This window comes from Aureitalea sp. L0-47 (assembly GCF_026126405.1).
In the GTDB taxonomy this organism is placed as follows: domain Bacteria; phylum Bacteroidota; class Bacteroidia; order Flavobacteriales; family Flavobacteriaceae; genus Pukyongia.
In genome coordinates this window covers 57672-115342 of record NZ_JAFMTQ010000003.1, presented here as the reverse complement: position 1 = coordinate 115342, position 57671 = coordinate 57672, and the positions used below count along the sequence as shown (strand labels likewise).

Here is a 57671-nt window from a genome sequence, read left to right as displayed (position 1 = left end):
GGATCGCATAGTCTATAAGTTCGTCTTTCGTGGCCGGCCAGGGTGCGTCACTTAAATATGACGCTAATTCTAATGTCCAGTACATAGTATGTAATGATTTGGTATTTCTGCAAAAATAATTTTTTGTTTCAAAAAGTCAAGGAAAAAATCAATTATTTCCGCTGTATTTTAAAGAACGTAATTAAACTATTGAAAATCAGTAATTTAAAAATAGGAAAAAGAAGTGAATTACAGTTTCTCCGGAATCCATTTCACCTCTTTGGCCTGAAGATCATTGGACAACTTCCGTGCCAGCACAAAAAGATAATCAGAAAGTCGGTTTAAATACTTCAAAACCGACTCGTCAACCGGGGATTCTGAATGCAGTAGTGTTACCAAACGCTCGGCCCTTCGGCATACACAGCGTGCTATGTGACAATATGACACCGTTGTGTGCCCTCCTGGTAAGACAAAATGCGTCATTGGAGGTAGTGCCTCGTTCATTTCATCCATTTCCGATTCCAGTTTCTGAATATCGTCTTCACTCACTTTGGGAATATTGAGCCGTTCCTTTCCACTCTTTAAGGTGGCTTTTTCAGGATCGGTTGCCAGAATGGCCCCAACAGTGAACAGTTTATCCTGAATATGGGTCAGCACTTGCTTGTATTTAGCATCCATCTCCTGGTCGCGGATAAGCCCTAAATACGAATTGAGTTCATCTACTGTGCCGTAACTTTCAATCCGGATGTGGTATTTCGGAACCCTGGTTCCCCCAAATAGGGAAGTAGTTCCTTTATCGCCTGTTTTTGTGTAGATCTTCATGGAGTCGCTTACTTCTGCTGTTCTTCTCTTTCTTTCTTTTTTTGGTAGTATTCGTCACGGAAACTTCGCTGTTGCCGCTTTCTATTGGTAGAGCTGTTCTTTCGACTCCACAGGTAGACCAAAACTACGAGGAACATAAGCCCTATAATAATCACATAAGGATCTGTAAGGAAGTCAGAATTCATAGTATCAAAGATACTTATTTAATCCTTTTATCACTAGACACCATTCCGTCAATTAGACGAATAATTCGATGGGTGTGAGCAGCAATATCCTCTTCGTGGGTAACGACGATCACGGTATTTCCGTTCTTATGTATCTCGTTGAAAAGCGCCATGATCTCTTCTGAAGTCTTTGAATCCAGGTTACCTGTAGGCTCATCAGCAAGTATGATGGATGGTTTGTTCACCAATGCTCGTCCCACAGCAACTCTTTGTCGCTGTCCACCGGAAAGCTGGTTCGGACGGTGATCCATCCTGTCGGCCAGGCCAACGTCTGCCAGGACTTCCTCTGCACGCTCTTTACGCTGCGCTTTACTCGCTCCTGCGTAGATCATAGGCAGAGCCACATTTTCAAGGGCAGTGGTACGGGGAAGCAGGTTAAAGGTCTGAAATACAAATCCGATCTCGGTATTTCGGACTTCCGCTAGTTCGTCATCCGACATATTACTAACGTCTCTCCCGTTGAGCTCATAACTACCTGCAGTAGCCGTATCAAGGCATCCCAGTATATTCATCAGGGTAGATTTCCCGGATCCGGAAGGTCCCATAAGTGCCACGTATTCTCCTTTTTCGATGTCCAGGTCGATACCTTTCAGTACTTTCACAACTTCCTGACCCAGTGGAAAATCCCTTCTGATTCCTCTAATTTTGATTACGTGATCCATAGTGTTTCTGGCAGATTTTATCTAACGCAAGATAATGGTTTTTAGCATAAGACGCCGGGCTTTTGGCTATGTTACACTCTAATTATAAAATGTTCTTTTACTTGTTCTTTTCTGAAGAAAACCAAACCCCATTGGAAGGTGTCGATACTTACCGTAACCTCGGGACGCGCAACTATCTCATTCCAGGCTTCCGTCATTTCACGACTCCAATAGATATCGTCGAATATGATGATACTATTATTGTGAACCTTCGATGATAAGCGCTCAAAAATAGCCAGCGTAGCCACTTTATTATGATTGCCATCTACATAAATGAAGTCATATTCACTCTTGTCATCAGCGAGAAAAGTGTTGAATTCCGTATTTTGAAGATCCACGTTCTCAACTTGGAATTTCTCAAGATATTTTTTTGCTGTGTTCGCCGTTTGCGCGCAGCCTTCCACGGAAGTGATAATTGCATCTTTTGCAGCTATCGACATAGAAAAAGAGGAAATCCCCAGGGAAGTACCGAGTTCGAGTATGGAGGTAGGTTTCAGGAACTGAACCAGGCGAAATAACAATTGTTGGCGCTTTTTCCTTACTCCGGCGGTTTTAGCGATTGCGGAGATCTTACGCTGGTTGGAACGGAAAACCCGGGAACCTGCCCCGAAATCGGTTACTTCGATGGATTCATGATCATTTCTCAGGAGTTTTCTATGCTGTTTCAACAGTTTATACTCCGGGTGATGAGATTTATCGTAAAAGCATTCGGTGATGAGTTCATAAACAAATGGAGAATGCACACCGTGTTGATTGGTGGAACGCCGGAGAAACTTCAGATATGAAACAATTTGATAGATCATTCCTATAAAGTTTATCCTTCCATTTTTGCCGATAATTCGAACCAGCGTTCGGTTTTTTCTTCTATGGAATCGATCAATTGCTGAAGTAACTGCGATTGTTTATCGATCTCTTCGCCGTCCCAGCCTTCCGTAGCGAACTTATTCTGAAGTAATTCTTTTTCCTTCTCCAGTTTCTGAATTTCTCTCTCCAGTTTCTGAAATTCCTTTTGTTCGTTGTAACTGAGCTTCACCTTGGTTTCTTCCCCTTTCCAGCTGTTCTTTTTCTTCGGAATAGCATCTTCTTCAGATTCCGCAGATGGTAGCGAAGTACCGTAATACGTCCTGAAATCGGAATAGTTCCCCGGGAAATCGGTTATTTCTCCCGATTCACTGAAAACAAAAAGATGATCCACAATCTTGTCCATAAAATATCGGTCGTGAGATACAACGATCACACAGCCCGGGAAATCGAGTAGAAAGTTTTCCAGCACATTAAGAGTAACGATATCCAGGTCATTGGTGGGCTCATCGAGTATGAGAAAATTGGGGTTCTGGATGAGAACCGTACACAGGTAGAGTCGTTTCTTTTCCCCACCGCTTAATTTTTCAACATAATCGTATTGTTTCTTGCGGTCGAACAGGAAGCGTTCCAGTAATTGACCAGCAGAGATCTTCCGGCCTTTTTTCAACGGGATGTAATCGCCGTATTCGCGAATCACATCAATCACTTTCTGACCCGATTTTATATCAATTCCTTCTTGCGTATAATAACCAAATTGGACCGTTTCTCCGATCACCACTTTACCGGTATCGGGTTTTACAGAACCAGAGAGGATATTCAGGAAAGTGGATTTACCTGTTCCATTCTTCCCGATAATTCCAAGGTGTTCACCTCTCAGGAAGTTATAATTGAATTTGGAGAATAGGGTATTGTCACCATACGATTTAGAGATTCCGTGAAGTTCCACGACCTTAGTCCCAAGTCTCTCCATATTCAGTTCCAGTTGTACTTCGTGTTCATCCCTGCGTTTGTTCGCCCTGGATTTGATCTCCTCGAAATCGTCTATACGTGATTTGCTTTTGGTAGTTCGTGCTTTAGGCTGTCGCCGCATCCAATCCAGTTCTTTTTTGTAAAGTTGTTTGGCTTTTGCCCGTTCTGAAGCTTCATTTTCCAGCCTCGCCTCGCGTTTTTCAAGGAAGTAACTGTAGTTTCCTTTGTAGCTGTATAATTTACCTTCTTCCAATTCTACGATCTCGTTACACACCCGATCCAGGAAATAGCGGTCATGGGTCACCATGAAAAGAGTGATGTTGGACTTGGCAAAAAACGCTTCCAGCCATTCGATCATTTCCAGGTCGAGATGGTTGGTGGGCTCGTCCATGATAAGCAATTCCGGCTGCATGAGAAGGGCGTTTGTAAGGGCCAGTCGCTTTTTTTGTCCACCGCTGAGGTTCGCCACTTTTTTATCCAGCTCTTCCAGGTTGAGTTTGAAAAGGATCTGCTTGTATAAGGTTTCGAAATCCCAGGCATTATTGGCGTCCATTGCGTCGAAGGCCTTTTGGTAAGCCTCGGTATCGCTGGGATCTAACAGTGCTTTCTCGTAGTTTTCGATAATCCTTAGAATCGGGTTCTCTGTGGAGAATATCGTCTGCTCCACGGTCAATGCCGGGTTTAGGTCGGGTTCCTGGGAAAGGAAGGCTACTTTCAGGTTTTTTCGGTAGACTACCTGGCCCTCATCGGGTACGTCCTTTTCAGAAAGTATGTTAAGCAGGGAAGTCTTTCCGGTCCCGTTCTTTGCGACAAAACCGATCTTCTGCCCGGCGTTAATTCCGAAGGAAATATCAGTGAAAAGTACCCTTTCACCATAGGATTTAGCTATATTTTCAACCGATACATAGTTCATAATTGCAGTGAGTGCAAAGTAAACAGAAATTGAGCAGTTCCTCTAAATTATATTTTATTATTAGCGTACGAACGTTATATTTGTCCTGAAACAACCCCGTCTGTCCATGAAACCGAAGTATGTCTTACTATTCCTACTGGTAGTTATACTCGCATCTTCCTGTGTATCCAGAAAACAGCTCACCTATTTGCAAGAGGGTAATGTGGTAGCAGACAGCCTTATGACTATTCGCAAGGAGCAGGAGCCATATCGATTACAGATCAACGATTTATTGAGTATACGAGTAAAAGCACTCGATCAGGAGACAGTTGGGATCTTCAATCCAATTAGTGATGCTTCCAATGTGAATGCCCAGCGCGAAGAACAGCTGTATTTTGATGGCTTTGTGGTGGATCCTCATGGGAACATCCGTATTCCCACTTTGGGCGAGATCAATGTGTTAGGGTATACCGTAGAAGAGGTAAGGGAGGAAATTGAAGAACGATTGCTCAAAGATTATTTCAAGGAGGAGGCAAATATCTTTGTCACCGTAAAATTAGCTGGTATTCGTTATACTATTAATGGAGAGATTGGTAATCCCGGTTCAAGGATCATTTACAGGGACGAGGTTTCAATCATGGAAGCAATTGCCAACAGTGGTGATATACCAGTCACAGGGGATAAAACCGATGTGATCATCATACGTCAATATCCTCTAGGACAAAAGGTACATCATATCGATCTAACCAACATAGATGCGATGAATTCGCCCTACTATTACATAAAACCAAATGATCTTATTCTAATCAATCCGCTCCCTCAGAAATCACTTGGAACAGGTACAACCGGGCTTCAGAGCTTTACAACAATAATATCGTTAGTCACTGCAGCCGCAACTATTATTCTATTATTTACTCGATTATAAATGAACGAGGAATTTGACATAAATGAGATACAAACCACCTTCGATTTTCGAGGGTTCTTGTTCAAATTACTATCGCATTGGCCGTTATTCTTGATATGCCTAGGTATTGCACTTGGGATAGCATACTATATCAATATTAGAAAATTACCTATCTACCGAATTGAAAATATGGTATCCATTAAGGATGATCAAAACCCTTTCTTTACCACCAATACCAGCCTAACATTTAATTGGGGTGGTACTACGGATAAAGTAAATACAGCCATTATCACCTTGAAATCCCGATCTCATAATGAAGAAGTGGTAGAACGGCTGCAATACTATCTAACCTATCTAAGAGAAGGAAAGTTTCAAAAAGTGGATGCTTACGCCCAAACCCCTTTTAAAATTAAAGTCGACACAAGCCAAGCCCACATCCTTGGTCAGGAGATATCTGTGAAGTTTATCGATAGTGTTCGGTTTGAACTGAAAGTGCATTTTAATGAGGGCGGTTATAAGACATTGCAATATTATAATTCATCCAAAAGAAAAAAACAGCAATTCTTCGAAGCGAATCAATTTTCTAAGGAATACAAATTAGGGGACAGGATAAACCTGCCATTTTTTGGTGGAACTTTTCATCCGGTTGAAGGGATAACACCCTCTGCGGGCAGTGAATATTATTTTCGATTTAGCAATTTTGATGGAATCGTAAAGCGATTCCTGAATATTAATGTGCTGCCTGAGTCCCAGGGATCTTCAGTATTAAAGATGCGATTGAATGGAACTAATAAGGCCAAGTTGGTTGACTATCTGAACTCGTCAGTTGCATTGTTGGATGAGAATATGCTGAAGCGAAAGAATCTGTTTGCTACAAAGACTATAGAATTTATCGATAGTACACTATTGGATAAAGCAAAAGACCTTTCTCTTGTTGAGGATGAGTTGAATAATTATAAGAACAAGAATGCTATTTTCGATTTGGCTACAGAAGGCAGGGACATCAGTGTGAAGCTGAATAGTCTTGACCTGCAAAAAGAAAGTATAAAAAGAGAATTAAATTACTATACAACCTTAGAAAACTATCTCCAGAACAGAACCGATTACAGGGATGTTCCGGCACCGTCAGTTGCTGGAATAAACGAGGGTAGTGTTGTAGAAGGTGTAGGTCTTATCGTTTCTAAAGCCAGAGAGCGAAATACCCTGGAATATTCATATAAGGAAGGAGCGCCAATCTTTAAAGATATTGACCGACAGATCGATGCCATTAAAAAAGTACTCCTCGAAAATATCAATTCCTCCAAGGGATTGAAAAAACAGGAACTGGCTTTGCTAAATAGGGAAATCGCCAGGAATGAAGCTGAAATTAGGAATTTACCACGTGAACAGCAGGAGCTCTTAAAGATTGAAAGACGGTACAATTTGAGCCAGGCGTCATACAATTTATTTTTGTCTAAGAGAAGTGAGGCGAAATTGGTTGAAGCAGCCAATGTGAGCGATGTAATGATCATTGATGCGGCTAAAGATACCGGCGGTGGTAAAGTTGGTCCGAATACGCGGCTTAACTATGTTGTGGCACTTTTATTCGGGTCACTGATACCTTTTATTTATGTGTTTCTGAAAGTTTTTTTTGATACCCGGATACACAATATAAAAGATATTGAACGGCTGTCCAGAGTCCCGATTTTAGGGGTGATTGGTAAGAGCCGACTTGAAAATAACCTGGCTGTAGTTACCCGACCTAAATCCGTAATAGCAGAGGCATTCCGATCAATTCGATCCAGCCTTCAATTCATCTATAAACAGCAGGGTTTAAAAGGCTCTAAAACCGTTTTAGTAACATCCTCAGTGAGTGGAGAAGGGAAGACCTTTTGCTCCATAAATATTGCTTCCGTGTTCGCTCTGAGTGAAAAGAAAACTGTTCTAGTTGGACTCGACCTCCGTAAACCAAAGATCTTCGATGATTTCCATATCAATAATGACATAGGAGTAGTGAATTACCTTATCGATGAAGTCACCGAGGAGGAGATCATTCAGAAGACCATGGTTGATCACCTGGATGTGATCACTGCGGGCCCGATCCCACCGAACCCTTCGGAGTTGCTAATGACAGAGCGCATGGATTTACTAATAAATAGCCTAAAGGAGAAATACGACTACATCGTTCTTGATTCACCACCTATGGGACTGGTTTCGGATTCATTGGAACTCTTAAAGTATGCGGATGCCACCATCTATATGGTTCGTCAGAACCATACCAAAAAAGGTATGTTTGGGCTCATTAATGATAAATACAAAAGCGGCGAGATCACAAACATAAGTTTTGTCTTGAACTTCTTTGAAGGTAAGGCGAAATACGGTTATGGCTACGGTTACGGTTATGGTTACGGTTATGGATATGGTTATGGCTACGGACATGGATACCACGACGATGACAGAAAACCTTCTTTCTTAAGTCGTATAAAGCGAATGTTCGGTTCAAAGAAGAAACGCTAGATAAATACTGAGATCTATGTTATCTAAGGGGCAACAAAGACTTAAGCGTAGCTTCGACCTGTTCGTTTCCCTTATCCTGCTCCCTGTTTTGATCATTCCCATGCTAATTTTATGGTTATTCTCTACTCTAAGCACAGGAAGGGACGGACTTTATCGCCAGCTAAGGATCGGTCGACATGGAAAAGAATTCAAACTCTTGAAATTTCGTTCGCTTAAGGGAGCAGACCATGTCGATATCAACCAGATCAAGGCGAATGAAACAGCCTTTGGTGGATGGATTCGGAAATATAAACTGGATGAATTGCCACAGCTGATCAATGTATTAACTGGCGAGATGAGCCTCGTAGGGCCTCGGCCGGATATTCCCGGCTATGCTGATAAGCTGGAGGGACAAGATAGGATTGTTCTAAACGTCCGTCCAGGGATTACAGGTCCGGCAACCCTTAAATACAAGAACGAAGACAGTCTGCTACTGAGCCAACCCGATCCTAATGAGTACAATGATACCGTGATTTGGCCGGATAAGGTTCGGATTAATATTAAGTACATAATGGAATGGAGCTTTACCCGTGACTTGAAATATATTTGGTATTCAGTCTTCGGTGGCTATCCTCAAACACCTTAAGAACAATTTTAAGAATGTAGCTCGTTATTTTAGGGAGCTACTTATCTTTGTACACATATCATTCAGAATAATAAATTCATGAAGGAACAACCTACCATTGCTATTGTCGGACTCGGATACGTTGGCCTGCCCCTGGCTGTTGCTTTTGCTGAGAAATATCACATCATCGGTTTCGACATAAATAAAGAGAGGGTTTCTCAACTTAAAAGAGGAGAAGATCTCACCCTTGAAGTTTCAGAGGGTGATTTAAAAGCTGTATTGACAGGAACTGATAACACCGGGTTGGAGGTAACAGCCGACCCTGCACCTATGAGTGAAGCTTCGGTTTTTATAGTCACTGTCCCAACACCTACCAATAAATACAACCAGCCAGTGCTCACACCGCTTATCAAAGCCAGTGAAACTGTTGGAAAGTGTTTGAAGAAGGACGATGTAGTGATCTACGAATCTACCGTGTATCCGGGTGTTACTGAAGATATTTGTGTACCTATCCTTGAGCGTGAGTCGGGTTTAAAGTTTAATTCTGAATTCTTTGCCGGTTATTCTCCCGAACGAATTAATCCGGGGGATAAGGAGCATACAGTTACTAAAATACTCAAGGTTACGAGTGGTTCCACTCCGGAAGCCGCTAGATATATAGATGACTTGTACAAATCTGTTATCACAGCCGGGACCCATCTCGCACCTTCAATCAAGGTGGCAGAAGCAGCCAAAGTGATCGAGAACTCACAACGGGACATTAACATTGCCTTTGTAAACGAACTATCCAAGATCTTCCGAATGCTCGATATCGACACCCAGGATGTACTGGAGGCCGCAGGAACCAAATGGAACTTCCTGAAATTCACTCCCGGACTCGTTGGAGGCCACTGTATTGGAGTAGACCCATACTACCTGGCACAGAAAGCCATGGAAGAAGGCTACAACCCCGAGATCATACTTGCAGGACGCAGGATGAATGATGGCATGGGTGAATATGTAGCTACGGAAGTCGTGAAGCTGATGATCCAAAAGGAGTGCAAAGTAAAAGGCGGGAAGGTACTGGTTATGGGGATTACCTTTAAGGAAAACTGCCCGGACATAAGGAACAGTAAGGTCATCGATGTAATTGATGAACTGAAGAAATACAACCTGAATATCGATGTGTACGACCCATGGGCGAGTGCGGAGGAAGTTACCGAAGAGTTCGGTGTGGATCTTTGTACTTCGGAAGGGGAGCTTGATAATGACTACGATGCAGTGATCTTGGCTGTTGCACATAAGGAGTTCAGGGATTTGGATGTAGCAGCACTTAGGAATGATCCTTCGGTGTTATTTGATGTGAAGGCGTTTTATGACAAGAAACTTACAGACGGACGTCTGTAAAAGTTAGAAGTTAAGAAGTTAGAAGTAAATAAATAGTTTAATATGAATCACAAGGACCTGGATGTTTGGAAGAAAGGAATGGATTTGGTAGAACTGATTTATACATTAACTTCTAAATTACCAACTGAAGAGCGGTATGGGCTAATAGCACAAATGAGACTTGCCGCTGTTTCGATTCCTTCTAACATTGCAGAAGGAGCTGCTAGAAAAAGTAACAAGGAGTTTCTTCAGTTTATTTCCGTGGCACTTGGTTCAATAGCCGAAATAGAAACAATATACTTAATAGCGCTTCGATTAAATTATGTTGAAAAAGATCAAAAAGTATTTGATTTATTGGCAGATGAAAAGCATTTACTTCTTGGATTTCGAAATCATATCAAAAAACACCTGACTACTAACTTTTAACATTTAACTTCTAACTCTCTTGTACACCTCCCCCTACCATACCGAAGATCTAAGTAAATTGAACTTTCTCATAACCGGAGGTGCTGGTTTTATCGGCTCTAACCTGGTTGAATATTTGCTAATGCATAATGCTAAGAAAGTTAGGGTGCTGGATAACCTTGCTACTGGCAATATGAATAATCTTAAAGAGTTTGAGTCGAATCCTGCTTTTGAATTCATGGAAGGAGATATCAGGGATCTGGAAACCTGCAGGAAAGCCATGGAGGGTATTGATTATGTTTCTCACCAGGCTGCATTGGGGTCGGTTCCAAGATCTATCAACGACCCAATTACTTCTAACGAAGTAAATGTTACGGGTTTTCTCAATATGCTTGTGGCACAAAATGATAGTAAAAGTGTGCGGAGGATGATCTATGCTGCGTCCAGCTCTACTTATGGCGACAGTAAAGTGCTGCCTAAAGTGGAAGATAATATAGGAAAACCCATTTCTCCATATGCAGTAACCAAACTGGTGAATGAGATTTACGCAGATGTATTCTTCAAAACCTACGGTACAAAAACCATAGGTTTGAGGTACTTTAATGTTTTCGGACCGAAACAAAGTCCGAAAGGTGCATACGCCGCCGTTGTTCCATTATTTATGCAGTCTTTGCGGGACCATGAGCCGCCCACCATAAATGGTGACGGCGAACAGACGCGTGATTTTACGTTTATAGATAATGCCGTTCAGGCTAATATTAGAGCATTTTTTGCTCCTGATGTGGCGATCAACGAGGTATTCAACGTTGCATGTGGTGATCGTATCAGTTTGAATCAACTATGGGCCGAATTGAAGCATATAGCAGGGGTTGAGCTTAAGGCAGTCTACGGACCGCCCAGGGTTGGTGATGTTAGAGATTCACTAGCCAATATAGATAAGGCCGGTGAGCTAATGAACTATCTTCCGAGTTTTACAGTAAAGGAAGGCTTGAAAATTACCTGGGAATCATTTAAGTAAATAGCTAAAAAACACTTTGTGTAATTGTTAATAGCTTCTGAAAAAAAGCTGCTTATCCAAGGTTTATTGGGTCTTATGCTTCGCAGAATATTTATATCTTAGTGCAAACCTAAACCTACTTTCTTTGTATTCATCTAGAAACGAAACATGGTTGTTTGAGATCTCTTCGAAAAGAAAACTCATCGACTTAAATTTTAAAGAGATATGGCGCTATCGTGATTTGCTCTTTTTGTTTGTAAAGAGAGACCTGGTCACTGTATATAAGCAGACCGTACTGGGACCATTGTGGTTTTTTATTCAGCCGTTGTTCACTTCTGTGATTTTTACGTTGATCTTCAACAAGGTTGCATCGATTTCAACAGGTGTTGTACCTGCATTTTTATTTAACCTCGCCGGAATAACTGCCTGGAACTATTTTAAAGTCTGTCTAACGGGAACATCAAATACGTTTAGGGCAAATGCCGGGATTTTTGGTAAGGTCTATTTTCCGAGGTTCATTGTGCCGATGTCCAAGGCCATTTCGAATTTGGTGAAATTCGGTATTCAGTTGTTGATTTTCATCGGGTTCTATTTGTACTACGTCTACTATCAGGGAGTCGACCTCGCTCCAAATGTATTTATCATGCTGTTTCCGGTGTATGTCCTGCTTATTGTGATCTATGGACTAGGATTGGGAATGATCATTTCTACATTCACCACGAAATATAGGGACATATCCATATTGCTTACGTTTGCCATACAGTTGTTGATGTATGTTTCGGCTGTTCCTTATCCTATCGGGCAGCTTAAAGCAAAAGTTCCGGAATATTCCTGGATGGTTGATTACAATCCACTGGCACAGATCATAGAGGGATTCAGATATACCGTATTCGGAACGGAGGATCTGTACTTTAGCTGGAATGGATTTACGGCAATTTGTGTGATTGGCATGGTTGTGTTTGTCTTTGGTCTGATCTTGTTTAACCAAACTGAAAAAACGTTTATTGATACGGTGTGATGGGCAAAGTGATTCTAAAAGCGGAAAATATTAGCAAGCAGTATCGCCTGGGACTGGTTGGTACAGGTTCACTGATGCATGATCTTAACCGCTTTTGGCACAGAATCCGTGGTAAGGAAGATCCATATCTTAAGATTGGTTCGGTAAATGACCGTAGTTCAAAAGCTACAGAAGATTACGTTTGGGCCTTAAAAGATATTAATTTTGAAGTAGAGGAGGGGGAAGTTTTAGGTATAATAGGAAAGAATGGTGCCGGGAAGTCTACTCTGTTAAAATTATTATCTCGGGTTACTAGTCCAACCACAGGAATCATAAAAAGTAAAGGAAGAATTGCTTCGTTATTAGAGGTGGGTACAGGATTTCATCCCGAACTAACCGGAAGGGAGAATATTTATCTCAATGGCGCCATCCTTGGAATGACGAAGGCTGAGATTGCTTCAAAAATAGACGAGATCGTCGCATTTTCCGGTTGTGAAATGTATATCGATACGCCAACCAAACGCTATAGCAGTGGGATGACCGTACGTCTTGCCTTTGCCGTAGCGGCTCATTTAGAACCAGACATCCTGGTAGTGGATGAAGTGCTGGCAGTAGGCGACGCCGAATTTCAAAAAAAAGCAATAGGCAAGATGCAGGAGATTAGCGGAGGAGACGGAAGGACGGTATTGTTTGTGAGTCATAATATGGCGAGTGTATCAAGTCTTTGCAGTCGGGCAATCTTATTGGAAAATGGCTGTATATCATATAGTGGCTCAACAGAACAGGCAATTGATAGATATCTTAAGGATTCAATTAGATCAACAGATGTTAATCATGAGTTATTCCCGATTATAAATCACGATTTCGCTGTGTCTTTTGATGCTATCAAACTTATTCAAAAATCCGAAAATATTATTCAGATCGAGCTTAGTGTGCAGACTCTAAACGATCTTAATGAAATTGGATTTGGATTTAGAATTAAAGATATTCATGATGTATATATAGCAAGTTTTACTCCAGGTCTGACTGGAATAACAGTGGACTTGCCAAAGGGCAAAAGCACAATAAGTTTGGAAATTGAAAATTTCATCGACGTAGTTTCCGGAGGTCAATATTATATAGATGTTTGGTTAGCTAAACCTAAACTACAAATGATAATTTTTGTTGAAAAGGCAATCGGTTATTATATATTGCCAAAGGATTGGTACGGTACCGGAATGGAGTACGATCGTAATCGACACGGTCTGATAAAAATAAATGCAAACCTGAGTATAGATTGAAATTTCGAAGGCTTAAACATATAATAGGAAAGTTCAATAAATCAGATTTAAGGAACAGTAAAGATCTAAGAATACGAAAAAATGATGTTTTCTTGGTTTCATACCCTAAATCTGGTAATACTTGGATGCGATTTTTGTTAATTAATAGTGTATTCAATAAGGATAAGAGTTTAGTATCATATAATGATTTGGAAAAATATATACCCTCAATCCATCGTTCTTCAAAGGCTGACATTGACAATATTAAAGGTTTTCGAATTATCAAGTCTCATTTCGTAAAGAAGGAATATCCAAAGATTGTTTATTTGATACGGGATGGTAGAGATGCCCTGGTTTCATACTATTTCTTTCAAAAGGATGTTTATGATTTTCAAGGCACTTTTGCTGAATTTTATTTTCACGAGGGTTACGGAAAAATTGGAAGTTGGGATAAACATGTAAAAAAGGCTTTGGACTATCAAATTAATAATCCAGACAATATTATAATTATACGCTATGAGGATTTAATTAATGATACAGAGAATACGCTAATTAATGTTTTGAATTTTTTGGGGCAGAAAACCACTCCCAAACAATTGGCTTGGGCCATAGAGAATTCTTCATTCCATAAACTTCAAAAAATGCAAAGCGAAGAAGCGATTGTTATTGATGATAAAAATGTGAACTTTTTTAGAAAAGGCAGAAGCAATCAATGGCCATCCTATTTCACAGAAAAGATGTTATTAGATTTTGAATTGAAGGCAGGCGATATATTAAATCAATTTAAATATTCAAATTGAAAATTTAGATGAGAGAAAGTGATCTCATATTTTTAATTTCTCAACCAAGATCTGGCTCATCTTTGGTTCAACAGATGATTTTGAAAAGTGATGAGGTAAGTGCTTCACCAGAACCATGGCAAATGCTAGCATTGGTATCTACATACAAGAATTTCGATATAACAGAGGGATATAATCAAAAATTTACTTCCATTAATTTCAACAGATTTCTTAAGGAGATTGATCAAGGTTATGAAGATTATTTACAGAGAATTCGAACTTTATCTTTGAAATTATATAATGATAGGACTCTAGGAGAAAGATATTTTCTAGATAAAACTCCGAGATATTATCACATAATTGAAGAACTTCAGGAATTGTTTCCAAATGCTAAGTTTATTTTTCTAGTAAGAAATCCTTTAGCGGTATTTGCGTCGATGCTTCAATATAATTTTAACGGCGATATAGTGAGATTTCTGAGTTCGAAAGATAGGATAGAAGATTTGTTCACGGCGCCTCAAAAGATAAAGAATGCCCTCCAAAAATCTCACTATTCGCTGTTGGTAAAGTATGAAGATATTGTTACTGATTCGAAGAATTTATCTAAGATGCTTTTTAAGTATTTGAACATTCAATATGATTCTAACATAACGTACGAATTAGATGATAAATTCAAATCTAGTTATGCTGTGGATAATAAAAGTTTGCAAAAACATAATAAGCCGGTTAAAGATTATCTTTATAGTTGGAAGCAATCTATTGATACAACTCAAAAGAAAAAGACTGCCATACAGTATTTGAGCAAATTGAAATCAATTCATCAAGATTACTTTGGCTACGAGCTGCAAAATATTATTGAAGAATTGATGCAGCACAAGCCTGATAAAAATACGTTTTTTAATTTAGGGTTTGATTTACTTACAACAGAGGAGCACAAATTGAATTTTAAAAGTCTTATTTGGAAGCGATTTAATTTAAAAATGAAACAAGCTTTAAACCAATGATTCGGGAAATAAAGCATAAGGATAAATTACTAGGATTTATTATCTACTCTGATCACAAAAAAGATGGAATAGAATTTTTTACTCCTAGCGATTTTTCACAACAATTAGGATATATGAAGAGGGATAAGGATTATGTGATTGATCCTCATGTTCATAATCCGGTTAAACGAGAGGTAGTATGGACGCAAGAAGTTCTTTTCATTAAATCTGGCAAAATTAGAGTTGACTTTTATGATGAATTCAAGAATTACTTGAATAGTACAATTTTAAACAAAGGCGATGTAATTTTATTGGCCGCAGGAGGGCACGGATTTCAAATGTTGGAGGAGAGTGAGATCATTGAGGTAAAACAAGGTCCATATTCCGGTGACAAGGATAAAACTAGATTTGATCCAATTGATAACAGTAAAATTAGAATAGAATGATACCTGTTAACACTCCAAATCTATCCGGAAGAGAAAAAGAGTATCTAATCGAATGCATTGATTCAGGTTGGATATCTTCTGAAGGACCGTTCGTTAAAAGGTTTGAAAATGAATTTTCCAATTACATCGGGAGATCACATGGTATTGCAGTATCTAATGGTTCTGCTGCATTGGATGTAGCGATACGAGCACTAAATTTACCAAAAGGGAGTGAGGTAATTGTTCCTTCATTCACGATTATTTCACCTGTTCAGTCATTGGTAAATGAAGGTCTTATTCCGGTTTTGGTGGATTCTCAAACAGATACCTGGAATATGGATGTGGAACTTATAGAGACTAAGATTTCCAAAAATACTCGCGCCATCTTGGTGGTCCATATTTATGGGTTACCCACTGATATGGATCCGATACTAGAATTGGCCAAGAATTACGACCTGAAGATCGTTGAGGATGCCGCTGAGATGCATGGTCAGGCATACTACGGTAAAAAATGTGGATCATTTGGAGATATCAGCACGTTCAGTTTTTATCCTAATAAACATATCACGACAGGCGAAGGAGGTATGATATTGACCGATGATGATCAGTTAGCTCAAAGATGTAAAGAATTGCGTAATCTATGTTTTACTCCAGCTAGAAGATTTGTGCATCATGAATTGGGTTGGAATTATAGAATGACTAATATGCAGGCTGCATTAGGGGTGGCTCAGTTGGAACAAATTGAAAAGATCATTGAACGCAAACGAGAAATTGGAGATCGCTACAACCAGAACCTAAAGGGAGTTTATCGATTGCAGCTTCCGCTCACTAAGACATCGTACGCTCACAATATTTATTGGGTTTATGGGCTAGTTGCTGAATCGGAAGAATTGGCAAACGAGCTACAGTATAAATTTAGAGAACTTAAAATTGGAACCAGGCCATTTTTCTGGTGTATGCATGAGCAACCTGTGTTTCATCAAATGTCGCTCTTTAATAATGAATCGTATCCGGTTGCTGAAAAATTAGCCAGACAAGGATTTTACATTCCTTCCGGATTGGGGTTGACTAATGATGAGATCGACCATGTCTCTGAGGCGTTAATAGGTATGTTGCGAGATGGATAACTTCAGACTATATGCGCATTACTACGACTTGCTTTATAAGGATAAGGAGTATTCGAATGAAGTGGAATACATTCTTGGTTTATTAAGATCCAAAAAATCGAGTGTATCTAAGATACTCGAGTTGGGATGTGGTACTGGAGTTCATGCAGATTTGTTTGCAAAGCATGGAATTATGGTCGACGGAATCGATTTATCCGAACAAATGATCGATCTCGCTAATAAAAAATATGGGTCAAATGAAAATTTAAGTTTCGTTGTTGGCGACTTAACTACCTATTCATCGGGTAAAAAATATGATGTTGTGTTATCGTTATTTCACGTTATGAGTTATCAAAATGAGAATGATGAATTGATCGCTGCTATAAATACGGCTAGCGATCATCTAAATGCTGGTGGAATTTTCATTTTCGATTTTTGGTACGGCCCCGGAGTGTTGACTAATCTGCCAGAGATTAGGACAAAAAAGATGCATAATAATGAGATCAGTTTAAGAAGACAGGCCATTCCTAAAATCCATGGAAATAGAAATGTTGTTGATGTTAACTATACAATAGATATCACTCAAAATGAATCCGGACAAATACACCAGATATACGAAAAACATTCATTGAGATATCTATTTGAACCTGAGTTGGAATATTATCTTAAATTGAATAATTTCAAAATAATCGGCTTCTATGAATGGCTGACTACGGAAATGCCAGACTTTGATACCTGGAATGCTGTTCTGATGGCGGAAAAGGTGTAATATGAAAGTAGGTGTATGGTTAAATAGTAATATTGATCCTAGCGTTGGAGGAGGGTATTCATATTCAGCCCAAATGGCAATTTTAATTGATGCTCATACTTTTACAGATAATATTGAAGTTTGTTTCCTTGGCTTTAATGACATATTATTTCCTGGTAGGAATGCATATCACAAACTAATACCACCAGGGTCCATTTGGAGCGACATCGAAAAATTAACAGGAAAATATTATACACTTCGGAAGATTAATGGATTTTTAAAAAGACAGATATCAAGAAGAAAACGTCGTCTGCTTCATGAACAGCTAAAGGATTTGAAAATTGATATGATCTATTATCTGTCTCAAATGGAGTGTCATATACCAAATTATCCATTTATATCTACAAATTGGGATTTGGGACATTTAACCTTACCGGCTTTACCTGAGGTGTCGGAACAAAACGAATTATCGTTTAGACGGAAATGGTATAATAACATTCTACCAAAAGCTGAAATGGTATTCGTTGAGTCTGAATCTGGGAGGGAAGAGATGGAAGCACTTTTGAAAGTAGATCCGAATAGAATAAAAGTCGTACCCATGTTTTCATCTGATTTTAATCATATTAGAATTTCCAAATCGGAAGAAAGAAGATTCCTGGCAGGATTCAAACTTAAACCCGGAAATTACTTTTTTTATCCTGCTCAGTTTTGGGAACATAAGAATCATGCTCTGTTAGTTAAATCCTTTTCCAGACTTGTTAAGGATTTTCCCAAAGTCGAACTGGTGTTCACAGGCGCCGACAAAGGCCATTGGCCTAAAATTAAATCTCAAATAAATGAATTGAATTTGACGGATAGGGTAAAATATCCAGGATTTGTTAGTATTGTAGAGTTAGTTGCGTTATATAGAAATGCAATCGCTCTCGTTATGCCCACCTTTCTTGGACCTACCAATATTCCCCCACTCGAGGCAAGAACTCTAAATTGCCCGGTAATCTGTTCGGATCTTGCGGGACATAAAGAGCAGTTGGGTAAAGGGGCTCTTTATTTTGATCCAAAGAATGAAAATCAATTATATACCAGGCTCGTCGAGATAATGAATGATCAAAAACGACAAGAAGTTTTGAATAACGCTCAGGAGGAAATCAAAACTTCAGTATTCGATCAATATTATGCCATTGAACAGGTGGAGAAACACCTTCTCAAATATATTTCAAATACAGCACTATGAAATACATCTATCTTCATATTCCAAAAAATGGAGGAACAACACTGCAGGCGTTATTGAAACAGCAATACAAATCTTACCAGATCTTCAACATTCAGGATCAGGATCATAAGCGAAATAAATGTATAAAAAAGTTAAAAGAACCTCAAGTTTGCGTAATAGATTACGATCTAAGTCGTTTTCAATTTGGACAGAATTTTTTGAAGCTTGCTCAAAAAATAAAAAATAATACCGGGTTATGATCAAAAAAACCATAAACAAGATCCTCGGTTCCATGGGATATAAACTCGTTAAGTCCTTAGCAGAAGCCCCTAGAAATCATTTTACAATTGATCGTGCATTGGGTCGCGCTCGCAACAGAAATCTTAAGATCAACACAGTGATCGATGTAGGTGCATCCGATGGACGATGGGCTGAAAACTGTATGAAATTCTTTCCTGAAGCCTCCTATCTGCTGGTTGAGGCACAACCGGCTCATGAAGAAGTATTGAATAAATTTATCACAACTAAAACCAAAGCAGAATATGTCCTGGCTGCTGCCGGTCCATCCGATGGTGAGGTGTATTTTGATGATTCCCAATTATTCGGGGGTATTGCCAGCAAAGAAAAGACCAGTGATACTATGAAGGCCTTACCTCAAATTAGTCTCGACAAGGAGGTTGAACGTAGAAACCTCAATGGTCCTTTTCTTTTGAAATTGGACACACATGGTTTTGAAGTTCCTATTCTCCGGGGAGCCAGTGATGTATTGAAAGAAACAGAACTGCTTATTATTGAAACTTACAACTTTAAGCTCACTGATGAGAGCCTTAGATTTTGGGAAATGTGTACTTACCTGGATTCCCTTGGATTTGCGGTAATAGATCAGGCAGACCTAATGTTGCGTAAGAAGGACCATAGTTTTTGGCAGATGGATATATTTTTTATACCTAAGGATAATGTGATTTTCGAATACAACAAGTATGAATAAAATTTAATTGAAAACATATTGGCCGCGTTAAATCATATACCCAAAATATCCGTTATTACGCCCAATTACAACCAGGGAGATTTTCTTGAACAGACCATCCAATCTGTCCTGGATCAAAATTATCCCAACCTCGAATATATCATCATTGATGGAGGGAGTACAGACCAGTCTGTTGAGATCATAAAGAAATATGAAGATTCCTTATCCTACTGGGTATCTGAACCCGATATGGGTATGTACCATGCGATTAATAAGGGTTTTGATCTGTGTACTGGGGATATAATGTGTTGGATTAATTCGGATGATATTCTTTGGGAAGGTTCACTGGCATATTTGGCAAAAATAATGGGCCCCGAAATGAACAAAGTCGAGTGGCTGCAAGGCTATCCAACCGTGATAGACGAGGAAGGCAAAATCCTGTATCGGAGAGATCCTGTAGCTGCCAAAAAAAAATTTTATAACCTGGAATTCAAAAAGGATAGAGCCTTCATTCAGCAAGAATCAACATTTTGGACCCGTAGTCTTTGGGAACGATCGAAAGCGAGATTAAATACTGAATATACCTTAGCCGCTGATTTCGATCTTTGGATGCAATTCTTTCATTACTCGAGGTTGTTTTGTTCCAGGCGAAATTTGGGTGCCTTCAGAAAACGCAAAGGACAAAAATCTCAGGATCAGGAAGCATATTTGCAAGAAGCCATAGCTTCGGTGGATAACCATCGAAAGAGACTTACCTTTATGAAACTTTTGAGATTGAGATTCAGCGGTGCTGATGAACCTATCTATTGGATTGATTAACTATGAAGTCTTTCTCCATCATAATTCCAACCTTCAATTCAGCCTTGACACTTCACGAGGCGTTGAATAGTATAGCCTCGCAATCGGAAAAAAGCATTGAGGTGATTGTTCAGGATGGCGGCTCCAATGACGATACGCTTTCCGTAGCAAAAAACTACCGGGAAAGAATTCCCGGGCTTCTTATCGCTTCGGAAAAGGACAACGGAATTTACGACGCCATGAATCGCGCCATGCAAAAAGCTACGGGACAGTGGCTCATCTTTATGGGAAGCGACGACAAATTTCACGGCGAGGATGTGCTGAAGAAAGTTTCAGAAAAAATAAAGAATACTAAGGCTAACGTGGTGCATGGCGATGCAAAGATCATTGGTGACACGGGCTGGGCAAAGGATGGGGATATTTACGACGGGCCGTTCGACCTGCACAAATTGCTCAACCAGAATATCTGCCACCAGGCCATGTTCTACAGGCGGTCCTTCGTGATCGAAAGAATAGGTGACTTCAATACCGATTACAAGAAGAGTTCCGATTGGGATTTTAATTTGCGCTGCTGGGCAGAAAAACCCTTCCAGTATATCGATCTGGTGATTTCAGATTTCGCAGCCGGAGGTTTATCCACACATAGCAACGACAAACGGATGGTAGAGGATTTCATAGATAACATTTTGAGTTATTTTAATGTAGACCTATTTCACCCTCTGATAAATAGACCTACCTTTATTTTCTATCCAAGGGTAGTGGAGAAGCAAAAACAAAAATCGCCGCTTCGGTATAAGATACTTCGTATAAAGCAAAAACTGCTGAAAAAATTGAGTAAGTAAATTACTATGGGGAAGATAAAACATGCCGCGTTTACGATCTGTTCTAATAATTACTTGGGACAGGCACTGGCACTGAAGAAGTCCCTTCTTCAGTACAACCCCGATATGGCCTTCTTCGTGATCCTGGTCGATAAATTATCAGATGAGGTAAATTATTCTGAATTCGAACCCGCTATAGTTTTACCGGTTGCCGACATCCCAACGATCGACCTGCAGGACCTACTGAAACGTTACTATATCATTGAGTTGAACACTTCAGTAAAACCTACGGTCTTTAAGTACCTTAAGGATTATTACCCACAGTTTGAAGCGATTTACTACCTCGACCCTGATCTTTACTTTTATAAGAGCCTGTCCGAGACCAATAACTTTCTTCAACAGAAAACCGCAGTGCTCACACCGCACATTCTGAGTCCTATACCTCGTGATGGATTACAACCTGAAGAAAATACTTTCTTCCGATTCGGAATATATAATCTGGGTTTTCTCGGATTAAACATTAAAAGCAAAGAAACGACAGAATTACTTGATTGGTGGGAGGAGCGAGTGATCAAATATGGTTATGACCATCCGCATAAAGGGTACTTTGTTGACCAACTATGGATGACGCATGCACCCCTGTTCTATGAAAAAGTTCATATCCTGAGATCATATAATTACAATATGGCACCCTGGAATCTTCACGAGCGCAGCATTTCCTCGATTGAAGGGAATGCGATAACACTGAATGATAATTCGCAACTAGTGTTCTACCATTTTAGTAAACTGAGTGAGGACCCTGACGCCATTTCCAGAAAGTACGATCGATATACATTAAACGACTTTCCACTTCTGAAACAACTTTATATCGACTATAAGAGTGAATTGGAAAGATGTCATTATTCGGAATATAAAAGGATCCCTATTGGATATCCCGTGAAGATGAACCTAAAACCTGAACCAAAGCAGTACACGTATGTTGGAAAATTACTTCGAAAAATCGGTTGGCGCTTCATCCGGTGGTCAGAACCGAATTAATATGGAAGATCTAATTAGTGGCTTTGTTTCTTTGCCTAATCCTGATTTTTGAAAGAGGTCTCTCGACTAAAAGGTAAGAACATGAAGAGAAGATTATTGTTATCAGAAAGAAGAGATATATTTTAGTGCCTTTCGGAGCTCCAGAATCCACCACAATATTTAATATTGGCATGTGAAATAAATACATGCTAAAACTAATTGCGCCTATATACCTGAGGAATTTGAATTCCAAGATCGTTTTTACAATTCCTTTTCCATATTTGGCGGCTAGTAATATTAATCCCCAAGCTGTGGCATAAGGAACAAAAAGTTTGGCAGAATGAAAATATAGCTCGAATCCAAATAGTTGAGTAAAGAAATAAGGTATAGTTATCAATATACCGGCAAAAGCTAATATTCCTAATATATTCATTACATAAGGTTCTATTTTCCTGTTCAATTTGTCACCAAATAGTAATTCGTATATAGATAACATGGTTCCCACAATGAAGATTGGGAAAAATCTGGTGGTTGAAGTATCGGGGTAATTATATCGCAACTCGAGTCCCAGAGTAGCACCAATTATTATCACAAAAAATAGTAGCAGTAGAAGTTTATTCCATTTTAAAAATTTATGGCAGAACCATATAATTATAGGGGATATAAAATAATATTTGAATTCTACTGGTATGGACCAGAAAATACTCTCACCTTTCACTAATAACATATGCAATGGAATGTCCATCCATTCATCGATCACCGTGTTTACCCCTGTATAATTCAACAATCCATACAAAGCAAGGGCCAGAACAAACATAGGATATATTCTTAAGAATCTTCTCAGGAAGTAATTTTTCCAGTAGAGCTGGGATGATTGTTTATTCCTGAAGACCAATGCAATTTGTCTATCGAGCAAATATGCTGAGAGAACAAAAAATAAGTATACACCAACCTTTCCGATCTTTTGAAGATTAATATATTCATGAAAGAAGAGATTTGCATTCGAAGAATGCGATAACAGTACAAAAAGCACGGCAATTCCTCTTAAACCATCAAGAGCCTTGAAATGATCCTGTTTCTGGTCGTGAGGAAAAAAATGGAAGTTGAATTTTTTCATTTATATATCAAGCCAATGTATACTGTGGATTGGGATGTTGCTTCATTCCCCAAACTCAAAATTAAAATAATCGATCTCTTCCTTAAACAGCGAATAGATTAGATCAATCGACTTTGGTGTGAAATGATTGGAGTAATGATCGTATGAGTGCACCAACAGCTGTGGCAATGCACTATCCTCGATTCCTAGTTCCGCAGCTACTTTATGAAAATCTTCCTGAAGCTTTTCAAATCGGCCTACAAAATCCATGGCTACTTTTCCATGTCGATCGGTAATATATCGCAGTTGAGAAAAAGAGCGGGGATCAAGATTGCTTGAAATGAATTGCTCAAATGACAGCGTTTCCTCCTCAGATAGTCCGAACATTTGCCGATGGTACGGATCTCTGTGAATTACATTATACCAAGAATAGGCGCGGCTCCATGAATTGCGAACAAAAGTAAATTTATAGTAGGAACGAAGCTTCACCAATGTGATCTCAGGTGACAGGGCCTTTTGAATATTCGGGAGAACGCGATGAAACTTACCAAGTTTTAACGCGTATCCGACTTTTGCTAATTGGTACTTTCTGTTCGCAATTTCTTCGTATTGTGCAAACGTTCTATGGTCCTGGACATTATGCGTTAACTTCTTAAAATGACCTAGTTTCTTTTCTATGCTAGTCCCGGCTGTTTTGGGAATATGGATGTAAATACACTTATGGGTTTTAGAAATCATTGAGTAAAATTTGCTTATTCACCATACTGAAAATTAAAGTAGTCGATTTCATCTTTGTAAAGCTTATAGATCAAATCTCTGGTCTCTGGGGTATAATTATCAGTATAGTGGCTGTATTTGCGAACTAATAGCTTTGGAAGCTCAGTATCTTTTATGCCAATTCGCTCACAAACAATATCGAAATCTTCCTGGAGCTGTTCGAATCTTCCAATAAAGTCCATTTCGACCTCGCCCCGGAGATTTTGTATGAAATACAATTGTGAAAACGTTGAATGATCTATCTTTTCTTCTAAGAATTGCTTGAAATTATAATCAGGATCCTCAATTTTGTATTGAGCTTGCATACGCTCGTCTTTCATCACATTGGCATACCAGGAATACATTCGTGACCAGCTGTTTCGCACGAAACTGAACTTAAAGAATCGATCGTATTCGCTTTTAGTGAGTTCCGGTGATAACATGGTCCTGAACCAATACCAGGACCGATCCGGTTTTCCTTTCCTGAGCGCGTGCAGGCCATTGCGGAAATGCTTGGCTCTATCCGTCAGGGCCTCGATCTCCTTTATGGTCCGGTGATCCTGAACATCCCGCTCCAGGGTCTCAAAATGCCCGAGCTTTTTCTCGATACTTGTACCCCCGGTCTTGAAATTGTGTATGAAAATAAATTCCTTCTCTTTCGAGATCATACGACTGCTGAATTGGAGCTGGGAACAACCCGTTTCAAATACATTTTATTAGAGTATATTTACGGAACTGGTCCTACAGGATTTAAAGCGAAAGATAGAATTTAAAATACAAAGAAGTTCCTTTCATGCCCAAAATTTCGGTTGTAACCGTGAACTATAACAATGCCAACGGGCTCTCAAAGACCATCCAAAGTGTGCTCGCACAAGATTTGGATGAATTGGAATATATCGTGATCGATGGTGGTTCAGAAGATAAGAGCACGGAGGTGATAAAGTCATTCGAAAGCAGTATAGACCATTGGATATCAGAATCGGACAGCGGTGTGTACGAAGCCATGAACAAAGGTATAGACAGGGCAAGTGGAGAGTATGTTTTATTTCTGAACAGTGGTGATGAATTTTTTACTTCGGAAACACTAAAAAAGGTACTGCCCCAACTCGATTCCGGGAAAGATATTTACTATGGAAACCTAATCTTTATTCACAAGCTAAAGGAAATGTCACGCGACTATCCGAAGTCCATGGACTTTGAATACTTCCTGGAAAGGTCGTTGCCCCATCCGGGATCCTTCATCCGAAGATCGTTATTCGATACCATCTTCAGATATTCAGAGCACTTTCGCATTGTATCCGACTGGGAATTTTTCATAGTCGCCATTCTCAAGGAAAAAGTAAGTTACAAGCACCTGCATTTGGTGATCTCGAGATTTGAGCTGGATGGAATGTCGAATGACCCGAAAAATAAGCAAGGCATAGAGGAGGAGCGTTTTGAGGTGATCAAAAAACACTTTCCGGAGCGTTTGAAGGAATATTGGGATTGGCGGAAAATAAAAGAGAAGGAAATGAAAAAAGCCGGGAAAGTGAGCCTGGTTTCTAGGGTGAAACGTAAAATAAATAGACTCAAGAAATAGTGGTATGATCCCAAAAACCATTCATTACTGCTGGTTTGGAAGAGGCGAAAAGCCCGATAGCTTTCAGAAATGCCTTGAAAGCTGGAAAAAACATTGCCCGGACTATTCCATAAAGGAATGGAACGAGGAAACTGCAGTAGGATACAGGGGACGGTTCACTGAGGATGCACTGAGAAAGCGAAAGTACGCCTTTGCAGCGGATGCAATTCGTGTAGAGGTACTGGCAAGTGAAGGCGGAATTTATATGGACACCGATATGCTGCTCGTTAAACCATTGGACAATTTACTGAACTTCGACTTTTTTACGGGTTATGAAGTGCCCGGTCGACCGGCTTATGGACTTTTTGGAGCGGTGAAAGAACATCCTTTAATCATTGAAATGACCCGATTCTACCGGGATAATCGCTTCAATCAGTTTTCACCACCTGTTATTACACACACCTTTAAAGATATAGTAACCCCTGAAAACCTTGGGGAGAACGATCGAATTTTCGGTTCGGAGTATTTTTATCCGCTTACTTACCAGGATCGAGATAAGGATTTCCGAGGGTTTATTACTGAAAAAACAGTCGCTGTGCACCTCTGGGATCACTCCTGGAACAGTCCGAGGAAGGAAGGACTCTTGCAATTGGTTAGAAATTTCAACACCGTGTGTATCGATAGGTTCTTCTTTGATTACCCGAAGAGCTACTTTACGAGGTACTCTAAGGAATTCGCCAGGAAAATTTATCATAAGCTCATCAATAAGAAGGTGTCATGAAAGTGGTCCATATAACAACATCGCCCAAGGGAGGAGCCGGTATTGCGGCTTTCAGACTACATTCTGCATTGCGTGAAGCAGGGATATCTTCTGCTTATGTGTCGAACAGTATCACTGTAGGTTTCGACGGTGAGGTATTGGATGATCCAATGTTTACATATCATAAGCCAACTTTCACCGAAAAGATTACAAGAAAACTCAAGAAAATAATTAATCCCTCGGAAGCGGATAAATTCCGGCAGCAGCTGGCAATAATCGAATCACAGCTTTCATTCGAGATCATTACCCTCCCTTATAGTAGCTTGAAATTGGAAGAGCACCCGTTGATCACTGATGCGGACCTGGTACACCTGCATTGGGTTGGAAACATTCTGGATTATCCGCGATTCTTTCAGAAAACACAAAAACCAATTGTTTGGACCCTTCACGATATGAACCCCTTTAAAGGGCTTTTTCATTATAGAGAAGATGAGACCAGGAATGTGGCGACGAAAGACCTGAATGAAAAATTAAAGATGATAAAACACGATGCGATTGGCAAAATAAAAGAAGGCGCCGTGGTAAGCCCATCTGAGTGGCTGCTTCAGGAGGCCGTTACCAGCGGGGTGTTCGATTCCTTCGGAATTAGAAGAACCATCGCCAATAGTATCGATGTTACGCTTTTTGCCGGAATAGATCGTGAACACGCACGGGAATCGCTTAATTTGAATCCTTCGGAAAAGGTCATACTATTTACAGCAGCCAAATTGGATATACACAGGAAAGGCCTCGATATGCTTATGGAGGCCCTTGAGAATATATTGCATCCTGTCACGGTTATAACCCTCGGAAAAGGAAGTCTTCAGATAGCAAACAAAAATGTAAAAGTCATACCTTTGGGCTATATGACCAACGTTATTGAAATCGCCAAGTGTTATGCTGCTGCAGATGCTTTTGTATTACCTAGTCGGGAAGATAATCTTCCGAATACGATGCTTGAATCCCTGGCTGCAGGGACGGCAGTAATTTCATTTGCCAGGGGAGGTATGAAGGAACATATTACTACAGGGGAAAATGGTATACTCGTAAAAGAAATGAGTACTGAGAAATTGGGAGAAGGTTTGAACGATTTTCTTTCCGATCGATATAAATTCGATCGTGAGGCTATAAAGAAATATGCTATGAGCCATTTTAACGGGGCAGAACAGGCGATGAATTACATGGAGATTTACAAACAGCTAATTACCTAACTTAACCATACAAGAATCTATATGAAAGTTGCATTTATAACTGGAATCACCGGGCAGGACGGAGCCTATTTAAGTGAATTCTTATTGAAAAAAGGGTATGTTGTTCATGGGCTGAAACGCAGGTCCTCACTTTTCAATACAGACAGGATTGATCACCTCTACCAGGATCCTCATACCGATAACCGGAACTTCATTCTTCATTATGGTGATATGACCGATAGCACCAACCTGATTCGGTTGATCCATGAGATCAAACCGGATGAGATATATAATTTGGCGGCCATGAGTCATGTACAGGTATCTTTTCAGATCCCTGAGTATACCGCGAATGCCGATGGAATTGGTGCCCTTCGTATATTGGAGGCTGTACGATTTCTGGGTATGGAAGACAAATGCAAGGTTTATCAAGCTTCTACCTCTGAGTTGTACGGAGAGGTTCAGGAAGTGCCACAAACCGAGACCACACCTTTTTATCCACGAAGTCCGTACGGCGTAGCAAAACTCTATGCTTATTGGGCAACCGTTAACTACAGGGAGGCATACAACATATTTGCTTGCAATGGTATTTTATTCAACCACGAATCACCCATCAGGGGGGAGACGTTTGTGACTAGAAAAATCACCCGTGCCACGGCCAGGATCGCGCTGGGACTTCAGGACAAGCTCTTTATTGGGAATCTCGATGCAAAACGCGACTGGGGCCATGCGAAAGATTATGTGCGGATGATGTGGATGATTCTCCAGGCCGATGAACCCGAAGATTGGGTGATTGCAACAGGGGTGACAACCTCAGTGAGGGATTTTGTAAAAATGGCCTTTAATGAAATCGGTGTCACTTTGCGCTTCGAAGGTGAAGGAGACGCGGAAAAAGCCTTTGTCCAGATTGTAACTGATCCTAGATTCGAACTGGAAATAGGAAGAGAAGTGGTTTCGGTGGATCCTAATTATTTCCGTCCCACAGAAGTGGATCTATTGGTTGGAGATGCCTCAAAGGCAAAGGATAAATTGGGTTGGGAGCCGCGGTACCAACTTTCGGATCTCGTAAAGGAAATGATGGAAAGCGATATCAAGCTAATGCAAAAAGAACAATACCTGAAAGATGGTGGTTATACTACCTTAAACTACTTTGAGTAACCAATGGATGAAAGCTCCAAAATATATATTGCAGGTCATAATGGCCTGGTGGGAAGTGCTATTCTTAGGCAGTTAAAAGATGATGGATATGAGAATTTTGTCTTGCGAGGAAGTAATGAACTCGACCTCAGGGATACGGTTGCCGTAGCTGATTTCTTTTCCGAAGAAAAACCGGAATACGTCTTTCTGGCAGCGGCGAAGGTTGGAGGTATCGTGGCAAATAATACCTATCGCGCCGAATTTCTCTACGATAACTTAATGATACAAAACAATGTTATTCATCAAAGCTATCTAAATGATGTTAAGAAACTGCTCTTCCTTGGAAGTACCTGCATTTATCCGAAGAATGCTCCTCAACCCTTACGCGAAGATTATCTTCTTACCGACGTTCTCGAATACACCAACGAGCCCTACGCGATCTCAAAGATCGCAGGTATCAAGTTATGTGAGAGTTATAACCTGCAATACGGTACCAATTATATTTCTGCCATGCCAACCAATCTCTATGGACCGAATGACAATTTCGATCTTGAAAAAGCGCATGTTCTGCCAGCCTTGCTCCGCAAGATTCACATAGGGAAGGCACTTGAGGAAGGAAATTGGGAAGTGATTCGGAATGATTTGAATCGCTTACCAATTGAAGGGGTGGATGGAACTGCTTCCGAAGGAGAAATTAAAGACAAACTAGCCGATTTTGGAATTCTTAATTCGAACGGAGTTGAAGTAGAGATCTGGGGTAGTGGCAGACCGATGAGGGAACTACTTTGGGTTGAGGACATGGCGAAAGCTTGTGTCTATTTAATGAAACACCACAACGCAAAAACACAAGCCAAAAGAGGTGAAGAGGTTCGAAACACACACATAAATATCGGTACCGGGAAGGATATTACAATAGCCGAACTGGCGGTGTTAATTAAAGATATTGTTGGTTTTCAAGGGAAATTTGTTTTCAATACGAACAAACCGGACGGTACTATGCGGAAGCTTACCGATGTGTCCAAAATAAACAATATGGGCTGGAAAGCCGAAGTTAGCCTGCATCAAGGTATTGAGCGGATGTATACCTGGTATACCGGGAACTAAAATGAAACAACCTTTTCTAACCATAATCACAATCAACTATAACAACCGCCAAGGGTTGGAAAAGACGGTTAGGTCTGTGCTTGGACAAACTTTCAAAAATTACGAATATCTTATTATAGACGGTGCCTCAGACGATGGAAGTAAGGATTTTCTATCGCAAAATGAGGAAAATTTCAGCTTTTGGGTAAGCGAACCGGATACGGGTATTTTCAACGCTATGAACAAGGGCATCAATCATTCCAGTGGTGAGTTTCTGTTGTTTCTGAATAGTGGCGATACCCTGAATGGGAGCAGTGCACTCGAGGAGTTTATTGGTCACGATGATTTCAAAGGTGATATCATCTATGGGGATTACAAGTTCGATAAAGGAGGAAAGGTATATGCCGATGAACTTACACCTTTATATTTTGTAAGGACGTCTCTTCCACACCAGAGTACATTTTTCAGAAAAGAGGTCTTTGAGACTATGGGTGGATATGACGAATCGTACAGGATCATTTCTGATAGGGTGTTCTTTGTAGCCTGTTTCTTCAGTAGAAAATTCGAATTCAATCACATTAAATACCCTCTGGTACATTTCGACCTTGAAGGTGTGAGTAATGATGCAGAATTTCGGGAACAGAAACTTGCCGAGGACAAAAGAATGTTCGATGAATTCTACGGTGAACACTACGATGACTACCTTAGAATGCTGGAATTGGAACGTGAGTTAAATCGAGCGAAACGCAATACATTCTCCGGTATCCTGAAACGCATTAAACGCAAACTCAGTTAGGATGGAGACACCATTGATAAGCATAATCATCCCAACTCTCAATCGCTGCGATTATCTGGCCTTGACACTTGAAAGCGTGTTGAATCAAACCCATCGTCCAATCGAAGTGATTGTTGTTGATGACGGATCTATTGGCAATGCCAATCGAGAGTTGTGCAACAAATATCCCGAAGTCTCCTATGTGTGGATTGAGAATAGTGGTGGCCCGGCCAAACCGCGTAATGTTGGAATTGAAAAAGCGAATGGTGATTTTTTAGCATTCGTCGATGATGATGATATCTGGTTGCCGGAAAAACTTCAGAAACAAATAGAAGTGCTAAATAATCACCCTGGATTTGGGCTTGTACACGGCCCTTGCTCCGTTATTGACGAGAATGGGTCACTAACTTCTGAAATTATTGGGAGATCCGGGGATCCAATGGAGAAGCACGGCGATGTTCGAATGAGAATGATGGGGAATTGGACACTGATGATGCCTACACCATTGGTCCGGAAAGAACTGGTCTTGGAAGTTGGCAGGTTTAACGAAGAGATCCCTGCTGCCCTGGAAGATGTTGAATTCTGGGTCCGATGTAGTTTTTACACTAAATTTTATTTTCTTGATGATCTATTGGTTAGATATCGAAAGCATTCCAACAATATCTCATCCAACCAGGTTAAGTACCTTAAACTTCCCTTATATTTGAATGAGGTTCGAAAGAAAATGCTTGTGATTAACCGGATAAACACGGTTGAGAGTGCTGCATTGATGAAGAATCTTGGAAGGATGCAACTCAAGATGATGAAGAGAGGTCGAGTGAAGGTATTGAGAAATATGTTCACGCTAGATCCGTTTTGGTTTCTGAAATTAAATAACCTGAAAGTGCTCGCTAAATCTTTGACCTGATGGAAATGAAGTATTTTTTAATAACCGGAGGTGCCGGAAATATCGGGAGTGCCCTGGCTCATGAACTGTCTAAAGCTCCTAATTGTACCGTAGTGATTGTGGATAACCTGGCAACAGGTATGAAGTCGAAGCTGCCGCAAGGCGACAATGTGGTCTTCATTAAAGCCGACGTTAACAATTACCACGATGTTGTACCCATATTCGGAAGGTATGATTTCGACTACGTCTTTCATTATGCCGCAGTGGTGGGTGTTCAACGAACACTAGATAACCCGATGATGGTCCTTGACGATATTGAAGGCATTAAAAATATCCTATCCCTGTCCAAGAATACAGGAGTTAAACGTGTTTGTTATTCGAGTTCTTCCGAGGTATACGGGGAGCCATTTGAGATTCCACAAAACGAACAAACCACTCCTTTGAATTCCAGGTTGCCTTACGCCATCGTTAAGAACGTAGGTGAGGCTTTCTTTCGATCTTATCAACAGGAATATGGCTTACCATACACAATTTTCCGCTTCTTCAACACTTATGGACCTAACCAAAGTGAGGATTTTGTGATCCCGAAATTCATTCGGGCCGCTATGGCAAATGAACCGCTTTATGTTTATGGTGACGGGTTACAAACCCGGTCATTCTGTTATGTAGACGATAATGTGGACACATGTCTGCTGGCGTTGGAAAGTGACGAGTATGCCAATGAGGTCCTAAATATTGGTAGCGACGTGGAAATGACCATATTGGAGCTGGCACAAAAGACCATTGAAATAACAGGATCTTCTTCAGAAATTGTGCATTTGCCACCGTTGCCTGAAGGGGATATGACACGAAGGTGTCCGGATATCTCAAAAATGAAGAGACTCCTTCAAAGGGATCTCATCACCCTGGAGGATGGATTGAATCAATTAGTACGCTATTATGAGACTAGGACGGAATCCTGAAAAAGATAATACTAGGTTATCCGTTGATTCGTATCACCGGGTGATCATTCCTGTTTACATCCCCAATCTGACCGAGGATTATTTTCGAGATGGGCTTAAGATCCTGAGATTAAGCCTGGAGTCTTTACTACATACCATACACGACAAAACGCGAATTTCGCTCATTAATAACAGTTGTTGCGAAGAGGTTTCTGCATACTTGAAGAATCAATATGATACGCATGAGGCCATTGACCAATTGCTTCTGTCCCGTATTAACCTTGGAAAAGTGAATGCCTTGTATTCTACTATAAAAAGTAATCTTGAGCCCTTAATGACGGTGGCAGATTCGGATGTATTGTTTCTGCCCAATTGGCAAGTGGCTGTTGAGGAAGTATTAGCGGAATATCCCGAAGCTGGAATGGTTTCCCCGGTACCTTCTGTTGGATCATTAAAGGGGTCTTTCCTTAGGTCGACCATCGGTTTTGCGTACCTGAATGGCCGTCCCAATTACGAAAAAGTAAAGAACCTTGAAGGGATACAAAATTTCCAAAGAAGCATTGGTAATACGAAAGTGTTTGATGAAGAATCTACAAAGTACCACACTATTGATAGAAATGGTGTTAAGGTTGTCCTGGGATGTGGACACTTCATGGCTACGATCAGGGCAAGTGTTTTCAGTAATAGTCCGAATGGGCCATCACAGCATAAAATAGTGGGTGGTAGCGAGAAGATGTACATCGATAAACCCAATGATCGGGGCGGTTATCTTAAACTTTCAACCCATGACAACTACGGTTACCACCTTGGTAATAAATTCGAAAGTTGGATGGAAGAGCGAATGGAATCGATACGTCAGGAGCCAGGAGAAAGAAAAATAAATTCAACCGACTTCTCCATTTCCAAACCTAGCAGGAACTATTATATATTTGGGTACGTTATCCAGAAGTTGTTTATTCGATAATCAATTTATGATCGATCACAAAAAAAAACTGTTGTTTATTCATGTTCCGAAGAACGCCGGAACCAGCATTGAGCGCGTTGTTTTCGATAGCTACGATTTTTCGAAAGGTTGGAGCCGGGAATACTTGTATGGCTTCGACCAGGAGCTTGGTTTCAACCTTCAGCACGCAACATTAAAACAATTACTCGATCATGAATTGATCTCAAAAGAAGTACTGGAGACCTATGATAGTTTTGCAGTAGTTAGGAATCCATTCACTCGGGCAATTTCAGGATATACCTGGCTGATGAAAGACCTCAGAATAGAAGGTTCCCTAAGGGACTTCCTAACGCGAGAAGGGGCTTTTTCAGAGGAAGCCTTGAAGCAGGCACCTCATTTCGTGAATGATCATTTCTATACCCAGTCAGAATTCGTCACTATGAACGGAGAGATCGCAGTCGATAAGCTTTTGAAATTTGAAGACCTTGCGGCAGATTTCAGAAGGTTTGCCAACAAAGTGAGTCCGAAACTTAAACTCACCTCCCACTTCAAAAAGAATAGAAGAAAAAAACGGGATCTTGCGAAATTAATAACTTCAGAGAATGAACAATTGATTAGGGAGATTTACAGGGATGATTTCATTAATTTCAATTACCGCGATCGATTCAGTAAATGGAAATATTTTCTTGGGTATGCCTAAGATCGCCTTCATATTAATTACCTATAATGGTGAAGTATACATCGAGAAATGCATCCGAAGCATCCGTGACGTATTTCAGAATGCGTATGTGATTGTTTTAGATAACAATTCCAGCGATGGGACCAGAAAATTGCTGAGTGATATGAACCCTGACGAATGTATCCTATTGGAAGAGAACCTGGGATTTGGTAAGGCTAATAATATCGGAATCAGGCTGGCCTTAAAGGCAAATTGCGATTCGGTCTTTCTTGTGAACCAGGACACGTATTTCCTGGGAGAGGATGTTCAGCCGTTTCTCAATGCAAGTAAGCAATCATTTAAGAATGGTTTTGGGATCGTAAGTCCGATACATCTCGCGCCCAACGAATCTGACTTCGATCGAAAATTCTCTGAGTATATTTCTGAAAGAAATGCACCGGGATTACTCACCTCTATAAATCACCAACGAGAATTGGACCGTGTGTACAGAGCGAAATCGGTGAATGCTGCTGCATGGTATATGTCTAGGGAGTGTATTGAGAAAGTGGGCGTATTCGATCCGATATTTCCTCATTACGGGGAGGATACAGATTATATTAAACGTATGCGCTATCACAAAATGAAGATTGGGGTGATCCCGAACCTTCGCATAGTTCACAACCGGGATCAATCGATAACTACGGATACCAAGAGACACTATCGAGCCACTGCGATATGGGCAATCACGTATGTAAAGGATATCAATCGATCCATGGTGACACAATACTTTAAATTGCCTACTGAAACATTTAAAAGATTCAGAAGACGGGGAGCAGGATGTTTTGGAGCTTTGAGTAAGGCATTAAGAATCAAATGGTTGATATACAGTAAATTGGGAGTGATTAGAAAACACAGAAAAATTAGTAAGGCAACGGGTGCATTTATCAGTATATGAGCAATCAGGTAACAGTTTTGGTGAGTAATACGCCCATTCCTTCCAATCGAATCGGAAGTTGGGTGACTCGTATTAATACACTTATTAAAAATCACGATTGTTTCGATTATATCCTGTCACCGTCAAATACCTTACCTAAAAATATTTTCTGTAAAAAACGAAAGTTCATTTCATATCACAAATGGATCCGTAAAAAAGTGTTATTTAATTGGGTAGCGAAGGATTACCTGAGAACCCTAAGTAAACTTTCAGAAGAACACTCAGCAATCACTGTTGTTGTAATGGATGACCCCCATCTTATAGAGGCGATAGCGTTAAAAAAAGCTAAGTTCAAAGGACAGCTGAAGATCATCTTTTCGTTTCATGGTTTCCAACTCAAATTGCGGCAAGAGATAGTGGCCGCTATCGATAAAGTTCTATTTCTTTCTAAGGCTGGCAGAGACAAGAGTATTGCGAATTACGTTGAATTCAGTCCCAAGACTGAAGTAGTCTGGAATGGTGTGGATTCCAGTCTCTTTTATCCCCTGGAAGACATGAAAAGGACGACAATGCGGAATAAATTGGGGTTTACTAAGGATCATCTTATTTTAGCCTGGATGGCAAACGACAGGCCCTTGAAAGGGTTTCATTTATTTAGAAAAATGGTTCTTGAACTACTATCGAAGTACGATTATCTGAAGGTTATAACAATGGGAACCCAACAGAAGATTGATCATCCTTCTGTACTCAACGTTGGCCGGCTACCACACGGTGAAATACCCAATTATTTACAGTTGACCGATATCTATGCCTTCACTTCACTTTACGAAGAAGGGTTTGGACTCTCGATGATAGAAGCCTTGAAATGTGGTAATATAGTGATAGCATCTAGTCTCGGCGCTATCCCCAATGTCCTCTCAGGATTAGCTCGTTGCTACTTTGTGAATGACCCTTATAGTTCAGATGAATGGATAGCCCGTACAGCATCAGTGATCAATAATTTCAGTGGAAATCGAATATCAATTTCGGAGGCTGATGATATATGGAATTATCGTGATTGGCAAGTCCGTTTTATAAGCGCAATTATCAATTAATTATTGGTTAAGTTGCCTTTTTTGTTTGTTAGGCCGATTGAACGGAGCAACAATGAAATTTAATACCTATTTTTGAAGATACGAACCAACAACCTACTTTTTGATCACCACCATTGCTGAAATAGGACAGGCCCACGAAGGTAGTTTAGGAATGCTTCACGCTTATATAGATGCGGTTGCAAAGACCGGAGTAACTTCAATCAAGTTCCAGACCCATATAGCCGAAGCTGAAAGTAGCCTTCACGAACCATTTCGGGTGAAATTCTCTAAACAGGATGAAACACGTTTCGATTATTGGAAACGAATGGAATTCACAGTTGAGGGATGGTGTGAAATCGGGACACACTGCAAGGAAGTAGGACTCGAATTCATTAGCAGCCCTTTCAGTAATATGGCGGTAGATGTGCTTGAAGAAGCAGGGGTAGAACGATATAAGATTGGAAGTGGTGAGGTTAATAACTTCCTTTTGCTTGAGAAGATAGCCACTACGGGAAAACCAGTGATCTTGTCAAGTGGGATGAGTTCGTTTGACGAAATTGATGCTTCTGTTGCTTTTCTGAAGTCGAAAGGGATCGAATATTCAATTCTTCAATGCACTACCAGCTATCCCACCAAACCGGAGAATTACGGACTCAATGTAATAAATGAACTAAAGAAACGCTATGGTGTTAAGGTTGGATATTCGGACCATTCTGGTAAGGTTGCCACCGGGATATCAGCTATCACACTTGGGGCAGAAATACTTGAATTCCATGTTGTTTTTAATAAGCAGATGTTCGGACCCGATGTGAGTTCTTCGCTCACTATGGATCAGGTTTCAGAACTGGTTGCCGGTGTAAACGATATATCGATTGCAATGTCTAATCCTGTTGATAAACGTGATAATTCAAAATATGCGGACCTAAAGAATATCTTCGAAAAATCACTCGCAATTAATAAAGCATTGCCCAAAGGTCATGTGTTGCAATTCGGGGACCTGGAAGCAAAAAAACCAAAAGGATATGGCCTGGACGCAACTCTATTTCAAGATGTCATAGGGAAATCACTCACACGGGATATGGAACAATGGGAGTTTTTAAATAGTGAAGATATGTCATGAGCGAAACACGGAAAATTTGTGCGGTGATAACAGCGCGACCATCTTATAGTCGGGTTAAATCGGTGCTTACGGCCATCAAGGAACACCCCGCTCTTGAACTACAACTGGTGGTTGCAGGATCTGCACTCCTAGATCGATATGGGAACGCAGTGAATTTCATAGAAAAGGATGGTTTTGCTATTAGTGAAAAGGTATTTATGGTCCTGGAAGGCGAGAATAAAACAGCTATGGCCAAGACTACCGGTCTGGGAGTAATGGAATTGGCCAATGTGTTCTACAATTTGCAACCCGATGCAGTGCTCACTATTGCTGACAGATTTGAAACGATAGCAACTTCAATTGCTGCTGCCTATCAGAACATACCTTTGATACATCTTCAAGGTGGTGAAGTGACAGGGAACATCGACGAGAAAGTTCGGCATGCAAATACGAAATTAGCCGATATTCATTTTGTTACTTCTGATGATGCCCGAGAGAGGGTTCTTAAAATGGGAGAGGACGAAAAATATGTTTTCAATACGGGCTGCCCTTCAATCGACCTTGCAGCGGAGGTCTTAAACGATCCCAGGCTGGATTTCGATCCGCTGGAGAAATACGGTGGAGTAGGTGCAGATGTCTCGACCGATGCTGACTACCTTGTAGTTATGCAACATCCTGTTACCACCGAATACGATGCTGCTAAGCAAGATGTTACCAAGACGCTTAAGGTTATTGATCAATTAGGCGTACCAACTTTTTGGTTCTGGCCAAACGTGGATGCCGGTGCCGACGGAACTTCAAACGGCATACGATCTTATCGCGAAAAACACAACCCGAAAAATATCAGGTTCTTTAAGAATATGGAACCAGATGATTTCCTCCGCTTATTACTGAATAGCAAGTGCCTTGTTGGAAATAGTAGCGTAGGGATAAGGGAGTGCGCCTTTCTAGGTGTGCCTGTAGTGAATATTGGAACACGCCAAAACCGAAGGTTACGCGGACAGAACGTCATTGATGTTTCATACGACGAAGAGGAGATTAAAGAAGCTATCAATGCGCAGATTCAGGAACCTAGAAATGGAAAAAGTAATGTCTATGGCAACGGTGATAGCGGTAAAAAGATTGCAGATATACTCGCAAATATCGAATTGCGGTTCCATAAAACCATAAGCTATTAATGAAGATTCTTGGGCTCATACCGGCTCGCGGAGGTAGCAAGGGAATTCCGGGCAAGAATAAAAAACTACTCGGGGGTAAACCCCTGCTACAATACACAGCGGAAGCCGCCTTAGGTTCGAAATTACTGAGTAGTGTTATTTTTTCTTCGGAAGATGACGAATTAAGGCAGATCGCAATAGGGTTAGGTCTGGAAGTCCCATTTGTTCGCCCTGAACATTTATCAACCGATTCTGCAGGATCTTTGGAAGTAGCGCAACACGCTTTGCAGGAAATGGAGGCGCAAGGAAAGTATTTCGATGCGCTTTGCCTACTACAGGTAACTACGCCTTTTCGTAATTCAGAATATATAGACCGTTCTATTAAGACCTTTGTTGAAAGTAAGTCGGATAGTCTGTTATCGGTGCAGCAGGTCCCACATCATTACAACCCTCATTGGGTATTCAAAAAAGGTGAAGATGACAAATTATACCTGTCTACGGGCGAAAAAGAGATTATTAAACGTCGACAGGATCTGCCGCTATCATATATAAGGGATGGCTCTATCTATATTACAAGAAAGGATATTTTGATGGATAGGAATTCTTTTTATGGGGATAAGGTTGCCTACATTGAAAGCGATCCGGAAATCTTTGTGAATATAGATACTATGACCGATTGGGACAGGGCCGAACAAATCGCAAAAACACTCTAATGAAGAAGGTGTTTCTTTTGGTACCTGATGGAGTAGGAATCAAGAATTATTTGTATTCCGATGTATTTAAGGAAAGCAACATCGAACTGCACCTTTTTCATAATTTCGATCCGGCCACCTTAGAAATGGTAAATTCTAAATTAGAGTTGAAAGGGTCCCTCGAAATACCCAATTACCGGGAAAGTATTAAGGAAAAGTACCTCCGTGAACTTATTCACTTATCACGACTTAAATACAACGCACAAAAAGAGAATAATCCAACAATACTTAAATTCTGGAAACGGGGTCATAAGAAACTGAAGAATCGTTTGTTCTATGCAGTGATCGAATTCCTTTCGTCATTCAAAAGATCGTACAAATCCATTCTGGCGATGGAAAATCGCTACCAGAATGTTCTTCGCAGAAGTACATTTTACAAGGAGATCATTGAAATTTTGAAAGAACATCAGCCCGACCTGATCTTTTGCACCCATCAGCGATCCTTAAAAGCGCCAACTATATTCAGGGCTGCAAAGGATCTCGGCATTACTGCTATCACGGTGATCTATTCCTGGGATAATCTCCCGAAAGCGAGATTAGCACTACAGGCCGATTATTATTTGGCGTGGTCGGAATACATGAAAAACGAGTTACTGAATTTCTATACTGAAATAACAGAAGATAAGGTTGTTGTAACGGGGACACCCCAGTTTGAATTCTATGATGATCCTGAGAATATCATAGAAAAGGAAGTTTTCTTCGAACGGTTTGGTCTGGACATCAATAAAAAGATCGTTTGTTTTTCCGGTGATGATGTGCGCACATCGCCTTATGATCCTCACTACCTGGAAGACCTTGCAGTGGCTATTTCACGATCCGATTTGAAAGATAAAATACAGATTGTTTTCCGTCGCTGTCCTGTGGATTTGTCTGGACGATATAAATGGGTTATTGACAAATACCCTGATTTAATCAGAGAAGTGGAACCCTTGTGGAATTTCGATTCTGAGGTATGGAGTGCTGTCTATCCTACCTATGCTGATGTTCAGTTATTGGTTAGCCTCGCTCATTATTCTCACTTAGTGGTAAATGTAGGATCCACCATGGCCTTCGATTTTGGAAAGTTTGGGAAACCTTGTGCTTATATTAATTATGACCATAAGAAAGATCCGAATTGGTCTGTTGACACTATATACAAATACCAGCATTTCAGAAGTATGCCTGGTGAAAAAGCTGTTTTTTGGTTGAATTCGAAAGAAGAGATCGCCAGTAGTATTAAGAAAGTTTTGGAAGAACCGGCTACCAATATCAAAGATTGGTTTGAAATCGTTGTTGAACCAAACGTTATAGCATCAAAAGAAATTAAAAAGGTAATCGAACGATGAACATAGTTTTCCTGTCACATGAATATCCACTATGGGCACCCGGAGGTGTGGGGACCTTCCTTCAAACTTTTGGCAGAACGCTGGTAGAAAATGGCCACAAAGTGACAGTACTCGGAATAGGGGACAGTTGGAAAGAGCAGCTCCTGGACGATCAGGGGGTTCGGCTTATTCGGCTTAAAAAGAATAAAAGTAACCTACCCAACTTCCTGCATATCGCACGCCAGGTGAATCGAAAATTAAAATCACTTCAAATTGAAGAACCCATCGATATCATTGAATCTGCAGAATTAGGGCTGGCCTTCGTTTCCAGGTCACACCCCGCCAAAAAAGTAATCCGTTTGCATGGAGGGCATCACTTTTTTTCCGAAGCTGAAAAGCGAGGTATCAATTGGAAAAAGGGAATTCTGGAAAAACGTTCTTTCAAGAAGGCAGATGCCTTTATAGCTGTGTCGAATTATGTGAAAGATCACACGGAAAAATACCTGAGTTATCAGGGGAAGCCGGTTGAGATCATAAATTACCCTATTGAAACATCACTTGAAATACCGCATGTTGAGATAAAGAAGAATAGGATCCTCTTCGCTGGAACTATATGTGAGAAGAAAGGGGTAAGACAACTAATTGAAGCATTTAAAATAGTAAGAGAGAAGCATCCGGAAATGATCCTGGATCTATATGGAAGGGACTGGTTATACCCGGACGGAAGTTCATACATTCATAGGTTGAAGGATAGTTATGATGAGTCTTACTTTGGGAATGTAATCTTTCATGGGGCTATTTCAAGAGAATTGCTCAACAAAAAATACGCTGAGGCCACTTTTTGTATTTTTCCGTCTCATATGGAAACCCAGGGTTTGGTTTCGTTGGAAGCTATGTTGCTGAAGAAACCCGTGATTTTTTCAGAGTATGGACCGGGTCCTGAAACAATTGATCACGGTGTGACGGGTCTATTGTGTAATGTCTACGATCCGGGAGATATAGCTGAGAAGATGCTCTGGTGCATTGAAAATTTGGAGGAGGCTTTGAAGTTAGGCGAAGCAGCCTCACCAGCTGTGCGAGAGAAATATAACAAAAGCACTATTTTAGATAAGAATATCGCCTTTTATAAAAGCATTTCTAAATGACCTTTGCCATAATTACCCATGCGGAGCATTACCTAAATCAGGGTCTTTTTTACTCCTATGGGCCATATATCAGGGAAATGAATATCTGGCTCTCCCATGTAGATAAAGGTTATGTAGTGTCCCCTGCAGTACAGAAAGAACCAGGTAAGATTGATCTTGCTTACGATCCACAACCTGAGAAAATTCTGAATGTTCCTGCAATTTCAGTAACTAACACTAAGGAAGTACTTAAGGCGCTTTGGTTCACCCCTTTTATATTATATCGCATTTTTATGGCAATGTACAAGGCGGATCACATTCATCTGCGCTGTCCGGGAAATATTGGTCTTCTCGGCTGCATCGTTCAGATATTCTTTCCGAAGAAACCGAAGTCAGCCAAATATGCCGGGAATTGGGATCCGGGTGCGAAACAGCCGAGATCCTATAGATTTCAAAAATGGCTGCTTGCCAATACTTTTCTCACTCGAAATATGAAAGTACTGGTTTATGGTGAATGGCCGGATCAATCGAAGAACATCGTTCCATTTTTCACAGCCAGTTATTTGTTAGAAAAAGCTTCCACACAACCGATTTCTAAACCCATGGACCCATTGCGGATGTTATTTGTAGGAGGCTTAACTCCAGGTAAACGACCTGAGTATGCAATCGAGATCTTAAAGCTACTTCTGGATAAAGGCGTAAACTGCCTTCTGGACGTTTATGGTGACGGCGTTAAAAGAATCCAATTAGAGACGATGGTGAGGGAATTCCAACTTGAGGGTAAAGTCAACATACATGGTAATGTTCCTGCGGTAATAGTTGAAGAAGCATATCAGGCCGCTCACTTTCTGATATTACCCTCAAAATCAGAGGGATGGCCGAAGGTTGTTGCTGAGGCGATGTTCTGGGGTTGCATACCGGTAGTAACTCCCATTTCATGTGTTCCATGGATGGTGGACGATGGTAGGAGGGGAGTACTCTTAACCCTTGATTTGGAACAGGATGCTATGAATCTAGTCATTTTACTGTCTGATGAAGCACGAATGAAGTCTATGTCGAAAGAAGGACGAAGATGGTCACATCAGTATACTTTGGATGCATTTGAGAACGAGATCGTTAAGTTTGTGTCATGAAGGTCCTGCAACTAATAGACTCTCTCGATCCCGGTGGCGCCGAAAAAATGGCGGTCACACTTGCTAATTCGTTGGTAGGTGAAGTTGAAGCATCACTTCTTTGTGCGACACGTAAAGAAGGCTTGCTTAAGGAAATGCTCAATAGGAATGTTGGTTACTACTTTGCTAATAAATCTGGCTCTCTAGACATAGTCGGTTTAATGCGTTTAAGAAAATTTGTGAAGAAGAACGACATTGATGTAATTCACGCCCATTCTTCTAGTTTTTTCTGGGCTACCCTGCTAAAATTCACCCTGCCAAAGCTGCGAATTGTTTGGCATGACCATTACGGTGGCAGTGAACAGCTGGCAATGAGAAAGCATAGATCCTTAGGTTTTTGCTCTCGCTATTTTAGTGTGATAATTGCAGTTAATACTAAATTGCAAGCCTGGGCAAAACAAAACTTGCACTGTAAAAGAGTGGAATATCTGAAGAACTTTGTTTCACCATACACTTCAAAAACATCCATTGATCTAAGTGGTGATCCCAGCCAAAGAATTGTGTGCTTAGCAAATCTACGCCCTCAGAAGGACCACATCAACTTGTTCAAAGCGTTTGAAATAGTCCAGGAATCATTTCCAATGGCCACGCTGCACTGTCTAGGTAAAAAGGTTAACGCCAAGTATAGCACAAGCCTTGAGGCGTATTTAGAGGAAAATGACTTAAAGGGTGTTTTTATGCTTGGGTCTCAGAAAGATATTCATCATTTACTGGAACAAGCTTCGATTGGTGTACTTTCATCTGAATCGGAAGGTCTGCCCTTAGCTTTGTTGGAGTACGGTATGGCGGGATTACCCGTTATTTGCACAGATGTTGGGCAATGTAAGGAAGTTGTTGGAGATTTTGGTCAAGTAGTTCCATCAGGTGATCCCGAAGCACTAGCAAAAGTTCTGACTATGTATCTAGTCGAAAAGGACAAAGCCCGTGCGGATGCCGTCCAATTTTCGGAACACATTAAGGCAAATTATTCTTTTAAAGCTATCTTGCCTCAATTAATGAATATATACAACGGGTGAAACGAGAAGGCTCAATAAAGAAGATCACCTACCTGCAACTTGTCCTTGTGCATATCGGTATAGGTCTAGTGGTCTATAATTTCAGACCCAGTGCTAAGTTCATTCTCTTTGCGGCTATTATCTATTTCCTTTTTCGAATCATTTCAAACACTAACAAGAAGGACGAGGTTCTTCTGGCGGCAGGATATATCACTGGTTTTGAAGTATTCTCGCGTATGACGGGAGGTGCGTTCTCCTATGAGTTTGCTAAGTACGCGGTAATCATGTTCTTAACAATTGGTATGTTTTATCGTGGATTTAAACGTAAATCCTGGATATATGCACTCTACCTTTTAATGCTTGTACCGGGAATTCTCTTTTCGGCTATTAACCTTGATTATGAATCCAGCGTAGCCAACGCTGTAGGATTTAATCTCAGTGGTCCTGTATGTCTAGGAATATCTGCACTGTATTGCTATGACAGGCGAATGCCCTTATCCAGATTAAATGATATCCTCTTATCCGTATTGCTACCCATCGTATCGATGACTGTATATCTTTACCTCTACACACCCAGCATTAGAGATGTTTTAACGGGTACACAGTCGAATTTTGAAGCCTCAGGAGGGTTCGGTCCCAACCAGGTGGCTACGATACTCGGACTAGCGATGGTGATCTTGTTCACAAGATTATTTCTAAAAAAACAGCTCCTTTTGAATCTCATTGATCTAGGTCTTTTAGCCTTTATAAGCTATCGTGCCATAGTAACATTTTCCAGAGGTGGGGTGATAACCGCCGCGATCTGTGCGTTGGCGTTCTTCGTGTTGTATTTCTATCGAAGCAAGACGAGCACCAAGGCATGGCTGGTGCCAAGAATTTCGGTGGTTACTGTGGTGGTGATCGTCACCTGGTTCTTTACTTCGTTCTCTACTTCGGGTCTGATTGATAAACGCTATGCGAATCAGGATGCAGCAGGAAGGGAGAAGTCAGATCTTTCAACAGGAAGATTGGAATTACTGGATTCGGAGTTACAGGCCTTTTACGAGCAACCCATTACAGGGATTGGAGTAGGGAAGGTAAAAGAATTTAGGGCCGAGAAGACAGGAAAGGTATCTGCAACGCACAATGAACTTAGTAGGATTTTGTCTGAACATGGAATTTTCGGGTTGTTTGCCTTAATGATATTGGTCTTCGCTCCGTTGGTAATTCGTATCAGGAATAAATCAAATATTTATTTCTATGCCTTTTTGATTTTTTGGTTCCTAACTATCAATCACTCTTCCATGAGAATTGCGGCACCAGCTTTTATATATGGCCTGGCATTAATCAATGTTGTGAATGGACAAAAGAAGAATCGTATACTTAGGAAATAAGGCTTCAGCCTTCGGCGGTACTGTCACTACTATGGAGACGCTCATCGGATTATTACGATCTGAAGGCTTCGAGGTGGTTTCAGCTTCTTCCAAACGGAATAAGATAATGCGCTTGCTCGATATGATTTTCACCTTCTTTCGAAATACTTCGCGTGATTCAGTTGTGCTGATAGACACCTACAGTACTCAAAATTTCTACTATGCCGTAACCATAGGGAATCTTTGCAGATTGCTTCGCATCCCATATATCCCTATTTTGCATGGAGGAAATCTTCCGGAACGACTTGTGAAAAGCAGAAATGCGTCATGGAAATTGTTTAACGGTGCTGAAATCAATGTAGCTCCATCCCAATACCTTATGGAAAAGTTCAAAGCCGAAGGGTACAATAATCTCACCCATATTCCGAATGTAATTGACCTTCAACAATATCCGTTCAAAAACAGAACTCGGTTAGAACCAAAATTGCTCTGGGTGCGTTCGTTCTCCCAAATCTACAATCCGGAATTAGCCATTGAACTAGTTCAACATCTTATTCAAAATGGAATAAAAGCTGAACTATGCATGGTCGGTCCTGATAAAGACGGCACGCTTCAGAAATGTAAAACAATTGCAGCCGACCGAAACCTGCCTGTTACCTTCACTGGAAAATTGGAAAAGCAAGAATGGATAGATTTGGCCGTGGATTACGATATCTTCATCAATACCACCAACTTCGACAACATGCCTGTTAGCGTTATTGAGGCTATGGCACTTGGCCTTCCTGTGGTAACCACCAACGTTGGAGGAATACCCTACCTTGCTAAGCACGATGAGAATGCCATGCTTGTTGAACCCAACAACGTCGAATTGTTTTACAAAGCGATTCTTGATCTTCTGAATAACCCGGCTAAGGCCGAAGAACTCTCTAAAAAAGCCAGATCACTTGTTGAAAATTTCGATTGGGAGGTGGTTAAACATTCCTGGCTCAAGCTATTGAAAGCGTAAATAATTAGTACATTTACCAACCGAACAGCTAACCTATGCCTCAAAAATCGAATATCCATTTTGAGATCTCCGAACGTAAGGTATTACTGCGGATATTCGATATCGTTGCTGTATTGGCGGTTCTCTATGCGGTAGGAATTGTTTTCGATTTTGATTACTTCAAGATAAACGCGGATCACTGGGTATGGTCGATAGTTCTCGCCCTATATCTTAGTGTATTTGCTACCATTTTCGAATTGTACAATCTTCAGAAGGCTAGTAAATTCGAAATCGTTGTTCAGAACATCATCTTAACCGTATCGGTGACAGTTCTCTTTTACCTCTTAACACCATTCTTTACACCGGAATTACCGGAAAATCGACTACAGATCATCTATTTCTTTATCGCGATGAATCTGGCATTATTTGTCTGGAGATACGCATATATCGTTTTGATCTCTGCACCGAGATTCTTCAAGAGGGTTTTACTCATTGGAAATGCCGATGAAATGGAAAAAGTGATCCGTTCCCTTCAGAAATCGGATCCTAATTACAAGGTAATCGGCTTTATCAACACTACCCACGATAAGCAACCAGAGTTTGCATTTGACCTGCCTCAGGAGTTCCACCTGGACGATGTTGCGGAAACTGTTCGTGAACAATTCATTTCTGAAATCGTAGTAGCTACGCGAGCAAATGAGGGAATGACCGTATCGCTTTACAGTCAGTTGATCCAATTATTGGAGACTGGTGTACCAATACGAGCCTATACCCAGGTGTATGAAGATATTACACATAGGGTGCCGGTACAACATGTGGATAAGGATTTTTATCGCTACTTCCCTTTTAGCAGAAGCAACCAAAACAAACTCTATCTTTTCTTCCACCGTATATTGGATCTACTGTTTTCGGTGGTCGGTTTGCTCTTTGGATTACTGATTTCACCTATCATCATACTTGGGAATCTACTGGCTAACAGAGGGCCTTTGTTCTACACCCAAATGAGGGTAGGGAAGAACGGTAAGCATTTCAAAATTTATAAACTCCGATCAATGATTGTGAATGCTGAAAAGGATGGAGCTGTGTACGCGGCCGCAAAAGATACGCGAGTGACGAAATTCGGACGTTTTCTTCGACGTTCTCGTTTTGATGAGATTCCGCAGTTCATCAACGTGATCAAAGGAGACATGAGTGTTATCGGACCAAGGCCGGAGCGCCCTGTTTTTGTAAAAGATCTTTCAGAAAAAATACCTTTCTACGAGGTGCGTCATATTGTGAAACCGGGAGTGACTGGCTGGGCCCAGGTGAATGCGAAATATGGAATGACCCAGGAGGACTCATTAGAAAAATTGCAATACGATCTGTACTATATCAAACGCCGTAGTCTCTTTCTTGACATCAGTATTGTAATTAAGACGCTGAGTACAATAATCTTCTTCAGGGGACAATAGCCTACGTCAATTTTTTAAAAAACCCGTCCAGGTAGATGTATCGAACAAATAGAGCGATAAGCAGTGGTATGAATCCTATGGCATAACCCTGGGTGCCGGTTATCCAATGAATGGCGAGCAGGACCAACAAAATGTATAACAGCTTAATATATCTGCCCAACCATTTATTTGGGGACCTTTTGGCTATCAATGGCGCGAAGAACAGTGATAGTGGAAACGCCCATAACATATTGTAGTTGTTAGCCGTGGAACTGTGATCTGTGGCAAACCAAAGCAACAAAATGAAAACCCCAACAAGGCCGGTAATAAGGAATATGCCCATATCGAGGTAACGGCTTCGCTCCTGGTTTTTGTAGTTTTTATAAGTTACAAAAACCAGGAGTAAGCCTATAATCCCGAAAATGAACAACGGACTCAGGAAAAAGATCCCTGCATCGCTGCGCTCCTCGGTGTCATAGATAGTTCTTGTCTCTTTTACCAGGTCTTTGGTACCGGATGGCGTCTTGATCGTCGCAGTTGAGGCTGCCTCGAAAACGTATTTCGGTAAGAACTGATATTCCCAGGAATTGGCCTCCTGGTCAACAACAGCGCCTATGGCCACATCCATCCCCAGGCTTCCCCAGGTATTGTAATGCACGTTCTCCTGTATGAGTTCACGAAAGGTGTGCTTTCTAACGACTAGTTGATTGTCGTACGTAATTTTATCCTTAAGCGCTTCTACCAGGACGTCACGAATTTTGGTCGCGCAGTTGTCGTAAAAGAAGTCGTAGAGATAGTATTGATTTTCCGGTTTGGCATTATTCTGAAGGAAATCGAATACTGCCTTTTTTTCAGAATAGGTAAGGTCTAACACTTGTTCCTTCACCCATCGGTCCTGTTTAATATAGCTGTTCAGAAAAGGCTCGTAATAACTCACTGCCAGCTTGTAGAGCAATTTTCCCCTGGCGAATTTGGTGTAAAAATTAGGGGTATTGAAATCGTAAACCCCGTAGTTGTAGGCCCAGTCGATATCATTTTCAGGGTCATAAACACGAAAAGCACTATGCCCGAATCTATCGTACAGATTGTCCCCGGGACCTATGGTGAGTATGCTGATCTCGGCATTTTCCGATAAGCGGTCATTCTGGGCTGAGGCCGTAAAATTCAGAAGTAATAAGAGTAGGAGGAAGTAGTGTTTTTTCACAAGCTTTATCTAAAAATGCTCCAGTCTAATTTAAGTGAAAATACATTAGAATACAACGCAGCACTTTGATCACCTATATCCGTCAAAGCGTAATCTACCTGTATGCCTTTGTATTTAAACCCTACGCCTATGTTCGGTTGAAAATTCACCGAATCGTTTCCATCCAGTTGTATTACATTCTGAAAGTTCCCCGCTCCGGCTCGCACGAAGATCATGTCGATATACCCGAATTCCAATCCGACAGCTGGTGTAATACTGGCGAAAGATGTCGAAATGATGTCATTGGTTTCAGCAAAGCGGAAATTTAGGTCTACCTCAGTTTGTAACACAAAATCATAGTGAAAAACGATCTTCCGTGCTATTCCCAATTGCAGCTTCGGAATGGTGATCTCTGTAGTTTCAGGGAGTTCCTGGTTCTGACCGGCAACCGCGTTCTGAATGGTGGCGAATTGCTCTTCATCGATGGACCAGGCATTGAAAGTGGTTGTGATATCGCGTGCCATCAACCCGAATTCCCAATTGTTTTTCTGAAACTGAATTCCCGCGTCCAGGCCAAATCCCCATGAAGAGGCAAAATCCCCGATCACGCGGCGGATTACCTTGGCATTCACGCCAAAGTTCAGACCGTCCAATGGAAGTTTCCTCGCGTAGGAGAAGGTGACCCCGTAATCTGCAGTTGAAAACAAGCTGATACGATTGTAATCGATATTTCCCTGATCGTCTATAAGTTGGGTTGTGTTGAGGATATCATCTACTCCAAAACGAATAACGGACAGCGCTACGGCCGAACGATCGTCAATGGGCATAGCAAACCCGGCATAATCGTAACTCGCAATATTAGCGAAATAGGAGGCATGCATCAGGGCGAGTTCATTGTCTTCAATATTCACCAGGCCAGCAGGATTCCAATAGCCTGAATTCACATCACCTGAAGAAGCCACCACCGCATTGGCCATACCAAAAGCCGCTGCATCCACCCCGATGTTCATAAACTCGTTGGAATACTTTCGGGTGGTTTGTGCCGTGATCGTTGCGCAAAGCAGCAGAAGTACAGCAAATAGGTTCTTTTTCAAGCGAAATATTTTCAGCAAATATCTTATTATTTTACAGAATAATAAACTATTATTTTCGGGACATATTGTGCATATTTGGGTTTAGACGCAAATAGTTTCCTATTTTTACAACATTCCGAAAATTCTATGGTTAAGCAGATTCCCAACATCATCACTTCCCTCAATATCCTTTGTGGTTGTGTGGCCATACTTTTCGCAATTTCGGGAGATCTGGTTACTGCGTCGTTTTTTGTGTTCACGGGTATCTTTTTCGACTTCTTCGATGGCCTTGCTTCACGATGGTTAAAAGCTCACAGTAAGGTCGGATTGCAGCTGGATTCTCTTGCCGACGTGATCACCAGTGGTGTGGCGCCCGCGATAGTGATGGTGCAACTATTGTCGGAATCCATCAACGATATGGGAATTCAGTCATTTCTCGAATCTACCGATATTACGGCCTGGTCTATTGGGAAGAACAGCCTGATGCCACTTGTTGGACTGCTCATTGCAGTAGCTGCCGCTTACCGTCTGGCGAAATTCAATGTAGATACAAGGCAATCCGATAGTTTTATCGGGCTACCCACTCCTGCAAATGCCATTATGATATTGAGTTTGCCACTTATCCTTCATTTTCAGCATTCCGAACAGTTGGAAAGTATCATCATGCATCAATGGTTTCTACTGGGAATGACCGTTTTCAGTTGTATAATTATGAATGCGGAAGTACGACTCTTCGCCCTGAAATTCAAGACCTGGGATCTGAAAAGCAATGGTATTCGTTACCTCTTCCTGGTTTTGAGCGCTGTTGCCTTGGTTTTTCTGAAATTCCTGGCGATTCCCGTAATTATAGTGCTTTACTTCCTTTTATCTCTTTTCAGAAAGAATTAAAAGGATAGTTTCTTTTTCCGTAGCTCGAAATTCTGTCCCAGGTATACTTTCCTTACCATCTCATCCGCGGCTAGTTCCTCCGGAATTCCGTGTTTAAGTATACTTCCCTCGAACATAAGATAAGTTCGGTCTGTGATGGCCAAAGTCTCCTGAACGTTGTGATCGGTAATGAGGATTCCGATGTTTTTGTTTTTCAAGCGCGCAACGATACCCTGAATATCCTCAACAGCTACCGGGTCAACTCCGGCAAAAGGCTCATCGAGAAGAATAAAATGAGGGTCGGTAGCCAGCGCTCTTGCGATCTCCGTCCGCCTTCGTTCACCACCACTCAGCAGGTCCCCGCGATTCTTTCGGATATGTCCCAATCCGAATTCCTCTATCAAGGACTCCATCTTCATCTGCTGCTCTTTCTTAGATAATTTGGTAAGTTGCAAAACGCTTAAGATATTGTCTTCAATACTAAGCTTTCTAAACACCGAAGCCTCCTGCGCAAGGTAGCCGATCCCGTTCTGAGCGCGGCGGTACATTGGGAACTTGGTGATATTGGTCCCTTCAAGGAAGATCTGCCCGCCATTGGGTTTAATAAGGCCCACGATCATGTAGAAGGATGTGGTTTTTCCCGCACCATTAGGTCCAAGCAGACCCACGATCTCACCCTGGTTTACCTCCACGGTGATCCCTTTGACCACTTTTCGGCCTTTATACGATTTAACCAGGTTTTCAGCGCGAAGTTTCATGTGTGTTTGTTGTTAGTAGTTTATGGTTCAGAGTTAATAGCTCGTAGTTCGGTAATCTAGTTTCAAAAACAAACAACGAACAATAAACAACGAACACAATAGACCTATTCTGCTAATTTAAAGGATTACACTCAGTTCTAAAACATTTTATGATTTCTCTAAGGCTTCCCAGTATTCGTATGCCCTGCGTAAATGTGGGATTACAATAGTACCACCAATCAGCAGGGAGATACTCATGGCTTCTACCACTTCCTCTTTCGGTATACCTAGCTTATAACAGGCTTCCAGGTGGTAGCGTACACAGTCGTCACAGCGTAACACCATTGAGTTTCCTAATCCTAGTAGTTCCTTTGTTTTCTTCGGAAGGGCCCCGTCTGTGAAAGCATTGGTATCTAGATTGAAGATCCGTTTAACGATCTTGTTGTTGTCTTCCAGTAGCTTTTCGTTCATTTTCGAACGATAGCTGTTGAATTCTTCCACCATGTTATTTGACATGTGCTTTAGCTTTTTTGTTTTGTCGGCGAATTACCGCCTTGGAAATGAAGATACTTACTTCGTATAATACGATCACAGGAATGGCCACTATCACCTGGCTAGCAATATCGGGAGGTGTGATAATTGCGGAGATTATCAATACGATCACCAGTGCAAATTTTCGATATTTCCGAAGGAACTGAGGTGTAACCAACCCAATACTGGTTAGGAAATAGATGATAATGGGTAATTCGAAAATAAGTCCGCTGGCAAGCGCACAGGCCCGAACCAATCCTATATAACTACTAAGGTCGAAATCGTTGAACACCGCTTCCGATACCTGGTAGGTGCCAAGGAAATTGATCGATAACGGAGTCACAACGTAATATCCAAACAGCACGCCTGTAAAGAACAGCAGCGAAGCAACTATGATGAATCCACGCGCCGAACGTCTTTCGTTCCGGTATAATCCCGGGCTAACAAATCGCCAGAACTCGTAAAGTATGTATGGAAAGGCAACGATGAACCCAGCCGTTATCGAGGTCCAGATGTGGGCGGAGAATTGTCCCGCCGGTGTCCTACTCTGAATTCGGAAAGGGAATTGTGTGTCGCAAAAGGTACCTTCAAACCCCAGGAATTGGGCACCCTTACAAAGCAGTTTGTAGGTTGGGAACGTATCTTTTTTAGTTGGCCCGAAAATTAGGGTGTCGAAAATGAAGTCCTTCAGAATAAAAGCAACAGTACCCATAACAACCACGGCTATTGTAGCTCGAATAAGATGCCACCTTAATTCTTCAAGATGATTCAGAAAGGACATTTCACTTCCCTGGGATGTGTTGCTGGACCCCGTCATTAAATAATTCCTTCTTTAGTAAGGTTATGAATATGTACCACACCACGATATTTTCCATCCTTTTCGGCCAGAATCTGGGTGATGCCGTGTTTGTCCATAAGCTCCATGGCTTCTACTGCCATAGCGTCGTTATTGATCATCTTAGGATTGTGCGTCATAATATCCTTGGCAGTAAGCCCCTGAAAGTTCTCCACTTTGGCTAGCATCCTCCGTAAATCACCATCTGTGATGATACCCACAATTCTTTCATCTTCAACCACAGCGGTCACTCCCAGCATTTTTTCGGAGATCTCGACGATCACTCTTCGAACGTCCGTATCCGGTTCTACCTTGGGTTTTTCGTTCAGGGAGGTAAGGTCACTCACACGAAGGTAAAGCTTTTTACCCAGGGAACCTCCAGGGTGGAACTTGGCGAAATCATTGCTGGAAAAGCCCCTTAGTTCCAGCAGACACATGGCCAGGGCATCACCTATAACCAGTTGAGCGGTGGTACTTGTTGTTGGCGCGAGGTTATTGGGACAGGCCTCTTTTTCCACATAAGCGTTCAATACGAAATCAGCTTGTTGCCCAAGGAACGAATCCTTATTGGCGGTAATAGCAATTAATTTGTTACCTCTGGCCTTGATAAGTGGCACTAAGACTTTGATTTCCGGTGTGTTTCCGCTTTTTGAGATGCAGATCACCGTATCATTCTGCTGAATGGTCCCCAGATCGCCGTGGATCGCATCTGCCGCGTGCATAAAGATAGCGGGCGTACCAGTACTATTAAGTGTGGCAACGATCTTAGTGGCTATGTTGGCGCTTTTACCAATTCCGGCGATGATTACACGGCCATCCGACTCGTACAGGTAATTAACCGCCTGTGCAAACTCTGCATCCACCAGTTCGGCTAAATGCATAATGGCTTTGCTCTCGGTTTGAATAGTTTCTCTGGCTACTGAAATAATCCTGGATTCCTGATTCAAAACTTTACGCTTTTATATGTTTGTATCTGTTTAACTTTTTAGTATATTTAAAAAACGAACGCTTTTGTTTCTATAGCGTACCGTCCTTACACAAACCTAGTTAATAGATTCACTAATTCTGTAAAGGTTGCAAAATTACAATTGTTCAAGACTATTAACAATTATAATCCCTGAAACCTTTTAATTATAAAAGAATTAAATGGTAAAGCAGCGTGGCTGATATAGATATATACGCGGCATTAGAGAAGTTTTTTGGTTTCACCACATTTAAAGGGCTACAGCAGGAGGTAATTAAAAGCATCCTCGGAAATCACAATACTTTCGTCATCATGCCGACAGGTGGAGGGAAATCACTCTGCTATCAACTCCCAGCCCTGATAAAAGAAGGTACTGCCATAGTAGTATCTCCCCTTATTGCATTGATGAAGAACCAGGTCGATGCTCTGCGTGCTCATTCACATGAAGAAGGTATCGCACATGTCCTAAACTCTTCGCTTACAAAAACTGAGATTAAAAAGGTGAAAAGTGATATCACCGATGGTGTCACTAAACTCCTTTATGTTGCTCCCGAATCCCTCACAAAAGCAGAGAATGTTGCCTTCCTGAATTCCGTAAAGATCTCCTTCGTAGCAATCGATGAAGCCCATTGCATTAGCGAATGGGGACACGATTTCAGGCCGGAATACCGAAATCTTAGAAGTATCATTAAACGAATAGGTGACGATATCCCAATCATCGGACTCACCGCTACGGCTACCCCTAAGGTCCAGGAAGATATCCTGAAAAACCTCGGGATACAGGATGCGAACACTTTCAAAGCTTCCTTTAATCGGCCTAATCTCTACTACGAGATTCGTCCGAAAACAAAAAATGTAGACGCCGATATCACCCGCTTCGTAAAGAAGAACGAGGGTAAAAGCGGAATAATCTATTGCTTGAGCCGGAAACGCGTGGAGCAATTGGCCCAGACCCTTCAGGTGAATGGAGTAAAAGCAGTTCCGTATCATGCAGGACTGGACGCAAAGACCCGGGTAAAACACCAGGACATGTTTCTTATGGAAGATGCCGATGTTGTCGTGGCAACCATTGCCTTCGGAATGGGTATAGACAAACCAGATGTGCGCTTTGTGGTACACAATGATATTCCGAAGAGTATAGAAAGTTACTACCAGGAGACCGGACGTGCCGGACGAGATGGGGGAGAAGGTCATTGCCTGGCCTTCTACAGCTACAAGGATATAGAAAAACTCGAAAAGTTCATGAGCGGAAAACCGGTTGCTGAACAAGAGATCGGCTTAGCATTGCTACAAGAAGTGGTTGCCTTTGCAGAAACTTCCATTTCGAGAAGAAAGTTCATTCTTCACTACTTCGGGGAAGAGTTCGACAATGAGACGGGAGAAGGAGGAGACATGGACGACAACATGCGCTTTCCGAAGAAAAAACATAAAGCGACCGAACAGGCTAAGACAATTCTTGATGTGGTAAATAAAACCAACGAGAAGTACAAGTCTAAAGAGATTGTAAATGTCCTGATCGGTAAAGTAAACGCCATGATCAAGTCTCACAGAACGGACGGACAGGAGTTTTTCGGAGTGGGAGAGGACAAAACTGGCGAATACTGGATGGCACTCCTCAGGCAGTTACTGGTGGCAGGTTATCTTCGGAAGGATATTGAAACCTATGGGGTTATCAAACTCACCGATACTGGCAGGGAATTCCTTCAGAATCCGGTTGAGTTTATGATGACGGAGGACCACTCTTTCAAAGAAGCAAACGATGATTCTGTGATCGTGGCGCAAAAAGGAGGTGGTGCAGTAGCCGATGACAATTTGTTCAGATTGCTTAAGTCGGAACGAAAACGTGTTGCAGATAATCTTAAATTACCTCCATTTGTGATATTCCAGGATCCTTCGCTGGAAGATATGGCCCTAAAATACCCCATCACCCTGGAAGAACTATCCAATGTTCATGGTGTTGGTGAGGGAAAGGCCAAGAAGTATGGAACCACCTTTGTTGAATTGATTCGCAACTACGTTGAAGAAAACGAAATCGACCGGCCCGATGATTTTGTGGTAAAGTCAACAGGGACCAACAGTGCACTCAAACTGTATATCATCCAAAACGTAGATAGGAAGCTATCCCTGCCTGATATTGCCGCCGCAAAAGGCCTTGAAATGCGTGATTTCATCAAAGAAATGGAAGTCATCGTCTACAGTGGTACCAAACTGAATATCGACTATTGGATAGAAGAGATCCTGGACGAAGATCAGCAGGAAGAACTACACGATTATTTCCTGGAAGCCGAAACCGATAAGATCGATGCGGCCATGGACGAATTTGATGGAGATTACGATGATGAGGAACTTCGGTTGTACCGAATTAAGTTTATCAGTGAAGTGGCGAATTAGTTTTTAGTACTAACAACCATAAAACCTTAAAGGTCTTTACTTACTTTTTCTACATAGATTGAGTACCTTTGCACTTCCAAAAAATTACAAAAAATGCAAGACGGAATCTACGCAAACATCACTACCGAAAAAGGTAGTATCAAGATCAAACTCACATACGATAAAACACCGGGAACGGTTGGAAACTTTGTGGCACTGGCAGAAGGCGACCTGGAAAACGGTGCTAAACCACAGGGAACGCCGTATTACGACGGGCTAAAATTCCATCGTGTCATCCCGGATTTTATGGTTCAGACAGGAGACCCACAGGGTACTGGAGGCGGTGGGCCCGGGTATAACTTCGACGACGAGTTCCACCCGGATTTAAAACACACAGGACCTGGTGTGCTTTCTATGGCAAATGCCGGACCGGGCACCAATGGGAGTCAGTTTTTTATCACGCATGTGGAAACACCCTGGTTGGACAATAAACATACGGTTTTCGGACATGTAGTAGAAGGACAGGACGTGGTGGATAGCGTTGCCCAGGGTGATACCCTGCAAAAGGTGGAGATCGAACGTGTGGGGGAAGAAGCAAAGAACTGGAATGCGGTGGAAGCCTTCCGTCAGTTCAACGGTGCTAAAGCAGAGAGAGAAGCAGCAGCGAAAAGAGCGCAGGAAGATTTGCTTACGTCAATTTCCGAAGGCTTTGAGCAAACCGAGAGCGGACTTCGTTACCAGATCATACAGGAAGGAAATGGTACCAAACCCAATGCCGGACAAACCGTTGCGGTTCATTACAAGGGAATGCTTCCGGAAGGACAGGAATTCGACAACTCATACAAACGAGGTAATCCGATTGAGTTTCCTGTTGGCACGGGGCAAGTAATCGCCGGTTGGGACGAAGGTATCCAGCTACTGAAAGTGGGTGATAAGGCCCGTTTTGTGATACCCTCACATCTTGCCTATGGAAGCCGAGGTGCCGGAGGAGTTATTCCTCCAAACGCGACCCTGGTATTCGACGTGGAGCTTATGGACGTGAAATAGTTCATAAACTGTTCAGAAATAAATTTGAAAGCGCCTTCAGGAATGAGGGCGTTTTTTTATTTTGGGTGTCCGGTGTCCGGTGTCCGGTGTCCGGTGTCCGGTGTCCGGTGTCCGGTGTCCGGTGTCCGGTGTCCGGTGTCCGGTGTCCGGTGTCCGGTGTCCGAATAAACAAATCAACGAATCAACATAACAAAGAACCATGAGCCAAGACCACAGTAAATTCCCAATTGGAAAGTTTGATCCTCCGGCAACTATTTCAGAAGGAGACCTCAATGAGGCGATAACTATACTGGAAGTATTTCCGGAAAAACTCAAAATGCTTACCTATAACCTTACTGATGAGCAGTTAGACAAGCCATATCGGGAGGGGAGCTGGACCATTCGGCAATTGGTGCATCACATTTCAGATAGCCACCACCACAGCTATAATCGCTTTAGATGGGCTTTGACAGAGGATAATCCCTTGATAAAAGTATACAGCCAGGACGCATTTGCCGAACTCGAAGACTATAAAACCTGGCCGATAGCCTGGTCCTTCTCACATATCGAAGCGATACATCACAAATTGGTGAACCTGCTCCGTATGCTTTCAGAAG

General features: G+C 41.4%; 60 protein-coding genes (2 of these 60 cut by a window edge). 45 read left to right on the top strand and 15 right to left on the bottom strand.

The window, feature by feature from the left end; all coding sequences use genetic code 11:
- The 6 genes from J1N09_RS05135 to J1N09_RS05110 all read right to left on the bottom strand — a co-directional run.
- Window positions 1-85, bottom strand: the 5' end (the start) of a protein-coding gene (locus J1N09_RS05135) for a DUF2795 domain-containing protein (RefSeq protein ID WP_008272287.1). The gene continues 137 nt to the left of window position 1, outside the view; only the first 85 of its 222 coding nucleotides appear in the window; the start codon lies at window positions 83-85; the stop codon falls past the left edge of the window.
- A gap of 143 nt (window positions 86-228) precedes the next feature.
- A complete protein-coding gene (locus tag J1N09_RS05130) occupies window positions 229-801 on the bottom strand; it encodes a cob(I)yrinic acid a,c-diamide adenosyltransferase (protein WP_265198640.1) in 573 nt (190 codons plus the stop codon).
- A gap of 8 nt (window positions 802-809) precedes the next feature.
- Entirely contained in the window at window positions 810-986 is a 177-nt protein-coding gene (locus J1N09_RS05125) for a hypothetical protein (protein WP_265198638.1), read from the bottom strand.
- A 14-nt stretch (window positions 987-1000) separates the two neighbouring features.
- Window positions 1001-1687, bottom strand: a complete 687-nt coding sequence (locus J1N09_RS05120; protein ID WP_265198636.1) for an ABC transporter ATP-binding protein — start codon at window positions 1685-1687, stop codon at window positions 1001-1003.
- Window positions 1688-1758: 71 nt separating this feature from the next.
- Entirely contained in the window at window positions 1759-2529 is a 771-nt protein-coding gene (locus tag J1N09_RS05115) for an O-methyltransferase (protein ID WP_265198635.1), read from the bottom strand.
- An 11-nt stretch (window positions 2530-2540) separates the two neighbouring features.
- Window positions 2541-4412: an ABC-F family ATP-binding cassette domain-containing protein gene (locus J1N09_RS05110; RefSeq protein WP_265198633.1), complete on the bottom strand. Its 1872-nt coding sequence runs from the start codon at window positions 4410-4412 to the stop codon at window positions 2541-2543.
- Window positions 4413-4518: 106 nt separating this feature from the next.
- Here J1N09_RS05110 and J1N09_RS05105 point away from each other — a divergent pair, with 106 nt between their 5' ends.
- From J1N09_RS05105 to J1N09_RS05015, 19 genes are all read left to right on the top strand, one after another.
- On the top strand, window positions 4519-5316 hold the full coding sequence (locus J1N09_RS05105; protein ID WP_265198632.1) for a polysaccharide biosynthesis/export family protein: 798 nt from the start codon (window positions 4519-4521) through the stop codon (window positions 5314-5316).
- The gene (locus J1N09_RS05100) at window positions 5317-7791 is read left to right on the top strand and encodes a GumC family protein (RefSeq protein WP_265198631.1); all 2475 of its coding nucleotides are present in this window, start codon (window positions 5317-5319) and stop codon (window positions 7789-7791) included.
- A 16-nt stretch (window positions 7792-7807) separates the two neighbouring features.
- Complete coding sequence (locus J1N09_RS05095) at window positions 7808-8416, top strand: sugar transferase (RefSeq protein WP_265198630.1); 609 nt, start codon at window positions 7808-7810, stop codon at window positions 8414-8416.
- 78 nt (window positions 8417-8494) lie between these two features.
- Entirely contained in the window at window positions 8495-9781 is a 1287-nt protein-coding gene (locus tag J1N09_RS05090; RefSeq protein ID WP_265198629.1) for a nucleotide sugar dehydrogenase, read from the top strand.
- Window positions 9782-9823: 42 nt separating this feature from the next.
- Window positions 9824-10186, top strand: a complete 363-nt coding sequence (locus J1N09_RS05085) for a four helix bundle protein (protein WP_265198628.1) — start codon at window positions 9824-9826, stop codon at window positions 10184-10186.
- A gap of 19 nt (window positions 10187-10205) precedes the next feature.
- The gene (locus tag J1N09_RS05080) at window positions 10206-11183 is read left to right on the top strand and encodes an SDR family oxidoreductase (protein ID WP_265198627.1); all 978 of its coding nucleotides are present in this window, start codon (window positions 10206-10208) and stop codon (window positions 11181-11183) included.
- A 124-nt stretch (window positions 11184-11307) separates the two neighbouring features.
- Window positions 11308-12180, top strand: coding sequence for an ABC transporter permease (locus J1N09_RS05075; protein ID WP_265198626.1), 873 nt, complete (start codon window positions 11308-11310; stop codon window positions 12178-12180).
- Window positions 12180-13439 carry a polysaccharide ABC transporter ATP-binding protein gene (locus J1N09_RS05070; protein WP_265198625.1) on the top strand — a complete coding sequence of 420 codons (1260 nt, stop codon included), beginning with the start codon at window positions 12180-12182 and terminating at the stop codon, window positions 13437-13439. The genes J1N09_RS05075 and J1N09_RS05070 overlap by 1 nt, the downstream gene beginning before the upstream one ends.
- Window positions 13436-14218 (top strand): sulfotransferase domain-containing protein, encoded by a 783-nt coding sequence (locus J1N09_RS05065; protein WP_321160797.1) that lies wholly within the window; start codon window positions 13436-13438, stop codon window positions 14216-14218. The genes J1N09_RS05070 and J1N09_RS05065 overlap by 4 nt, the downstream gene beginning before the upstream one ends.
- An 8-nt stretch (window positions 14219-14226) precedes the next feature.
- Window positions 14227-15201: a sulfotransferase family protein gene (locus J1N09_RS05060; protein ID WP_265198622.1), complete on the top strand. Its 975-nt coding sequence runs from the start codon at window positions 14227-14229 to the stop codon at window positions 15199-15201.
- Window positions 15198-15626 (top strand): hypothetical protein, encoded by a 429-nt coding sequence (locus tag J1N09_RS05055; RefSeq protein WP_265198620.1) that lies wholly within the window; start codon window positions 15198-15200, stop codon window positions 15624-15626. The genes J1N09_RS05060 and J1N09_RS05055 overlap by 4 nt, the downstream gene beginning before the upstream one ends.
- Window positions 15623-16732 (top strand): DegT/DnrJ/EryC1/StrS family aminotransferase, encoded by a 1110-nt coding sequence (locus tag J1N09_RS05050; protein ID WP_265198619.1) that lies wholly within the window; start codon window positions 15623-15625, stop codon window positions 16730-16732. The genes J1N09_RS05055 and J1N09_RS05050 overlap by 4 nt, the downstream gene beginning before the upstream one ends.
- Window positions 16725-17480: a class I SAM-dependent DNA methyltransferase gene (locus J1N09_RS05045; RefSeq protein WP_265198617.1), complete on the top strand. Its 756-nt coding sequence runs from the start codon at window positions 16725-16727 to the stop codon at window positions 17478-17480. Before J1N09_RS05050 ends, J1N09_RS05045 begins: the two co-directional genes overlap by 8 nt.
- 1 nt (window position 17481) lies before the next feature.
- A complete protein-coding gene (locus J1N09_RS05040) occupies window positions 17482-18690 on the top strand; it encodes a glycosyltransferase family 4 protein (protein WP_265198616.1) in 1209 nt (402 codons plus the stop codon).
- Window positions 18687-18929, top strand: a complete 243-nt coding sequence (locus tag J1N09_RS05035; protein ID WP_265198614.1) for a hypothetical protein — start codon at window positions 18687-18689, stop codon at window positions 18927-18929. The genes J1N09_RS05040 and J1N09_RS05035 overlap by 4 nt, the downstream gene beginning before the upstream one ends.
- Window positions 18926-19657 (top strand): FkbM family methyltransferase, encoded by a 732-nt coding sequence (locus J1N09_RS05030; protein ID WP_265198613.1) that lies wholly within the window; start codon window positions 18926-18928, stop codon window positions 19655-19657. Before J1N09_RS05035 ends, J1N09_RS05030 begins: the two co-directional genes overlap by 4 nt.
- 18 nt (window positions 19658-19675) lie before the next feature.
- Complete coding sequence (locus tag J1N09_RS05025) at window positions 19676-20455, top strand: glycosyltransferase family 2 protein (RefSeq protein ID WP_265198611.1); 780 nt, start codon at window positions 19676-19678, stop codon at window positions 20453-20455.
- A 2-nt stretch (window positions 20456-20457) separates the two neighbouring features.
- A complete protein-coding gene (locus J1N09_RS05020) occupies window positions 20458-21276 on the top strand; it encodes a glycosyltransferase family 2 protein (protein WP_265198609.1) in 819 nt (272 codons plus the stop codon).
- A 6-nt stretch (window positions 21277-21282) separates the two neighbouring features.
- Complete coding sequence (locus J1N09_RS05015) at window positions 21283-22293, top strand: glycosyltransferase (protein WP_265198607.1); 1011 nt, start codon at window positions 21283-21285, stop codon at window positions 22291-22293.
- Between the two features lie 10 nt (window positions 22294-22303).
- On the opposite strand, the gene J1N09_RS05010 is transcribed toward J1N09_RS05015, so the two are convergent.
- Genes J1N09_RS05010 through J1N09_RS05000 form a run of 3 tightly spaced genes read right to left on the bottom strand, consistent with a single transcriptional unit; the run spans window position 22304 to window position 24792 of the window.
- Complete coding sequence (locus J1N09_RS05010; protein WP_265198605.1) at window positions 22304-23389, bottom strand: acyltransferase family protein; 1086 nt, start codon at window positions 23387-23389, stop codon at window positions 22304-22306.
- A gap of 42 nt (window positions 23390-23431) precedes the next feature.
- Window positions 23432-24106 (bottom strand): sulfotransferase family protein, encoded by a 675-nt coding sequence (locus J1N09_RS05005; protein WP_265198603.1) that lies wholly within the window; start codon window positions 24104-24106, stop codon window positions 23432-23434.
- A gap of 14 nt (window positions 24107-24120) precedes the next feature.
- Entirely contained in the window at window positions 24121-24792 is a 672-nt protein-coding gene (locus J1N09_RS05000) for a sulfotransferase family protein (RefSeq protein WP_265198602.1), read from the bottom strand.
- 125 nt (window positions 24793-24917) lie between these two features.
- Between J1N09_RS05000 and J1N09_RS04995 the strand changes: the two genes are divergently transcribed.
- The 22 genes from J1N09_RS04995 (at window position 24918) to J1N09_RS04890 (ending at window position 47489) form a co-directional block, all read left to right on the top strand.
- Window positions 24918-25703 (top strand): glycosyltransferase family 2 protein, encoded by a 786-nt coding sequence (locus tag J1N09_RS04995; RefSeq protein ID WP_265198601.1) that lies wholly within the window; start codon window positions 24918-24920, stop codon window positions 25701-25703.
- A gap of 4 nt (window positions 25704-25707) precedes the next feature.
- Window positions 25708-26463, top strand: coding sequence for a glycosyltransferase (locus tag J1N09_RS04990; protein ID WP_265198598.1), 756 nt, complete (start codon window positions 25708-25710; stop codon window positions 26461-26463).
- The gene (locus tag J1N09_RS04985; RefSeq protein WP_265198597.1) at window positions 26460-27692 is read left to right on the top strand and encodes a glycosyltransferase; all 1233 of its coding nucleotides are present in this window, start codon (window positions 26460-26462) and stop codon (window positions 27690-27692) included. The genes J1N09_RS04990 and J1N09_RS04985 overlap by 4 nt, the downstream gene beginning before the upstream one ends.
- A 21-nt stretch (window positions 27693-27713) precedes the next feature.
- Window positions 27714-28826 (top strand): GDP-mannose 4,6-dehydratase, encoded by a 1113-nt coding sequence (gmd, locus tag J1N09_RS04980; RefSeq protein ID WP_265198596.1) that lies wholly within the window; start codon window positions 27714-27716, stop codon window positions 28824-28826.
- Window positions 28827-28829: 3 nt separating this feature from the next.
- Window positions 28830-29909 (top strand): GDP-L-fucose synthase family protein, encoded by a 1080-nt coding sequence (locus J1N09_RS04975; RefSeq protein WP_265198594.1) that lies wholly within the window; start codon window positions 28830-28832, stop codon window positions 29907-29909.
- 1 nt (window position 29910) lies between these two features.
- Complete coding sequence (locus J1N09_RS04970; RefSeq protein ID WP_265198592.1) at window positions 29911-30684, top strand: glycosyltransferase family 2 protein; 774 nt, start codon at window positions 29911-29913, stop codon at window positions 30682-30684.
- 1 nt (window position 30685) lies between these two features.
- Window positions 30686-31570, top strand: a complete 885-nt coding sequence (locus tag J1N09_RS04965) for a glycosyltransferase family 2 protein (protein ID WP_265198591.1) — start codon at window positions 30686-30688, stop codon at window positions 31568-31570.
- Between the two features lie 5 nt (window positions 31571-31575).
- Window positions 31576-32511, top strand: a complete 936-nt coding sequence (locus J1N09_RS04960; RefSeq protein ID WP_265198590.1) for an NAD-dependent epimerase/dehydratase family protein — start codon at window positions 31576-31578, stop codon at window positions 32509-32511.
- Window positions 32489-33454, top strand: a complete 966-nt coding sequence (locus J1N09_RS04955) for a glycosyltransferase family A protein (RefSeq protein WP_265198589.1) — start codon at window positions 32489-32491, stop codon at window positions 33452-33454. The genes J1N09_RS04960 and J1N09_RS04955 overlap by 23 nt, the downstream gene beginning before the upstream one ends.
- 7 nt (window positions 33455-33461) lie before the next feature.
- Window positions 33462-34133 carry a sulfotransferase family protein gene (locus tag J1N09_RS04950; RefSeq protein WP_265198587.1) on the top strand — a complete coding sequence of 224 codons (672 nt, stop codon included), beginning with the start codon at window positions 33462-33464 and terminating at the stop codon, window positions 34131-34133.
- Entirely contained in the window at window positions 34126-35046 is a 921-nt protein-coding gene (locus J1N09_RS04945) for a glycosyltransferase family 2 protein (RefSeq protein ID WP_265198586.1), read from the top strand. The genes J1N09_RS04950 and J1N09_RS04945 overlap by 8 nt, the downstream gene beginning before the upstream one ends.
- Window positions 35043-36119: a glycosyltransferase family 4 protein gene (locus tag J1N09_RS04940; protein WP_265198585.1), complete on the top strand. Its 1077-nt coding sequence runs from the start codon at window positions 35043-35045 to the stop codon at window positions 36117-36119. Before J1N09_RS04945 ends, J1N09_RS04940 begins: the two co-directional genes overlap by 4 nt.
- A 103-nt stretch (window positions 36120-36222) precedes the next feature.
- The gene (locus J1N09_RS04935; protein ID WP_265198854.1) at window positions 36223-37218 is read left to right on the top strand and encodes an N-acetylneuraminate synthase family protein; all 996 of its coding nucleotides are present in this window, start codon (window positions 36223-36225) and stop codon (window positions 37216-37218) included.
- On the top strand, window positions 37215-38375 hold the full coding sequence (gene neuC, locus J1N09_RS04930; RefSeq protein WP_265198584.1) for a UDP-N-acetylglucosamine 2-epimerase: 1161 nt from the start codon (window positions 37215-37217) through the stop codon (window positions 38373-38375). Before J1N09_RS04935 ends, neuC begins: the two co-directional genes overlap by 4 nt.
- A complete protein-coding gene (locus J1N09_RS04925; RefSeq protein ID WP_265198583.1) occupies window positions 38375-39067 on the top strand; it encodes a cytidylyltransferase domain-containing protein in 693 nt (230 codons plus the stop codon). Before neuC ends, J1N09_RS04925 begins: the two co-directional genes overlap by 1 nt.
- Entirely contained in the window at window positions 39067-40431 is a 1365-nt protein-coding gene (locus J1N09_RS04920) for an MGDG synthase family glycosyltransferase (protein ID WP_265198582.1), read from the top strand. Before J1N09_RS04925 ends, J1N09_RS04920 begins: the two co-directional genes overlap by 1 nt.
- The gene (locus tag J1N09_RS04915) at window positions 40428-41555 is read left to right on the top strand and encodes a glycosyltransferase family 4 protein (RefSeq protein WP_265198580.1); all 1128 of its coding nucleotides are present in this window, start codon (window positions 40428-40430) and stop codon (window positions 41553-41555) included. The genes J1N09_RS04920 and J1N09_RS04915 overlap by 4 nt, the downstream gene beginning before the upstream one ends.
- Window positions 41552-42667, top strand: coding sequence for a glycosyltransferase family 4 protein (locus J1N09_RS04910; protein ID WP_265198578.1), 1116 nt, complete (start codon window positions 41552-41554; stop codon window positions 42665-42667). The genes J1N09_RS04915 and J1N09_RS04910 overlap by 4 nt, the downstream gene beginning before the upstream one ends.
- Complete coding sequence (locus J1N09_RS04905) at window positions 42664-43722, top strand: glycosyltransferase (RefSeq protein ID WP_265198576.1); 1059 nt, start codon at window positions 42664-42666, stop codon at window positions 43720-43722. The genes J1N09_RS04910 and J1N09_RS04905 overlap by 4 nt, the downstream gene beginning before the upstream one ends.
- Window positions 43719-45074 carry an O-antigen ligase family protein gene (locus J1N09_RS04900; protein WP_265198575.1) on the top strand — a complete coding sequence of 452 codons (1356 nt, stop codon included), beginning with the start codon at window positions 43719-43721 and terminating at the stop codon, window positions 45072-45074. The genes J1N09_RS04905 and J1N09_RS04900 overlap by 4 nt, the downstream gene beginning before the upstream one ends.
- Window positions 45040-46059, top strand: a complete 1020-nt coding sequence (locus J1N09_RS04895) for a glycosyltransferase family 4 protein (RefSeq protein WP_265198573.1) — start codon at window positions 45040-45042, stop codon at window positions 46057-46059. Before J1N09_RS04900 ends, J1N09_RS04895 begins: the two co-directional genes overlap by 35 nt.
- A 35-nt stretch (window positions 46060-46094) precedes the next feature.
- Entirely contained in the window at window positions 46095-47489 is a 1395-nt protein-coding gene (locus J1N09_RS04890; RefSeq protein WP_265198571.1) for a sugar transferase, read from the top strand.
- Window position 47490: 1 nt separating this feature from the next.
- Here the strand turns inward: J1N09_RS04890 and J1N09_RS04885 are convergent, their stop codons facing one another.
- Window positions 47491-48672: a DUF4105 domain-containing protein gene (locus J1N09_RS04885; RefSeq protein WP_265198570.1), complete on the bottom strand. Its 1182-nt coding sequence runs from the start codon at window positions 48670-48672 to the stop codon at window positions 47491-47493.
- 5 nt (window positions 48673-48677) lie between these two features.
- Window positions 48678-49745: a PorV/PorQ family protein gene (locus J1N09_RS04880; RefSeq protein WP_265198569.1), complete on the bottom strand. Its 1068-nt coding sequence runs from the start codon at window positions 49743-49745 to the stop codon at window positions 48678-48680.
- 126 nt (window positions 49746-49871) lie between these two features.
- On the opposite strand from J1N09_RS04880, the gene J1N09_RS04875 reads away from it, so the two are divergent.
- On the top strand, window positions 49872-50612 hold the full coding sequence (locus J1N09_RS04875) for a CDP-alcohol phosphatidyltransferase family protein (RefSeq protein WP_265198567.1): 741 nt from the start codon (window positions 49872-49874) through the stop codon (window positions 50610-50612).
- Here the strand turns inward: J1N09_RS04875 and lptB are convergent.
- The 4 genes from lptB to J1N09_RS04855 form a co-directional block, all read right to left on the bottom strand.
- Window positions 50609-51349, bottom strand: a complete 741-nt coding sequence (gene lptB, locus J1N09_RS04870; RefSeq protein WP_265198565.1) for an LPS export ABC transporter ATP-binding protein — start codon at window positions 51347-51349, stop codon at window positions 50609-50611. The two genes, J1N09_RS04875 and lptB, sit on opposite strands and share 4 nt — an antisense overlap.
- A gap of 147 nt (window positions 51350-51496) precedes the next feature.
- A complete protein-coding gene (locus J1N09_RS04865) occupies window positions 51497-51844 on the bottom strand; it encodes a carboxymuconolactone decarboxylase family protein (RefSeq protein WP_265198563.1) in 348 nt (115 codons plus the stop codon).
- Window positions 51834-52676 carry a twin-arginine translocase subunit TatC gene (gene tatC, locus J1N09_RS04860; protein ID WP_265198561.1) on the bottom strand — a complete coding sequence of 281 codons (843 nt, stop codon included), beginning with the start codon at window positions 52674-52676 and terminating at the stop codon, window positions 51834-51836. The genes J1N09_RS04865 and tatC overlap by 11 nt, the downstream gene beginning before the upstream one ends.
- Window positions 52676-53641 (bottom strand): KpsF/GutQ family sugar-phosphate isomerase, encoded by a 966-nt coding sequence (locus J1N09_RS04855; protein ID WP_265198558.1) that lies wholly within the window; start codon window positions 53639-53641, stop codon window positions 52676-52678. The genes tatC and J1N09_RS04855 overlap by 1 nt, the downstream gene beginning before the upstream one ends.
- A gap of 212 nt (window positions 53642-53853) precedes the next feature.
- Here J1N09_RS04855 and recQ point away from each other — a divergent pair, with 212 nt between their 5' ends.
- From recQ to J1N09_RS04840, 3 genes are all read left to right on the top strand, one after another.
- Window positions 53854-56049: a DNA helicase RecQ gene (recQ, locus tag J1N09_RS04850; protein WP_265198556.1), complete on the top strand. Its 2196-nt coding sequence runs from the start codon at window positions 53854-53856 to the stop codon at window positions 56047-56049.
- Between the two features lie 93 nt (window positions 56050-56142).
- Complete coding sequence (locus J1N09_RS04845; RefSeq protein WP_265198554.1) at window positions 56143-57075, top strand: peptidylprolyl isomerase; 933 nt, start codon at window positions 56143-56145, stop codon at window positions 57073-57075.
- Window positions 57076-57274: 199 nt separating this feature from the next.
- Window positions 57275-57671 carry the 5' portion of a YfiT family bacillithiol transferase gene (locus J1N09_RS04840; protein WP_265198552.1) on the top strand. It continues 125 nt past the right edge of the window, so the window shows 397 of its 522 coding nt (coding positions 1-397); it begins with the start codon at window positions 57275-57277; its stop codon lies beyond the right edge, outside the window.

Bases quoted from the DNA above. Each gene is read 5' to 3' on its own strand.
- J1N09_RS05045 (WP_265198617.1), top strand. From the start codon at position 16,725: ATGGATAACTTCAGACTATATGCGCATTACTACGACTTGCTTTATAAG.
- J1N09_RS05000 (WP_265198602.1), bottom strand. From the start codon at position 24,792: ATGATCTCGAAAGAGAAGGAATTTATTTTCATACACAATTTCAAGACC.
- J1N09_RS05105 (WP_265198632.1), top strand. From the start codon at position 4,519: ATGAAACCGAAGTATGTCTTACTATTCCTACTGGTAGTTATACTCGCA.
- lptB (WP_265198565.1), bottom strand. From the start codon at position 51,349: ATGAAACTTCGCGCTGAAAACCTGGTTAAATCGTATAAAGGCCGAAAA.
- J1N09_RS04895 (WP_265198573.1), top strand. From the start codon at position 45,040: ATGGACAAAAGAAGAATCGTATACTTAGGAAATAAGGCTTCAGCCTTC.
- J1N09_RS04960 (WP_265198590.1), top strand. From the start codon at position 31,576: ATGAAGTATTTTTTAATAACCGGAGGTGCCGGAAATATCGGGAGTGCC.
- J1N09_RS04985 (WP_265198597.1), top strand. From the start codon at position 26,460: ATGAAAGTGGTCCATATAACAACATCGCCCAAGGGAGGAGCCGGTATT.
- J1N09_RS05050 (WP_265198619.1), top strand. From the start codon at position 15,623: ATGATACCTGTTAACACTCCAAATCTATCCGGAAGAGAAAAAGAGTAT.
- J1N09_RS04890 (WP_265198571.1), top strand. From the start codon at position 46,095: ATGCCTCAAAAATCGAATATCCATTTTGAGATCTCCGAACGTAAGGTA.
- J1N09_RS05030 (WP_265198613.1), top strand. From the start codon at position 18,926: ATGATCAAAAAAACCATAAACAAGATCCTCGGTTCCATGGGATATAAA.
- J1N09_RS04945 (WP_265198586.1), top strand. From the start codon at position 34,126: ATGCCTAAGATCGCCTTCATATTAATTACCTATAATGGTGAAGTATAC.
- J1N09_RS04965 (WP_265198591.1), top strand. From the start codon at position 30,686: ATGGAGACACCATTGATAAGCATAATCATCCCAACTCTCAATCGCTGC.
- J1N09_RS05070 (WP_265198625.1), top strand. From the start codon at position 12,180: ATGGGCAAAGTGATTCTAAAAGCGGAAAATATTAGCAAGCAGTATCGC.
- J1N09_RS04925 (WP_265198583.1), top strand. From the start codon at position 38,375: ATGAAGATTCTTGGGCTCATACCGGCTCGCGGAGGTAGCAAGGGAATT.
- J1N09_RS04845 (WP_265198554.1), top strand. From the start codon at position 56,143: ATGCAAGACGGAATCTACGCAAACATCACTACCGAAAAAGGTAGTATC.
- J1N09_RS05110 (WP_265198633.1), bottom strand. From the start codon at position 4,412: ATGAACTATGTATCGGTTGAAAATATAGCTAAATCCTATGGTGAAAGG.
- J1N09_RS04920 (WP_265198582.1), top strand. From the start codon at position 39,067: ATGAAGAAGGTGTTTCTTTTGGTACCTGATGGAGTAGGAATCAAGAAT.
- J1N09_RS05090 (WP_265198629.1), top strand. From the start codon at position 8,495: ATGAAGGAACAACCTACCATTGCTATTGTCGGACTCGGATACGTTGGC.
- tatC (WP_265198561.1), bottom strand. From the start codon at position 52,676: ATGACGGGGTCCAGCAACACATCCCAGGGAAGTGAAATGTCCTTTCTG.
- J1N09_RS05035 (WP_265198614.1), top strand. From the start codon at position 18,687: ATGAAATACATCTATCTTCATATTCCAAAAAATGGAGGAACAACACTG.
- J1N09_RS05055 (WP_265198620.1), top strand. From the start codon at position 15,198: ATGATTCGGGAAATAAAGCATAAGGATAAATTACTAGGATTTATTATC.
- J1N09_RS04905 (WP_265198576.1), top strand. From the start codon at position 42,664: ATGAAGGTCCTGCAACTAATAGACTCTCTCGATCCCGGTGGCGCCGAA.
- J1N09_RS04875 (WP_265198567.1), top strand. From the start codon at position 49,872: ATGGTTAAGCAGATTCCCAACATCATCACTTCCCTCAATATCCTTTGT.
- J1N09_RS04955 (WP_265198589.1), top strand. From the start codon at position 32,489: ATGAGACTAGGACGGAATCCTGAAAAAGATAATACTAGGTTATCCGTT.
- J1N09_RS05100 (WP_265198631.1), top strand. From the start codon at position 5,317: ATGAACGAGGAATTTGACATAAATGAGATACAAACCACCTTCGATTTT.
- J1N09_RS05040 (WP_265198616.1), top strand. From the start codon at position 17,482: ATGAAAGTAGGTGTATGGTTAAATAGTAATATTGATCCTAGCGTTGGA.
- J1N09_RS04915 (WP_265198580.1), top strand. From the start codon at position 40,428: ATGAACATAGTTTTCCTGTCACATGAATATCCACTATGGGCACCCGGA.
- J1N09_RS05010 (WP_265198605.1), bottom strand. From the start codon at position 23,389: ATGAAAAAATTCAACTTCCATTTTTTTCCTCACGACCAGAAACAGGAT.
- J1N09_RS05125 (WP_265198638.1), bottom strand. From the start codon at position 986: ATGAATTCTGACTTCCTTACAGATCCTTATGTGATTATTATAGGGCTT.
- J1N09_RS05120 (WP_265198636.1), bottom strand. From the start codon at position 1,687: ATGGATCACGTAATCAAAATTAGAGGAATCAGAAGGGATTTTCCACTG.
- gmd (WP_265198596.1), top strand. From the start codon at position 27,714: ATGAAAGTTGCATTTATAACTGGAATCACCGGGCAGGACGGAGCCTAT.
- J1N09_RS05015 (WP_265198607.1), top strand. From the start codon at position 21,283: ATGGGGAAGATAAAACATGCCGCGTTTACGATCTGTTCTAATAATTAC.
- J1N09_RS05020 (WP_265198609.1), top strand. From the start codon at position 20,458: ATGAAGTCTTTCTCCATCATAATTCCAACCTTCAATTCAGCCTTGACA.
- J1N09_RS05060 (WP_265198622.1), top strand. From the start codon at position 14,227: ATGAGAGAAAGTGATCTCATATTTTTAATTTCTCAACCAAGATCTGGC.
- J1N09_RS05085 (WP_265198628.1), top strand. From the start codon at position 9,824: ATGAATCACAAGGACCTGGATGTTTGGAAGAAAGGAATGGATTTGGTA.
- J1N09_RS05130 (WP_265198640.1), bottom strand. From the start codon at position 801: ATGAAGATCTACACAAAAACAGGCGATAAAGGAACTACTTCCCTATTT.
- J1N09_RS04990 (WP_265198598.1), top strand. From the start codon at position 25,708: ATGATCCCAAAAACCATTCATTACTGCTGGTTTGGAAGAGGCGAAAAG.
- J1N09_RS05005 (WP_265198603.1), bottom strand. From the start codon at position 24,106: ATGATTTCTAAAACCCATAAGTGTATTTACATCCATATTCCCAAAACA.
- J1N09_RS04995 (WP_265198601.1), top strand. From the start codon at position 24,918: ATGCCCAAAATTTCGGTTGTAACCGTGAACTATAACAATGCCAACGGG.
- neuC (WP_265198584.1), top strand. From the start codon at position 37,215: ATGAGCGAAACACGGAAAATTTGTGCGGTGATAACAGCGCGACCATCT.
- J1N09_RS04865 (WP_265198563.1), bottom strand. From the start codon at position 51,844: ATGTCAAATAACATGGTGGAAGAATTCAACAGCTATCGTTCGAAAATG.
- J1N09_RS04975 (WP_265198594.1), top strand. From the start codon at position 28,830: ATGGATGAAAGCTCCAAAATATATATTGCAGGTCATAATGGCCTGGTG.
- J1N09_RS04950 (WP_265198587.1), top strand. From the start codon at position 33,462: ATGATCGATCACAAAAAAAAACTGTTGTTTATTCATGTTCCGAAGAAC.
- J1N09_RS04910 (WP_265198578.1), top strand. From the start codon at position 41,552: ATGACCTTTGCCATAATTACCCATGCGGAGCATTACCTAAATCAGGGT.
- J1N09_RS05115 (WP_265198635.1), bottom strand. From the start codon at position 2,529: ATGATCTATCAAATTGTTTCATATCTGAAGTTTCTCCGGCGTTCCACC.
- J1N09_RS05095 (WP_265198630.1), top strand. From the start codon at position 7,808: ATGTTATCTAAGGGGCAACAAAGACTTAAGCGTAGCTTCGACCTGTTC.
- J1N09_RS04940 (WP_265198585.1), top strand. From the start codon at position 35,043: ATGAGCAATCAGGTAACAGTTTTGGTGAGTAATACGCCCATTCCTTCC.
- J1N09_RS04970 (WP_265198592.1), top strand. From the start codon at position 29,911: ATGAAACAACCTTTTCTAACCATAATCACAATCAACTATAACAACCGC.